The sequence below is a fragment of the Vibrio bathopelagicus genome (assembly GCF_014879975.1).
In the GTDB taxonomy this organism is placed as follows: Bacteria; Pseudomonadota; Gammaproteobacteria; order Enterobacterales; family Vibrionaceae; genus Vibrio; species Vibrio bathopelagicus.
Window position 1 is genome coordinate 1,614,801 of sequence record NZ_CP062500.1, and the last position, 57,671, is coordinate 1,672,471.

Annotated in this window: 33 protein-coding genes and 1 pseudogene (2 of these 34 cut by a window edge); 15 read left to right on the plus strand and 19 right to left on the minus strand. The window is 48.3% G+C overall.

Features of this window, described 5'->3' with window-relative positions; genetic code table 11:
* The 7 genes from tssC to IHV80_RS07160 form a co-directional block, all read right to left on the minus strand.
* Window positions 1-1,091, minus strand: the 5' portion of a protein-coding gene (gene tssC / locus IHV80_RS07130; protein ID WP_192890587.1) for a type VI secretion system contractile sheath large subunit. The gene continues 388 nt to the left of window position 1, outside the view; 1,091 of the gene's 1,479 nt are visible here — the first part of the coding sequence; the start codon lies at window positions 1,089-1,091; its stop codon lies beyond the left edge, outside the window.
* Window positions 1,091-1,594 (minus strand): type VI secretion system contractile sheath small subunit, encoded by a 504-nt coding sequence (tssB, locus tag IHV80_RS07135; protein ID WP_017110737.1) that lies wholly within the window; start codon window positions 1,592-1,594, stop codon window positions 1,091-1,093. Before tssB ends, tssC begins: the two co-directional genes overlap by 1 nt.
* Window positions 1,595-1,613: 19 nt before the next feature.
* The gene (locus tag IHV80_RS07140; RefSeq protein WP_192890588.1) at window positions 1,614-2,135 is read right to left on the minus strand and encodes an Hcp family type VI secretion system effector; all 522 of its coding nucleotides are present in this window, start codon (window positions 2,133-2,135) and stop codon (window positions 1,614-1,616) included.
* Window positions 2,136-2,167: 32 nt separating this feature from the next.
* A complete protein-coding gene (locus IHV80_RS07145) occupies window positions 2,168-3,628 on the minus strand; it encodes a type VI secretion system protein TssA (RefSeq protein WP_192890589.1) in 1,461 nt (486 codons plus the stop codon).
* Between the two features lie 219 nt (window positions 3,629-3,847).
* Window positions 3,848-4,147 carry a PAAR domain-containing protein gene (locus IHV80_RS07150; RefSeq protein WP_017110734.1) on the minus strand — a complete coding sequence of 100 codons (300 nt, stop codon included), beginning with the start codon at window positions 4,145-4,147 and terminating at the stop codon, window positions 3,848-3,850.
* Window positions 4,148-4,171: 24 nt separating this feature from the next.
* Window positions 4,172-4,732 (minus strand): DUF6931 family protein, encoded by a 561-nt coding sequence (locus IHV80_RS07155; RefSeq protein WP_192890590.1) that lies wholly within the window; start codon window positions 4,730-4,732, stop codon window positions 4,172-4,174.
* A gap of 86 nt (window positions 4,733-4,818) precedes the next feature.
* Window positions 4,819-6,801, minus strand: coding sequence for a type VI secretion system Vgr family protein (locus IHV80_RS07160; protein ID WP_192890591.1), 1,983 nt, complete (start codon window positions 6,799-6,801; stop codon window positions 4,819-4,821).
* A gap of 372 nt (window positions 6,802-7,173) precedes the next feature.
* On the opposite strand from IHV80_RS07160, the gene IHV80_RS07165 reads away from it, so the two are divergent.
* From IHV80_RS07165 to IHV80_RS07215, 11 genes are all read left to right on the plus strand, one after another.
* On the plus strand, window positions 7,174-10,347 hold the full coding sequence (locus IHV80_RS07165; RefSeq protein ID WP_192890592.1) for an HD domain-containing phosphohydrolase: 3,174 nt from the start codon (window positions 7,174-7,176) through the stop codon (window positions 10,345-10,347).
* A gap of 392 nt (window positions 10,348-10,739) precedes the next feature.
* Window positions 10,740-11,459 (plus strand): GntR family transcriptional regulator, encoded by a 720-nt coding sequence (locus tag IHV80_RS07170; RefSeq protein ID WP_192890728.1) that lies wholly within the window; start codon window positions 10,740-10,742, stop codon window positions 11,457-11,459.
* A 100-nt stretch (window positions 11,460-11,559) separates the two neighbouring features.
* The gene (prpB, locus tag IHV80_RS07175) at window positions 11,560-12,456 is read left to right on the plus strand and encodes a methylisocitrate lyase (RefSeq protein ID WP_192890593.1); all 897 of its coding nucleotides are present in this window, start codon (window positions 11,560-11,562) and stop codon (window positions 12,454-12,456) included.
* A gap of 145 nt (window positions 12,457-12,601) precedes the next feature.
* Window positions 12,602-13,816, plus strand: a complete 1,215-nt coding sequence (prpC, locus tag IHV80_RS07180) for a bifunctional 2-methylcitrate synthase/citrate synthase (protein WP_192890594.1) — start codon at window positions 12,602-12,604, stop codon at window positions 13,814-13,816.
* 101 nt (window positions 13,817-13,917) lie between these two features.
* Window positions 13,918-16,554: a Fe/S-dependent 2-methylisocitrate dehydratase AcnD gene (gene acnD / locus IHV80_RS07185; RefSeq protein WP_192890595.1), complete on the plus strand. Its 2,637-nt coding sequence runs from the start codon at window positions 13,918-13,920 to the stop codon at window positions 16,552-16,554.
* Between the two features lie 9 nt (window positions 16,555-16,563).
* The gene (gene prpF, locus IHV80_RS07190) at window positions 16,564-17,736 is read left to right on the plus strand and encodes a 2-methylaconitate cis-trans isomerase PrpF (RefSeq protein ID WP_192890596.1); all 1,173 of its coding nucleotides are present in this window, start codon (window positions 16,564-16,566) and stop codon (window positions 17,734-17,736) included.
* Between the two features lie 116 nt (window positions 17,737-17,852).
* Window positions 17,853-19,757 (plus strand): propionyl-CoA synthetase, encoded by a 1,905-nt coding sequence (locus tag IHV80_RS07195; RefSeq protein WP_192890597.1) that lies wholly within the window; start codon window positions 17,853-17,855, stop codon window positions 19,755-19,757.
* Window positions 19,758-19,917: 160 nt separating this feature from the next.
* Window positions 19,918-20,370, plus strand: a complete 453-nt coding sequence (locus IHV80_RS07200) for a hypothetical protein (RefSeq protein ID WP_192890598.1) — start codon at window positions 19,918-19,920, stop codon at window positions 20,368-20,370.
* A 241-nt stretch (window positions 20,371-20,611) separates the two neighbouring features.
* On the plus strand, window positions 20,612-21,013 hold the full coding sequence (locus tag IHV80_RS07205; RefSeq protein WP_192890599.1) for a glycine zipper domain-containing protein: 402 nt from the start codon (window positions 20,612-20,614) through the stop codon (window positions 21,011-21,013).
* 189 nt (window positions 21,014-21,202) lie between these two features.
* The gene (locus tag IHV80_RS07210; protein WP_192890600.1) at window positions 21,203-21,682 is read left to right on the plus strand and encodes a GNAT family N-acetyltransferase; all 480 of its coding nucleotides are present in this window, start codon (window positions 21,203-21,205) and stop codon (window positions 21,680-21,682) included.
* An 84-nt stretch (window positions 21,683-21,766) separates the two neighbouring features.
* Window positions 21,767-23,179, plus strand: a complete 1,413-nt coding sequence (locus IHV80_RS07215; protein ID WP_192890601.1) for a bifunctional NUDIX hydrolase/phosphatase PAP2 family protein — start codon at window positions 21,767-21,769, stop codon at window positions 23,177-23,179.
* 106 nt (window positions 23,180-23,285) lie between these two features.
* Here the strand turns inward: IHV80_RS07215 and IHV80_RS07220 are convergent, their stop codons facing one another.
* The gene (locus tag IHV80_RS07220) at window positions 23,286-24,095 is read right to left on the minus strand and encodes a Cof-type HAD-IIB family hydrolase (RefSeq protein ID WP_192890602.1); all 810 of its coding nucleotides are present in this window, start codon (window positions 24,093-24,095) and stop codon (window positions 23,286-23,288) included.
* 185 nt (window positions 24,096-24,280) lie between these two features.
* Here IHV80_RS07220 and queE point away from each other — a divergent pair.
* Together queE and queC are read left to right on the plus strand one after the other, a co-directional pair.
* A pseudogene (gene queE, locus IHV80_RS07225) lies at window positions 24,281-24,948 on the plus strand (7-carboxy-7-deazaguanine synthase QueE).
* Window positions 24,949-25,008: 60 nt separating this feature from the next.
* On the plus strand, window positions 25,009-25,704 hold the full coding sequence (queC, locus tag IHV80_RS07230; protein WP_192890603.1) for a 7-cyano-7-deazaguanine synthase QueC: 696 nt from the start codon (window positions 25,009-25,011) through the stop codon (window positions 25,702-25,704).
* On the opposite strand, the gene IHV80_RS07235 is transcribed toward queC, so the two are convergent.
* The 4 genes from IHV80_RS07235 to IHV80_RS07250 form a co-directional block, all read right to left on the minus strand.
* The gene (locus IHV80_RS07235) at window positions 25,664-27,697 is read right to left on the minus strand and encodes a diguanylate cyclase (protein ID WP_192890604.1); all 2,034 of its coding nucleotides are present in this window, start codon (window positions 27,695-27,697) and stop codon (window positions 25,664-25,666) included. The two genes, queC and IHV80_RS07235, sit on opposite strands and share 41 nt — an antisense overlap.
* Window positions 27,698-27,860: 163 nt before the next feature.
* On the minus strand, window positions 27,861-28,211 hold the full coding sequence (locus IHV80_RS07240; protein ID WP_010438559.1) for a DUF2750 domain-containing protein: 351 nt from the start codon (window positions 28,209-28,211) through the stop codon (window positions 27,861-27,863).
* Window positions 28,212-28,347: 136 nt separating this feature from the next.
* Window positions 28,348-28,965: an OmpA family protein gene (locus tag IHV80_RS07245; RefSeq protein WP_192890605.1), complete on the minus strand. Its 618-nt coding sequence runs from the start codon at window positions 28,963-28,965 to the stop codon at window positions 28,348-28,350.
* Complete coding sequence (locus IHV80_RS07250; protein ID WP_192890606.1) at window positions 28,965-30,272, minus strand: TolC family outer membrane protein; 1,308 nt, start codon at window positions 30,270-30,272, stop codon at window positions 28,965-28,967. Before IHV80_RS07250 ends, IHV80_RS07245 begins: the two co-directional genes overlap by 1 nt.
* A gap of 401 nt (window positions 30,273-30,673) precedes the next feature.
* Between IHV80_RS07250 and IHV80_RS07255 the strand changes: the two genes are divergently transcribed.
* Window positions 30,674-50,755: an Ig-like domain-containing protein gene (locus IHV80_RS07255; RefSeq protein ID WP_192890789.1), complete on the plus strand. Its 20,082-nt coding sequence runs from the start codon at window positions 30,674-30,676 to the stop codon at window positions 50,753-50,755.
* Between the two features lie 59 nt (window positions 50,756-50,814).
* On the opposite strand, the gene IHV80_RS07260 is transcribed toward IHV80_RS07255, so the two are convergent.
* Together IHV80_RS07260 and IHV80_RS07265 are read right to left on the minus strand one after the other, a co-directional pair.
* The gene (locus IHV80_RS07260) at window positions 50,815-52,008 is read right to left on the minus strand and encodes a class I SAM-dependent methyltransferase (RefSeq protein ID WP_192890607.1); all 1,194 of its coding nucleotides are present in this window, start codon (window positions 52,006-52,008) and stop codon (window positions 50,815-50,817) included.
* Window positions 52,009-52,132: 124 nt separating this feature from the next.
* Window positions 52,133-53,536: a methyl-accepting chemotaxis protein gene (locus IHV80_RS07265; RefSeq protein ID WP_192890608.1), complete on the minus strand. Its 1,404-nt coding sequence runs from the start codon at window positions 53,534-53,536 to the stop codon at window positions 52,133-52,135.
* Between the two features lie 88 nt (window positions 53,537-53,624).
* Between IHV80_RS07265 and yccX the strand changes: the two genes are divergently transcribed.
* Window positions 53,625-53,912, plus strand: coding sequence for an acylphosphatase (gene yccX, locus IHV80_RS07270; RefSeq protein ID WP_192890609.1), 288 nt, complete (start codon window positions 53,625-53,627; stop codon window positions 53,910-53,912).
* A 47-nt stretch (window positions 53,913-53,959) separates the two neighbouring features.
* On the opposite strand, the gene IHV80_RS07275 is transcribed toward yccX, so the two are convergent.
* The 5 genes from IHV80_RS07275 to IHV80_RS07295 all read right to left on the minus strand — a co-directional run.
* On the minus strand, window positions 53,960-54,289 hold the full coding sequence (locus IHV80_RS07275; RefSeq protein ID WP_004733621.1) for a TusE/DsrC/DsvC family sulfur relay protein: 330 nt from the start codon (window positions 54,287-54,289) through the stop codon (window positions 53,960-53,962).
* A gap of 155 nt (window positions 54,290-54,444) precedes the next feature.
* A complete protein-coding gene (locus IHV80_RS07280; RefSeq protein WP_017110713.1) occupies window positions 54,445-55,110 on the minus strand; it encodes a Bax inhibitor-1/YccA family protein in 666 nt (221 codons plus the stop codon).
* Between the two features lie 234 nt (window positions 55,111-55,344).
* Window positions 55,345-56,109, minus strand: a complete 765-nt coding sequence (locus IHV80_RS07285; RefSeq protein WP_009846639.1) for an amino acid ABC transporter ATP-binding protein — start codon at window positions 56,107-56,109, stop codon at window positions 55,345-55,347.
* Window positions 56,110-56,131: 22 nt separating this feature from the next.
* The gene (locus IHV80_RS07290) at window positions 56,132-57,229 is read right to left on the minus strand and encodes an amino acid ABC transporter permease (RefSeq protein ID WP_065104242.1); all 1,098 of its coding nucleotides are present in this window, start codon (window positions 57,227-57,229) and stop codon (window positions 56,132-56,134) included.
* 1 nt (window position 57,230) lies between these two features.
* On the minus strand, window positions 57,231-57,671 hold the 3' portion of the coding sequence (locus IHV80_RS07295; protein WP_102437562.1) for an amino acid ABC transporter permease. The gene runs 765 nt beyond the window's last position; only the last 441 of its 1,206 coding nucleotides appear in the window; its start codon lies off the right edge, out of view — the gene reads right to left on this strand; the stop codon is at window positions 57,231-57,233.

The window sequence follows — 57,671 nt, forward strand, 5'->3', positions numbered from 1 at the left end:
AATACTGCGTAGTTAGAGCTCTTGTAGTGAACCAAAGGAAGGAAACCAAGGTCAGAAAGCTCTTTCTCGCGCTCATCTGTTAGGTTAACTTCTGTTGGACACTGCTGAAGTAGATCGCCAGCTTCAGACTTGTAAGTTAGGTTCGGAAGGTTTTCGACCTTACCACCGTTATCAAGTCCGCGAATGGAAGTACACCAGCCAGAAGCGGTATAAGCTTGAGTCATTTTAAGACCCAAATCATACGCTGCATTTGACCAAACTAACTGATCATTGCTGGTTGGATTAGGGTTGCCATCCATATCAGTGCCAAGTTCTTCATAAGAGAACACATCCGTACTTAGACCTTTGTCACCATAAGGCAGACGGGCCAGAGTTCGAGGCAGTGTTAGCGTTACGTAACGTGCATCATCACTCTCACGGAATGAATTCCATGCTGCGTAAGCAGGAGAGTCGAAACCAGCGGCTACCGGCTTACCTTCAGAGAAAGTTTGGAAGTCGTTAAACTCGAACATCTCAGCATTTGCAGCAGCAATGAACGGTGCATGACACGCTGCAGCAACTTCACCCATGTAGCGAAGTAGGGCAACATCTTCATCTTTAGCGCTAAACTCGTAGTCGCCAATGAATGTACCGTAAGGTTCACCACCAGCAGTACCGAATTCGCCTTGGTAAACCGCATTGAATAGTGGGCTACGGTCAATCGCAGGTGCATCTTCGAATTGATCAAGCAGCTCTTCTTGAGTGTAATCGACCATTTTGATCTTAAGATCACGGCCAAGTTCGCTCTCTTTTACGAGTTTTTGTAGACCACGCCAAGAACCTTCAAGCTTTTGTAGGTCTTTCTGTTGCATGACTTCAGATAACTGTTGAGACAGTTTGTTGTCAATCTCAGAGATAGCGTTTTCAATGGTTTTTGTAACGTTCTTATCCCACGTCACCGTGCCCGAAAGTGCTTGCTCTGTCAGTACAGAAAACAGTTCTTTCGTTGTGTCAGCGGGTGTTTGAGTGGTTGCTTCAATCGCACGGTCTAGGAAGCTCAGTGAGCCTTCCGCCGCCTCCGGTTGCGCTTGATTCTCAGTTTCAGTACTCATTACTCAGCTCCTTCTTCTTTAATACCAAGCTCATCAGAAAGAGCATTAATCGTATCTGCACTTTGTAGAACTTCTTTAAGTAGCTTTTCTAGGTCGCGAGAACGATCGGCTTTAGAAAGCAGTACCTTCAGTTGATTACGGGTTTCGACTAGCTTCTTAAGCGGTTCAACCTGTTCGATAATCGCTTCAGGTTCGAAATCTTTCATCGAATTGAACTTAAGGCTCGCCGCGAATTGGCTGTCATCACCCGCAAGAACGTTATCGACTTTCAATGATAGCTCTGGGCCAACACGCTTCATTACAGTGTCGAAGTTGTCTTTATCAACGTTATAGAAGGTACGATCTTCTACTTCTTCTTTATCTTGCTTGTGGCCCGAGTAGTCACCAATAACCCCAACAACAAAAGGGAGCTCTTTGGTTTCTACAGCGCCATTAGTCTCAACGTCATAGGTAATACTTACGCGGTTCTTACTTACGCGTTTATGTTGGGAATTTAGTGCCACGGTAACTCTCCTTGTTTAATTACTTAGCAGTCGAAGTGACTTTAGCTGTAGTAGCATCGAAGCCAACCTCAGGGCCTTTCTCGATCTTACCGCCGTCTGCTTCAATGTAGTAAGCCTTAGAAATTTGGGTATAAGTTAGGCTGAAAGATTCGCTTGGAAGTGAACCATCGGTACCTGACATATTGTAGCTAGACATACGAGCCATTTTTAGCGTTAGAATCAGGTATGGATCAGCACCAGAACCTTCGCGGTTTGGTTTTGTCATCACGATTTCAACAGTGCGTCCTTCTGGACCCGGCGCATATAAGAATGTGGTTAGATGTGGTGTCGCACCATCACAACCACGCGTCATGTTGACTTCACCAAGAGCAACCATGCCTTGGTCCGCATTGTTTGCATTACCTACATCGATACCAACACCACGTACTGCACTCCAAGAAACGCTATCAAGTGCAAAGAATCCATCTTTACCCCCGATTTTTTCTACAGTTGCTGCACCTTTTGGTGTCGTACCCTCAATTCTCATAAAAATAGAAGCCATTACTTTCTCCTTGCTCAACGCATTAATGTGCTTTACCACTCAAAATCTTGCAGGCTGCTCGATGATGAGTTGGAAGTCGATTCAGATGTTTGGTTTGTATCTGTCGTGCTATTTGAACTATCAGGAACTGGCGATACGGCTGCTGGCTCTTCAATAGTCGAGGTCGCTACCGGAGTTCTCACCGGAGCGGAAGTTGTTACAGGAACCGACTTTCCCGACAAATCAAGTTTGTCTAGGTTGTCCATTCCGGTCATTTGATTGATCTGGGCGATGACACTTTCATTGCCAACCATTTCTTGGAGTAATTCAGGAAAGCTCATGTAACCCCAACGAATAGAACGCTCAAGTAAGAAAGCGATAGGGCTATGGGGCTCTGTTTCTTTAAAGTATTCCGCGATTTTTCTAATCTCTTGAAACGCATGGTCGCGATTCACAATGCCGTTGATGCTCGATACATTTTGTACGGTCATTTGAGTTTGAGCGGGTTGACCATGTTCTGTATGAACTGGACTGCCACTAGCAACACTCCCGTTGTCTTGATTCACGGGGTTAGCTTGCCCTGAATATTGGCTTGCTTCAGGTTCAGAATCTAAGTCGTTCGAAGTTAAGTTTCCTTGTTGGGATGCCAAGTGTATCGAATCGCTTTGCTGGGACGTCTTTGCACTGTTCTGTAGAACGTGGAAGTCATTATCCAAAGGCCAAGGCGCGAATTTTTCTCCAACAAGAAAATGTATCGCTTTAATCAGATCGCGTACGTTGGTCTTGATAAAGTTGAAACTGATAACGGTTGCGCCAACGGCTTGGCATTTTTCAGCTAGGTTTTTCTCAGCAACTTCCAATTCACTATAAATACTCGCTAATTGAAAGAGTGTCTCTGGAACGCTTTGATCAAATGAACCTAACGCTGTTTCTTTAAGTTCTGCAATGTTGCCTTTACGCTCAGCTGTGAGGTAATCACCGAATGTGACACCAGCGCAAAAATCGAGCATTTGAAAGGGGATGTACACAGAGCTTGAGTCGACAGACTCACCAACCAGTTGAAGTAGGGGTTTAGCTCGGAATTCAGTTATTTCCTTTGCTTTTCCCGCATCGTCAGAAGCTTTGAGTTTAGCTTCTGGCAGCATTGGATTAAGCGTATCCCAAAATTGGTCGATGAAAAGATTCAGAGCAGGGACAGCGTTAGCAAAGTTATGAAATGGTTGTGAAGTGAAAAGTTGGCTAGTGATGTACCAACCTAATATTTCGAGGTCTTTGGATTGGGAAGTCAGTGTTTCTTCTGAGACCCTTTTCAATTCAGCCCAATTTTCTGTATTGGCGTCAACAATGGCGGGATCAGACGATGCATCAGGCGTTTCAACCAACTGTCGAAATGAAGATTGAGCGCTATTGTAAACGTTTCTCAAGCTGCGATAGGCACTTCGATCTAACTTCAAATAAGAGCCTGAAGGCTCTTCATCCGAGATTGGAACAAGTAGGTTGGCGATTTCTGTCATATACATCCTGTAAAAATCTATTTGTTATCCCGCTCGTACAAAGTGTTAATTTTGATACATATTCCTTATGTTTCGTAAACACTTGTTAACATTTATTAATTCTAGAGCTTTTTCTTGAAAAGTCTCATGCAAAATAGATATTTACTTAAAACTTTGAACTTCATCTAAGAAAGTGGACCGATGTCACGATTTTTTGAAACCCTATGAAATGTAAGGTGTTTAACCGCCAATCATCACGGTTGGCATGCCAAGAACAATCGTACCACCGTGACTTGTTGTATCGCCCATACGCGCAGCGGGTTTACTCATTATGAGCACAGTGGCACTGCCTTTTATGATGCTATCTGGAGGTCCGACACAAACGCACATGTCCCCAAGCGTCGCGGCTGGCATATTACCAATGAGAACTGTTGGTACACCGGGTCCACTGATTGGCCCGCCTACATGGGGGATAGGTGGAACAGCGGGTGTCTGCATTGGGCAAACATGCATATCAGTTAATCGTGCGGCTAATGTCATCGTTCACTCCTGTCACCTGTAACTTTATGATTGGCTGCCTTTGGCAAGCTCGAGAGCAATACCAATGGATTTTTTATAGTACTCGTTAGTTTTATCCCAATTAGGCAAGGCCGCGGAATGGTTGATTGCGCCTGCGACTGCCTTAGAGTATAGGAACGGGTCGGGCAGAACGCTGGGTAAATCTGGTGCCACAATACTGCCAGCTCCATTCCAGAATACAGCTTGAGCCAACCATGATGGCCCACAATTCAATTTAAGCTTGTTGGAAAAGAGCTCGCTCTTTCGTCTCTGTTCTTCTGAAGGAGACTTTACCCAAGCCTTGGCTGTTGAAATACATTGCTTTTGCATTGTAGACCACACATCATTTCTTGCATCGAGTGTATGCGCACCCCACCAAATGGCTTCTCGAACAGGCAACCCGTGCGCAAGAAACTGAACCAAGTCGAAATAGAGTTCGTTTTCCAACAAAGCTTCAATGGAATCATTAATGTTGAGCTCTTCATCAATTAGTGCTTGTGCTTCGTCAGAGCTCGAGAACCGGTCGAGCAGTTGTCTGCCAGTCTGATATGGAATTTTCTTATACATGTTTTCGTTCTACCTGAATTTTGTCCGTGGTGACTGATGAACGTCCATCGCGATTGGATATTGATAGGTGACTTTCTTTGAACACATTAATTCACCTTAACAATTGCGCCTTTCAGCTCGCCCATTACGCCGCCATCGAAAGTGCCTTTCAAACCAGATTTGAATTCGGCACTTAATGAGCCTTCAGCTGACAGTGTCGTATCCGCTTTAATGGCGACACTGAGTCCTTTAATACTGTTGGAGCTTGTTGCTTCGAGAGCCGTTGTTACACCGGAGATCTTGTTGGCGGATGTTGCCTTGCTTGTTACATTCATCCCTTCAAGGTTGAGTGCGCTGCTTGCTTTAATATCAATGTTACTGGCTTCGATACTGATGGAAGATGAAGACATGGTGATCTTGCTCGATCCTACCGTCAGCTCTATCTTGTCATCGGCTTCTAGTGAGATTGATTTGCCTTTCTCACTTATCGCTTTGTCTGAACTAAGTGTGTAATTATCTTCTGTTGAGACGGTAACTTGCTTGGTTGTTTTCTGTAGCAGCTCACCTTTGATGGTCTCAGTCAGGTTGTTCTCGACTTCTTTGGTGAAGTCTTTGGTCGCGTGCATATACAAGAGCTCATTGTCTTTCTTATCATCGAAATAGAGTTCATTCGCCAATCCACTCAATTTAGTGCTAATGCCTGTTTTCGTCGAATTGGCTTCTTTATAAGGTGGCGGGTTTTTACTGTTATAAACGCTTCCTGTAATAATTGGTTGGTCTGGGTCGCCATCAATAAAGCTGACCAGTACCTCTTGTCCTACTCTCGGAATAAACTGAGCACCGTAGCCACTGCCTGCCATCATCTGAGCGACACGCACATAACAACTTGTTTTATCTCCAGAGGCTTCTGTATCCCAATGAAACTGAATACGAACCCGGCCTTGGTCATCTTGATTGATCTCACCCGCGCTGCTTCCTGCGACAATTGCGCTTTGTAGGCCGTGTATTCTGGCCTTATCTCGCGGCGTCGGGTAATTAGGAATTGAAGTATCAAGTAGGGTGAGGCGTGTCTCGCAATGGTTTTCAGTGCTGTATCGAATGTGGATTTCCGTGACCAGATAATCGCCGAGTTGAGACTTGTCTAAGTGGGATGATAGTGAGAACCATGTACCTAATTCAAACGAATCGTGTTGTGCTTCGGCTTCGACAGTTTGATAGTTTTGCTCTAGTTGCTCGATACGTCGTTTAACTAGGTTACTGGCGAGATCTTCCATTCCACCCGTGATGCCAAGTTGCGGGTAAAACTGTTTCGTTAACTTGGTGTTGTTAGCGATTGTATGGCTGGATTTCTTCTCTTTGCTGCTCACAAGTTTAGTCTGTGAGTAGTCATAACTGGTTAACTCGATGCTGGCACCATGAAACTGACCTTGTGGCATCCATTTATTGATCAGTGGATTACTACCTGAAGGAACTTCAATCATGTCGAGTTTGCTGGCATCAGACTTTTGAAAAGGGCTCTGCGCATCTTGAAGCATCATTAGATGGTCGGAATCGCTGTGTTGGAAAAAGTAGTGAACGCCTTCCTCTGCCAACAAGCGTGTTACAAAATCAAAGTCGCTTTCATCGTATTGAACACAATACTCCCGTTTCGATGAGGGCATCGTACCAGCCTTAAAGGAGCCACTGAAACCTGCTTGGGTTAACACGTCTGAAACGATGTCTTTGGTTGACTGGCTTTGATAAACACGGAAAGAGTGGGTGTGTTTCAATAACCAAAACCACGGCCGCAGGGTGACGCGGTAACTAGAGTATTGCAGATTACTGTCCATACCCAGTAGTTGAACTTGTGTAACAATGCCGTTGAATACCCGCGTCGCGGTCAAGTTATCGGTGTCATTAACAAAGCGGGTGATAGAGAGTTTTTGGCCCAGTTGGTCATCGATAACGAAGTTCTTTGAAATGATGGTTAGTTCGATTTTAAAAGGCTTCGATAAGTACTCAGAAATAGCAAAATCGCTGACTGCATGCTCGTTGCTTTTAGAATCTTTTGCCACAATCGTGCTGGCAGAAGGGGAGAAATTATCCGTCATAGGCTCGCCTGATAATGCTCGAAGATGTTCTGACATAAGGTTATGTCGATACTAACGAACTGACTTGATGTTAAAACTTTATATCTAAATTTATAGCATAAAGTAAATAATATAATAAGCATCATAACAAAGGCGTGAGGTGTTTCCATTTTATGAAAACAAATACCATTAATTTAATTATGGTAATTGGTTGCTGATTTATATTGTTAAATGTCATTTAAATACGAGGTTATTGCGACGCAGAAGGGGATATAGGGAGATCTTAAATTATATATAGAATAGCGTGTTGCTAGAGATAGTATGCCGTAGTAATAATATAAATATTGCTAGCATGTTACATTTCTGGGCTAGTGGTTATTCAAGGATAGAATAATGACGAACACAAAAATCTCGTTACGGTTTACCGTTGGAGGGATGTTTTTGCTTGCAACGGTGCTGACTGCGGTCGTTGCGGTTTCACTTCAATATTACTTCAGTAAAAAAATGGCGACGGAGCATACCTTGTCGAAGTTGACCATGGTATCTCAGGACTTAAGCGATTATATCGGTAACGTCGATTCAGATGCGATAAATACCGCTCGTTTACTCTCTTCAGTACATCGCTCTATTAGTCACCAAATCTCTCGAGAAGAGTCTCGTGGAATCCTCTCTGAAGCGATAAAAGACAATCCGCTGTTTTACAGTATCTATATAGGTTCTTCTAACGAGCGTTTCTTCCAAATCATCAATCTTGAGTCTTCACCTTTTGTTAGAGACAAAATTGGAGCTGATAGCTCAGATCGCTGGGTTGTTATTGAGATCAGTGACAGAGAAGCTGGCCGTATCCGCACGACCAAATACTATGACCTTGAGTTTAACCTCAGAGAGTCAAAGACAGAACCGAGCAATTACTTTCCGACGACAAGACCTTGGTACGTATCCGCGAATACAGAGACGGTCGAAAAAACGCAGCCTTACCTTTTCCAACATCTCCAAATCACAGGCCAAACTTATTCTCTAGCCTTTGAATCAAAAGCTGTTGGCGATACACAACATGTGATAGGCATAGATATCGTCTTGTCTTCTTTGGCAAGCAAGTTATCTGCGAGTGCATTGGATCTCGATGAAGACAGTCAGGTTGAATCTTTCTTATACTCCAAGTCAGGCAACATTATTGCGTCTAATCGTGATATTGAAACGACACAAGTACTTCCTCAAGCTAGTGAAATCAATTGGTCTTCTGATCAACAAGCCATCATAGAAAAAACACCTCCTTTGTTGTTCTCGAATCAAAAGGATTGGGGGCCGATGGATTTCTCTGTTTCTGGAGAACCACACGGTTACGCGATCGATCTCTTGAAAATGATCAGTGAGATGAGCGGGGTTAGATTTGAATTTGTGAATGGTTTTTCGTGGGCGGAGTTAACCGGCAAGTTTCAGGAAGGAAGCATTGATGGCCTGCATTCGATTCAGAACTACGCAAGCAATGGTGTGAAAGGTTTATACACTGACGCTATCTATGAACTACCTTTCTCTGTTGTAACTCGAGATGACGTCCAAACCCTATCAAATTACGCTGAACTTAAAGGTGAAAAAGTCGCGATTCTATCAGGGTGGTCGATTACACCTCAGTTGAGAACAGACTTCCCAAATATCGAGCTTGTTGAGTTTTCCGATATGGAATCGGCACTGGATGCTGTTGAGAATGGCGAATATTTTGCGGTACTAGACGCTAAGCCCGTGCTGTCGTTTTCATTGGATAAGTTTTTCCATGCAAACCTCAAAGTTAATGAAGCGCTCTCGGACTTGAAAGCTAGCTATCCAAATCAGTTCCACATTGTGCTGCAGAATAAACATCAACAGCTGTTACCGATCATCAACCAAGCCATAAATGCATTAACGGATGAACAGAAAGCCGCATTATCGCAAAAGTGGTATCAACATCCGGCCCTAAATACGGGCACAACCATTCCTTATACGGAGCTCTATGATAGAACTGCGACAGCGACCACCGAAGGTGAAATGGTTAAAATTGTTCTCAATGGTGAAGCTAAGCGTTTATATCTGAAAAAGATTGAGACGGGTGAGCAGTACTCTGAATATTTTGCAGTAGCGATACCAGAAGCGGAAATTTACAGTGCGGTGAACAAGCGAGTGGCAACCTCCATTGGCGTGACCGTGCTTCTTATGAGCCTAACCTTACCCGTTGCTTGGATCTTTGGTGCGCCTATTGTCCGGCCTATACGCCAATTAAAAGCCGAGACGAGTAAGATTAAGCTGCGTGATTATGACAGCGTGACTGTGCTTGATACTCGAATTAAGGAAATATGGGAGTTGTCAGTTGCAGTTAAAGAGATGTCAACAGAACTCAAACAACATGAGCAAACTCAAGAAGCGTTTGTTGAGTCGTTTATCAAACTCATCGCTCAAGCGATCGATGATAAGTCAGCTTATACGGCAGGGCATTGTAATCGTGTGCCAGAACTCGGCTTGATGTTGGCTGACGCGGCTGAGAAATCACAATCTGATCATTTCAAAGATTTTGAGTTTAAAAATGATGATGAGCGTCGTGAGTTTAGAATTGCGGCTTGGCTTCATGATTGTGGCAAAATCACGACACCTGAACACATCGTCGATAAAGGTACGAAGCTAGAAGCTAACTACAACCGAATTCACGAGGTGAGAACGCGATTTGAAGTACTTTGGCGTGATGCCGAGATTACGGCTTTGAGAAAACAACTTGAGGGTAAGTTACCAACGCAGAAGGTAACCGATGAGCTCGCAGCGACGAAGCAACAACTACAAGATGACTTTGCGTTTATCGCGACATCGAACGTCGGTGGTGAATTCATGAGTGATGATAAGGTCGCACGCATTCGCTCTATCGCTGAAACCACTTGGACGCGTAATTTCGACGATCAACTTGGCCTATCGCCAATTGAAGCGATGAATCGGGTATCGACTTCAAGCTTACCTGCAACTGAGCCGCTCTTGAGTGATAAGCCGGAGCATATCGTGAAAAGAGATAGGCCATTAGAATTTGACCCGAAACATCAAATCAAAATGGACGTTCCTGAGCATTTATACAATTTAGGTGAAGTCTATAACTTAAGTATTGCACGAGGCACATTGACCACTGAAGATAGGTTCAAGATAAATGAACACATGCTTGGCACCATCAAGATGCTGGAAAATCTGCCATTCCCGAAAGAGCTAAGCCGCGTGCCCCGTTATGCGTCGACTCACCATGAAACCCTTAAAGGTACAGGCTATCCAAGGAAGCTGACGGCTGAGGATCTTTCTATCCCAGAACGTATCCTGGTGATATCGGATATCTTTGAGGCGTTAACCGCTGCCGATCGACCTTACAAGAAAGCGAAGCCAATTAGTGTTGCTGTCGACATCATGCACAAAATGGCGTTGGACGAACATCTCGATATCGAACTGTTTAGATTGTTCTTAACTAGTGGTACGCATCTTCGTTATGCAGAAGAGTATCTCAAACCGGAACAGATTGATTTTGTTGATATCAATAAATACCTCGAAGTCACTCGTCAGATTGCTTGACCAAAGGTTGACTTGTTAGAACGAGTTCTATAAACGAAAGGCGCACCTGAGTGCGCCTTTTTTATATCTGTCTATCGTTGAGCTTGTGGATAGACATGGAGGAGCTGCGTTTGACAAGTTGAGCTGTTAGTTGTCGACACATTGTTTTCGACCAACTTTGAGGTAGGTAAGAGCTTGGTAAGCTCGTTCATGATTTAAGCTTATGAATAGCATGTGTTTATTGTCTTCTGTTGCTTCGTCTTACTACTTGTCTGCCGATTAATAAAAATACTACCTTAGTCTAAATTGTCGACAATCTACTTGATTGTCGACAATTTAATCGTGTATTTTATGTTCATGTTATGGAATTGTTGACAATTAAGACTCAACAATCAGAAGTGAGCAGCGTGAATATGAATACTGCGATAAAAGATCTCACCTTAAGTGCAAACACGAAAATACGTGTAAGCGATAAAGAAAATACCAAATCGGAAAGCCTGACTGAGTACCTCGTTGAGGCGATTGTTAACGGTGAACTACCACCGGGCAGTAAGATCTCGGAACCAGAGCTGGCGAAACGCTTCGAGGTAAGTCGAGGGCCATTACGTGAAGCGATAATGCGTGTAGAGGGACTTGGGTTGATTGAACGTATTCCTCACGTTGGAGCGCGAGTTATTACCTTTTCCGCAGACAAGCTGCTAGAGCTATATGCGGTGCGCGAGGCGTTAGAGGGAATGGCGGCACGCTTAGCGGCGAGACACATCACGCAAGAAGAGTTGATTGGGCTTGAAGGTTTACTGTCGACACATTCCCAACACATCGATGAAGTAGAGGGTTCTTCTTATTTTCATCAACATGGTGATTTCGATTTCCATTACCGAATTATCAAAGCAAGTCGCAATAGCAAGCTCATTTCATTGTTGTGTGATGAGCTTTACCACCTACTGCGCATGTATCGCTACCAATCGCCTAGAGCACAGTCTCGACCAAAAGAGGCGCTTGATGAACACAAATACATTCTAAAAGCGATTCGTAACCGTGATGAAGAGTTAGCGGAAATGCTAATGCGAAGACACATCTCGGGCAGTAGACTGCTTATAGAGCAACAAATTCAATCCAAAGACCTTGGTTAACAGGCGACTGATATTTGCCAGCGGATCTGCGTTGGCGAGAGCTAAACATCAGTAGTTATAAAGATTAGATAGAAATAAACAATTAACAGGGAGCGTCATTATGAAGTTATCAGCAGGAGCAAAGTTCCGACAAGCTGTGAAAGACAACGATCCATTGCAGATCGTCGGCACTGTGAATCCGTATTGCGCGATGATGGCAAAGAACTTGGGTCACCAGGCCATTTATTTGTCTGGTGGAGGCATCGCCAATGCGTCTTACGGCTTGCCTGACTTAGGTATCACCACATTGAACGATGTGTTGGTGGATGTTGAACGTATGACCAATGCGTGTGATTTGCCCTTGCTGGTGGATATCGATACGGGTTTCGGTGGCGCGTTCAATATCGCACGTACTATCCGCGCGATGGAAAAAGCAGGGGCAGCAGCAATCCATATGGAAGACCAAGTCGCTCAGAAACGCTGTGGTCATCGACCAAACAAAGCAATTGTTAGTCAGCAAGAGATGGTTGATAGAGTAAAAGCGGCAACAGATGCCAGAACCGACGAAAGCTTTGTGATTATGGCTCGTACGGATGCATTGGCGGTTGAAGGAATTGACAGTGCGATTGAACGAGCGATTGCGTGTGTTGAAGCGGGTGCGGACATGATTTTCCCTGAAGCGATGAATCAACTCGATCAGTACGTGAAGTTCTCGGCAGCGCTGAAATCAGCAACGGGTAAACATGTGCCTATTTTGGCTAACATCACCGAATTTGGTCAAACGCCGCTCTACAACTGTAACGAACTGGCGCAGTCGAGTGTCGATATGGTGCTTTATCCATTGAGTGCATTCCGTGCGATGAACAAAGCAGCAGAGAATGTGTACAAACACTTGCTGCTTGAAGGCAATCAAGAAGCACTGCTGGATTCCATGCAAACCCGTAAAGAGCTCTACGAGCATCTGAATTACCACGATTACGAGAACAAGCTTGATCAGCTGTTTTCGAGTGAAGAATAAATCCAACTTCAATTAATAAAAATCAACTTAATCCAATAACGTGAAATGTTAGTCGCCACATCCAGTTCCGATTTTAAAAAGCGTCGGACATATAAATAGTCAGCACCAAAGAGTGCAGGCGGCTAACAAAGAAAAGGAGTTCAACATGTCTGTATCTTTGAGTGATAAAGCAACTGTCGACAATGCGTCAACGGCGAACAATAACGTAGACAAGAATGAAAGCGCGAAACCAACCGGTACACCCGCGATTGGTGGTGCAGGGCTACGTGGCCAAAGTGCTGGAACGACCGCACTATGTACCGTGGGCCAGTCAGGAACGGGTTTAACTTATCGTGGCTACGATATTACCGACCTTGCCAATCACGCTCAGTTTGAAGAAGTGGCTCACCTGTTACTAAGAGGTCATTTACCCACTGAAAAAGAGCTCGATGACTACAAAGCCTTGTTAGTTGGCTTGCGTGGTTTACCTCAACCATTGAAAGCAGCTTTAGAACTGATCCCCGCAGATGCTCATCCTATGGATGTGATGAGAACGGGTTGTTCAATGTTAGGTAATTTAGAGCAAGAGTCAGACTTTTCTCAACAATTGCCTGCGACCGAACGTATGCTTGCGCTTTTCCCTGCCATTATTTGTTATTGGTACCGCTTTAGCCACGATGGTGTGCGAATTGATACTGAAGATCAAAGTGAAGAGTGTTTAGGCGGCTACTTCTTGAAGATGCTGACTGACAAGACGCCAAGTGAATTGCATAAGAAGGTGATGCACTGCTCGCTCACCCTTTACGCGGAACACGAGTTTAACGCTTCAACCTTTGCTGCTCGTGTTTGTGCCTCAACATTTTCGGATATTCATTCGTGTGTCACCGCAGCGATTGGTACGTTGAGAGGCCCTTTGCATGGCGGCGCCAATGAAGCGGCGATGGAAATGATCCAAGATTGGAAAACCGTTGATGAAGCAGAAGCAAACATCATGACGATGCTTGCTAATAAGGACAAAATCATGGGCTTCGGTCATGCCATTTATCGTGAGAGCGATCCACGAAATGCCTTAATTAAACGTTGGTCGAAAGAGCTTTCCCAAGAAGTTGGCGACGAACAGCTTTATGCTGTGTCTGAGCGCGTTGAAGCCGTTATGAAGCGAGAGAAAGGCCTGTTCTGTAATGCTGACTTCTTCCATGCATCTGCTTATCACTTCATGGATATCCCAACTAAACTGTTCACGCCAATTTTTGTGATGAGCCGCCTTACAGGTTGGACAGCGCACGTGTTCGAACAGAGAGAAAACAATCGCATCATTCGTCCGAGCGCAGACTACACGGGTCCAGAGCATCAAGACTGGCTGCCTATTCATCTACGTTAATCCTCTATATCGAACCGACTTATATCTCGAGGTGACCTTTGTCTTCACATGATAAGACCTCGAGAACCAATGAATAGAATTTAACAGATAATGGTGGATGTATGTCTGATGTGAAACTTGAACGGACCCAGAACCTTGAACGAAACCAGTACCGTAAGCCTTTACCCGGTACTCCTTTAGAGTATTTCGACGCTTGTGAAGCGATAGAAGCGATATCACCCGGCAGCTATAAAACTTTGCCTTATACGTCGCGAGTATTGGCGGAACAATTAGTAAGACGTTGTAATCCTGAAACCCTTGAAGACAGCTTAAAACAGATCATTGAGCGTAAGAGTGACTTAGATTTTCCTTGGTATCCTGCGCGTGTCGTGTGCCATGACATTCTAGGTCAAACCGCTTTGGTTGATTTAGCTGGCTTACGCGATGCGATTGCGGATCAAGGTGGCGACCCTGCCAAAGTAAACCCAGTGGTCGAAACTCAATTGATTGTTGATCACTCTTTAGCCGTTGAACATGCCGGGTTTGATAGCGAAGCATTTGATAAAAACCGCGCCATTGAAGAGCGTCGAAACGAAGACCGTTTTCACTTTATTGAATGGTGTAAAACCTCGTTTCAAAACGTAAGTGTGATTCCTGCAGGTAATGGAATTATGCACCAGATTAACTTAGAGAAAATGTCTCCGGTTATTCAATCCAAAGAAGGCATAGCGTTCCCTGATACCTGTGTCGGTACCGATAGCCATACGCCTCACGTTGATGCTTTGGGCGTAATCGCAATCGGAGTGGGTGGCTTGGAAGCCGAGACTGTGATGTTAGGTCGTCCTTCGATGATGCGATTGCCTGATATTGTCGGCGTTAAACTGACTGGTCAAAGACAAGAAGGGATAACGGCAACGGATATTGTCCTCGCGATTACTGAGTTTCTTCGCAATGAGAGAGTGGTCTCAAGCTATTTGGAATTCTTCGGTGAAGGGGCTCGTGCACTAACCATTGGTGACCGCGCAACAATATCGAACATGACACCAGAATATGGTGCGACTGCGGGTATGTTCTACATCGATGAGCAGACTATTCAATATCTCAAGCTGACAGGGCGAGAACCCGAACAGGTTGAGCTAGTTGAGCGTTACGCCAAACAAACCGGACTATGGGCTGACGATCTAGATTCTGCTCAATACGAACGTGTGCTTGAGTTTGATTTGTCTAAAGTTGAGCGCAACCTTGCGGGGCCTTCGAATCCTCATCGCCGTTTGCCAACCAGCGAACTTGCCAATCAAGGCATCAGTCAAGCATCCTGGAAAGAGCAACACGCTGAAAGATATTCCGACGACCAAATGCCAGATGGCGCCGTGATCATTGCGGCGATTACCTCTTGTACCAATACCAGTAACCCAAGAAACGTCGTCGCCGCTGCTTTGGTCGCTAAGAAAGCCAATCAGCTTGGATTAGTTCGCAAGCCGTGGGTTAAAACGTCATTCGCTCCAGGTTCAAAGGTGGCCAAGTTATATCTTGAATCTGCAGGTTTGCTGCCTGAACTTGAACAATTAGGCTTTGGTATCGTCGGCTATGCCTGCACTACCTGTAACGGAATGAGCGGTGCCTTAGACCCAGCTATTCAAAAAGAGATCATAGACCGCGACCTGTATTCAACCGCCGTATTATCTGGGAACCGAAATTTCGATGGTCGAATCCATCCTTATGCTAAACAAGCGTTTTTAGCTTCACCGCCATTGGTGGTTGCTTATGCTTTAGCTGGCACGATTCGATTTGATATCGAGAAAGACAGCCTAGGTACAGACAATAACGGCCAACCAATCTACCTAAGTGATTTGTGGCCAAGTGATGCAGAAATTGATGAGGTTGTCGGTGAGCATGTTAAGCCTCAGCAATTTCAACAAATCTACGTGAAAATGTTCCAGCCAGACGAGGAACAGGTGACTAGTGAGCCGCTTTATGATTGGCGACCTCAGAGCACTTATATACGCAGACCTCCATATTGGGAAGGGGCACTTGCTGGTGAGCGAAGCCTTTCTGGTATGAGACCTTTGGCGATCTTAAGTGACAATATCACCACGGATCATCTATCGCCTTCAAACGCGATTCTCGCTTCGAGTGCGGCAGGTGAGTATTTGGCGAAAATGGAAGTTCCAGAAGAGGACTTTAACTCTTATGCGACTCATCGAGGTGATCACTTAACCGCACAACGAGCGACATTCGCTAACCCGAAGCTGTTTAATGAAATGGTGAAAGATGCTGGAGAAGTCGTGCAAGGCTCATTAGCAAGGGTTGAGCCTGAAGGTCAAGTCACTCGTATGTGGGAAGCGATAGAAACCTACATGAATCGTAAACAACCTCTGATTGTCGTTGCTGGCGCAGACTACGGACAAGGCTCTTCACGCGATTGGGCGGCTAAAGGCGTGCGGTTAGCGGGTGTTGAAGTGATTGTTGCAGAAGGCTTTGAACGCATTCACAGAACCAACTTGGTCGGCATGGGTGTATTGCCTCTGCAATTCAAAGTGGGTACGGATCGAAATACTTTAGAGCTGGACGGCACCGAGCTTTACGACGTGTATGGTGATATTGAAGCAGGCTCTGATTTAGCTTTAGTGATCACTCGTAAAAACGGAGAAAAGCTGGATGTTCCCGTGGCCTGCCGACTAGACACCGCAGACGAAGTGAATGTGTACAGCGCTGGTGGCGTGTTGCAACGTTTCGCCAAAGACTTTCTCGCCCAGTAGGAGCTTGTGATGAACACTAAACAGATAAAAGTGCCTGCGACCTATATGCGGGGAGGAACGAGTAAAGGTGTCTTCTTTAGCTTGAATGATTTACCTGATTCAGCGCAAGTTGCTGGAGAGTCGAGAGATAAGTTGTTACTGAGAGTCATTGGCAGTCCAGATCCGTATGGTAAACAAACCGATGGAATGGGTGGCGCAACATCGAGTACCAGCAAAACCGTGATCGTGTCGAAGAGCAACAGAGTCGATCACGATGTTGATTACCTCTTTGGTCAAGTGGCAATAGACAAGCCGTTTGTCGATTGGAGTGGTAACTGCGGAAACCTATCTGCAGCGGTAGGTCCATTTGCTATTCATAGTGGCTTAGTCGATTCAAACCGTATTCCAAAAAACGGTGTGGTCGAGGTGCGAGTATGGCAAGTGAACATAGAGAAAACCATCATTGTTCATGTTCCTATCGTTAATGGTGAAGTCCAAGAGTTGGGTGATTTTGAACTCGATGGTGTCACTTTCCCAGCTGCTGAAATCCAAGTCGATTTTCTAGACCCAGCTGATGCGAGTGGCTCCATGTTCCCAACGGGGAATGTCGTAGATTTTTTAGATGTTCCTGAATTGGGGTGTATCAAAGCGACTTACATTAACGCTGGTATACCGACCATTTTTGTTGATGCGGAATCGGTGGGATATCAAGGTACTGAGCTTCAATTGGATATCAACAGTGATTCGAAAGCTTTGGCATTGTTTGAATCCATCCGAGCACATGGCGCAGTTGCAATGGGACTTATCGATTCCTTAGAACAAGCGGAATTACGTCAACACACACCGAAAGTCGCGTTTGTTGCTAAGCCTCAAGCGTATCAGGCTTCAAGTGGTAAATCGGTATCAGTTGACGATACCGATCTTCTGGTACGAGCTTTGTCTATGGGGCAATTACATCACGCTATGATGGGCACTGCTGCGGTCGCCATTGCTTCAGCGGCGAGTGTTCCGGGTACGTTAGTTAACTTAGCAGCCGGTGAGGGGCCCCGTGATGTTGTGACTTTTGGTCATCCATCAGGAACCTTGAAGGTGGGTGCTAAAGCTCTGCAGACGGAAAGCGGTTGGAAAATAGAAAGGGCGATAATGAGTCGTAGTGCCCGAGTGATCATGGAAGGTGCCATTCGTGTGCCTTTTCCTAAGTAAAGCGATTGTCGTGATCAGTTAAATGTTCCGAAAACAACGCTGAGAGAAGAGTGCACCCAAGTGAACGGCCAAAAGCTAGGCGCTTGGAAAAATGGATAAATCATGGAGGAGGCACTATGTCTGCTACGAATCGAATGACTAGAAAAACAGATTACATCACCGAGTATCAATGGGCGAGGGAAGACCCAAATTCGTTTTGGGAAACACAATCACAAGCGATAGATTGGTTTGAGTCACCAAAAACGATCTTACAAACTGACGACAACGGTATTGAGCGTTGGTTTCCTGATGGGGTGATGAACACCTGCTGGTTGGCGTTGGATTATCATTGTGAACATGGTCGTGGTGATAAGGTCGCGCTGATTTACGACTCACCCGTTACGGGTATTAAGTCGTCTTACACCTACAATGAGCTTCGTGAACAAGTGGCTAAGACCGCTGGTATGTTGGCAGGACAGGGCGTAACCAAAGGCGATCGTGTGGTTATCTACATGCCGATGATTCCTGAAGCGGCAATGGCAATGCTAGCCTGTGCAAGGTTGGGCGCAGTGCACTCTGTGGTGTTCGGTGGTTTTGCGCCCCACGAGCTTGCGGTTCGAATTGAAGATGCTGAGCCCAAGGTCTTGATTACCGCCTCATGTGGTATCGAAATCAACAAAGTTCTGCCGTATAAACCGATGGTTGACCGAGCCATTATGGATAGTCGTTGGAAGCCTGAAAAAGTCGTAGTGTTCCAAAGAGAGCAATGCCTTTCAGAATTAAACAACGAACGTGATTTGCATTGGCAACAAGTCGTTGCAGGCGCTGAGCCTCATGAGTGTGTCCCCGTTCTGGCGACAGACCCGTTATATATTTTGTATACCTCAGGCACGACAGGTAAACCCAAAGGTGTTGTACGTGATAATGGCGGACATGCTGTTGCGATGAAATACTCGATGAGCACTATCTACGATATGCCGCAAGACGGCGTGTTTTGGGCTGCTTCCGATGTCGGCTGGGTGGTTGGGCATTCCTATATTGTTTATGCGCCACTGATTCATGGCTGTACGACCATTTTGTTTGAAGGTAAGCCAGTACGAACGCCAGATCCGGGCGCGTTTTGGCGTGTGTGCGAAGAGTACAAAGTCGATGTGTTGTTTTCCGCGCCAACAGCATTTAGAGCAATCAAGAAAGAAGATCCTGAAGGCGAGTTGCTCACCAAGTATGACTTATCATCGCTCAAGTCGATTTTCATGGCGGGAGAGCGCTTAGACCCGCCAACATTGGATTGGGTCGAGTCTTATACCAATAAACCGGTTATCGACCATTGGTGGCAGACGGAGACGGGTTGGGCTATCTCTGCAAATCCTACAGGGCTTGAGTCTTTGCCAGTAAAGGCGGGCTCTTCAACGAAACCTGTACCGGGTTATCAAGTGGAGATCCTCAATGAGTTGGGTGAAATAGCACAAACGAATCAACAAGGTTTTGTGGCACTCAAACGACCATTACCGCCTGGTTGTTTACCTACGGTATGGCGTAATCATGATCGGTTTGAATCCGGCTATTTGAGTCAGTTTCCAGGCTATTATGTTTCTGGTGACGGTGGCTATCTCGATGAAGACGGTTATCTATTTATCATGGGTCGTATTGATGATGTGATTAACGTCGCAGGACATAGATTGTCTACTGGTGAAATGGAAGAGATCGTTGGTGGTCACCCAGCAATTGCTGAATGTGCCGTTGTTGGTATTCACGACGACTTGAAGGGGCAGCTCCCACTAGGCTTAGTCGTGCTAAAAGATGGCGTGAAAGTCGATGGCACTGAGCTGCAAGCTGAGCTAGTGGGTAAGGTTCGAAATGAGATTGGTGCGGTTGCATGTTTTAAGCAAGCCTTGGTGGTCGAGAGGTTGCCTAAGACGCGCTCGGGCAAGATCTTACGTAGAACCATCCGACAGATAGCCGAAGGCGAGCAATATGTGGTGCCTTCAACGATTGATGATCCAACAAGCCTAACGGAAATTGCAGAAAAGCTTGGTAAGTAAGACTAAGTTAGGTTTTAGCTTGGTGGTTTAGATTAAGATTGGTCTGGATTATTGAAGCATAACTCAGTGTGATGCTTTACCTAAACTCGGCTTTATTCATCTCGCAATTCAGCGCATTTACTATGACCTCATTATGAATCCCACATATTGAGGTCTTTTTATGCGAGCTTACTTTTTGTTGAGTGCTTTACTGATAAGTGGTGCTGCTAGTGCCAGTATTTCAAAGGATGAAGCGAGTCGGGCATTGCTAGAACCTTTGAGCCATCCCAAGATATTTAAATGTGTCTCCAAGACAGGTGTCGATTTGTACCAAGCCGTGTTTGATATTGGTGTCGGGTATGGTGCTGATCCAATTAACTCCAAGATGATCGTCAATTCAAGAAAAGGCCGCTACGAGTATCAAATTTTAGGCGCGGTGAAGTCACAAAGAGCGGGCGAAATCGTGGTGCTGACTCGCCACCAAGGAGACGGTGTTCAAGTTGCCGCTATGATTGATGAGGGAAATGGTAAGGTACTGGGTATAGGAGATAAAAATCATTATCGGGATTGTGGTGTAAGGCCACCCGTTAGCACAGCCGATATGCAGAACTTTTGGTCCAAGGCTAAAAGCTAAAGCTGAACTAGAAAAGCTATAGAGAGAAGAGTTATGGATGCGACCTTATTGGTCGTTTTTTTCGCTATTTAATTTTTGATGATCAGAGTTCAATCAAGGGTGTGTGTCACCCTCTAGTTATGTGTTGGTTAAATAATACATAGCTGAATGTTATGTATCTTCTAAACTTGGTTTTATTTATCTCGTTATCGGTTCTATTTAAGATGGCTTCATTCCAAACGAAGAACTAAGCGAGACTCCTATGACATTCACTAAACCTTTTCTTTTAGCGACACTGATTGTGACTCTTTCTGGCTGTGCATCTCCTGCAACAGACAACGAAAATGAAAACGCAGCGCGTAATCGTGGTGCGATTGGTGGTGCCTTATTAGGAGCAACAGCAGGCGCGTTAACTGGAGACGCAAGCTTAGCCGTTAAGGGCGCAGCGTTAGGCGGTGTGACTGGGGGTGTTGCGGGTTCTATGAAAGACACGGATGACGCGCGAAATGCTCAGCGAACTCAAGTGACGGCAGATGGTTTAGCCCAAGATAATCGTACTGACGCTGAAAAGCGCGTTGCAGAAGTGGAAGCGGAAATTAAGCTTATTGAACTGGAACAACAGCTTGCTGAACTCAATGAAGCGAAAGAAGACAACGGCGCATAAGGCGAGAGCTTCGATACACGTTTCATCAATTCAATCTAAATCAAAACAAATGGTCACTTTATGTGGCCATTTTTGCATCTAAAACCCTCAGTTCAAACAACGAATTAATTCAATAACTTGTATAGATACTCACTGCAAGTAAACTAGACTCAGTTTAATTATCAATTGGGTTTGAGAAACGTACTTGTCATGAATGTCATCTTAAGGGCTGCAAAGCACACCGATCTAGAGCAACTGAATGAGTTGATGTTTGATCTTCACCACCATCATCATATGGCGTGTCCTGAACATTTTAAAACGGCGGAAGAGATAGAGCAGGAAAAGAGTATTGCACGATACTTAGATGATCCTGAGTGCTTGGTGTATGTGGCATTAAAAGGTGAGCTGATTGTTGGCTTCATCTCGGGGCATTTTTGTGAGCTTATTTCTACCGTGAGTAAACCGGTTCAGATGGGCAGTGTCGATGAGCTTTTTGTGTTGCCGGAATACCGAAAAGCGGATGTGGCTCAAATGTTGTTTAATCGCGTTGAATCTACTTTTGAAGATTATGGTGTCACCCAGGTTTTTGTGGAGGTTTGGGACTTTAATTCACCTGCCAAGGACTTCTATCAAAAAATGGGGTTCACACCTCACATTCAATGGATGAGAAAGGCTTTGAACAAAACATAGACAGCGATTTTGTGTGGGTTTGATTACACTAAGCAAGATGTATTAGCTGTCTTCTTTTTCTTCTCTTATTTTTAGGTAAATTCGTTGGTTATTCGATATTTATTAGTTTTTATTCTGTCTCTTTTGAGTGCTACTTCCGCTTGGGCTAACAACACCTTGCCTGATCATATCGCGGGCGCTTTGTGTGTAGTACGTGCTGATAACCAAATCGTGTTGGTTGATGAATTGATCACCGGTCATTTATCTCTGCCGGGTGGAACAGTGGTCTCTGGTGAACCGCCAGCGGTTGCAGCGCAACGTGAAACTTGGGAAGAGGCGGGTTTGTCCGTTACGGTCGGTGATGTGTTGGGTTATACCGACAGTGCCGTTGTGTATGATTGTATTTCTGATTCTGAAGTGATCAGCTACCAAGCTCGAAATGAGTTAGGTGGCTTTGAGCTACCAATTTGGTTCGCTCCTCATTATGGGGTGGAAGTGAGCAGAGCGATGCTATTGCCGCCAACTGAATTGGAAGCAAACCAATATCGCTATCCTGAACAATGGCCTGAGATTAACGAATTTTTTCTATCCGCGACAAATCAACCGGTGACTTACGTGACTGAGCTGGTGGGCGCAGCTCCTAAAGTTCATCAAGTTGAATTGAACTGGATTGTTTCACTTCAAAACACGTTTGATAATCTGCCGAATGTTTTTGCTAATACGGTACTTTTGACAGACTTATTCGCGAAGCCGTGGATCTTTATCGTGGTTTTGCCGTTAGTCGCTTGGTATTTTGGCCGTAATTTCGCGTTGAAATTTGGTTTCACGCTGATATCAGTGACTCTCCTTACTTTAATTGCTCACCAAGGCTTTGGTTTTCCACGCCCACATGCCTACCTTCCAACACTGAAATTGGTGATGAGCAGTGGGTATAGTTTTCCTAGCCTGTTAGCGGCCTTATGGGTCAGCTTAACCTTGTTAGTGCTTTGGAAGTTAAAGCGTTTGTTTGATCAGAAATCGCTCGCGATGGTGGTCGTTGGTCTGCTTTGGATCATGCTGTTTAAGTCATACTCTGGTAGTGCATTCTTTAGTGATGTACTGATGGGCGGCCTTATGGGCGCATTAGCGGCGTGGCATATCGTGAGATTAGACGCGAAACCTGATGTTGATATTAGTGTATTGCTAAGCTCTAAAGCTGTTTGGTGGGGCTTATGCTTGATATCGGTTGTGTTGACGGTTATCTGGCCATTACCGACATTCACTTTTTGGTTGGCAATTTTGATGACGATTGCATGTTTAGTGACGTTGACGGACTCAAAACCTTTGGTGGGTCAGTTTTCGTTTAAGATCGTGGTTGGGGTTATTGTTATGTTACTTACCGGCAATTTGTTGATCAGTTGGGCTGGGAACTTTGTCTCATTTAGTGGTATCGCTTCATTTATTGTAGAGACCTTACGTTTTCCAATCTTGATTTTGTTCGGTGTCGTGGCATTTCGTCTGCCTTGGGCTAGACAATAATAAGTGGAACGACTCATGTAAAAAAGAAGGCTGTGCAATGCACAGCCTTCTTTATATCAATGTACTTTAGGGTGAGACAGATAAAGTAGAGGGCTCTATCTAGTGCTTATGAGTTGAAGATAAACTTTTCAATCGCGACAGCTACACCGTGCTCGTCGTTGCTCGCCGTAATGTAATCAGCGAGCTTCTTGGTTTCTTCCATTGCGTTTTCCATAGCAATACCCATGCCCGCGTATTCAAGCATATGGTGATCGTTTTCAGCATCGCCCATACAGATCACTTCTTCCGCAGCAATCCCCAAATGTTTAGCAATAGCCTCAATACCCACACCCTTGTTTGAATTTGGGTTTAAGAACTCTAAGAAGAAAGGTGCACTTTGCACAATGGTAAATTGAGTCTTAAGCTCTTGTGGCAACTTGCTGATGATTTCGGTGAGCTTGCTTGGCTCAGCAACAATCATAGTTTTGATGATTTCGTGGTCGTCTTCTAGTTGAGAAAAGTCGAACTCGGTAATATCTAAGCCGTTAATACGCGCTTCAATAGCGGTGTATTCATTGTTTTCAGGAGTGATTAAGCCATGAATCTTGCTGAATGCATGAACATAACCACCAAGTTGTTCAGCGAGTGCTGCGATCTCTTTCGCTGCTTTACCATTGCTGATTTCACTATGAATCAGTTCTTTTGTAGAGATATTTTGAACCATAGAGCCGTTGTAGAAGAGCACAAAGTCATCTTCGCCGTTGATTGAAAGCTCGTCTAACTTACTTTGCATACCTTCTAAAGGGCGACCAGAAGCCAGAACCACTTTCACACCTGCAGCCCGTGCTTTAGCAATCGCGTCTTTATTCTCTTGAGAAATCACTTTGTCACTGTTGAGCAGAGTGCCATCCATATCAAGAGCAATCAGTTTGTACATGTTGTTCCTTACTAAAAAATTAAAAGCTAACGAAATCTAATGGGCGAAAGGATAAGGGAACTTGAAAGTTCAGGCTAGGGCTTTGATCAACTCATTTATCAGTACTCATTTGTTTGACCAAAAGGAGCAAGTGCTTTAAGGTCTGCGGTTGATTAATTTCATCAAATGATTGAGCTGAGGGTAAGTTGTACAAGATTAATGAAATGTTTGAAACCATCCAAGGTGAGGGCGTGTTTACGGGCGTTCCTGCTGTGTTTGTTCGTCTACAAATTTGCCCAGTAGGCTGTTCTTGGTGTGACACCAAACAGACGTGGGAAGCATTACCTGAAGATGAAACTAGCCTTGGCGATATCATGGTTAAGACAGAGGATTCACCGACTTGGTCTTCAATTGATGCTCAAGGCATCGTGAATGAATACATCAAGCAAGGTTACACGGCTAAGCACATTGTGATTACCGGTGGTGAGCCGTGCATTTATGATCTTGTCCTCTTACTGAAGCATTTGAGCAACACGGTTGTCGCTGCCAGATTGAGACCAGCGGAACATCAGAAGTCAAAGCAACAATTGACACTTGGGTTACAGTGTCACCAAAGGTGGCGATGAAAGCCAAGTTGGATATCCTTGATAGCGCACTCGTTCGTGCGAATGAAATCAAACACCCTGTTGGTACTGGTAAAGATATCGAGCAACTAGATGCTCTTATTGCTAGAGCCGATGTTCCTGAAAATACAGTCATTGCACTTCAGCCTATCAGCCAAAAAGAACGTGCAACGCAACTGTGTATTGATACTTGTATCGAACGTAATTGGCGTTTGTCTATTCAAACTCACAAATATTTGAGCATCGCATAGGTTGCATTTATTTACTGGCCTAGATAAGTCGCTAGTCGAAGATTTAAGTAAGGATTTAAGATGAAAAAAGCAGTCGTAGTATTCAGTGGCGGTCAAGACTCAACAACGTGTCTTGTTCAAGCATTAAAAGAGTACGATGAAGTTCATGCGATCACGTTTGATTATGGTCAGCGCCACAAATTAGAGATTGAAGTGGCTGAATCATTGTCGAAAGAGCTTGGTGTGAAAGCGCATAAAGTGATGGATGTGACGCTGTTAAACGAGCTAGCGATCAGCTCTCTAACTCGTGATGATATCCCTGTATCACACGAGCTACAAGAGAACGGATTGCCGAACTCGTTTGTTCCTGGTCGTAATATTCTTTTCTTAACTTTGGCAGGTATTTACGCGTACCAAATCGGTGCTGAAACTGTGATTACTGGTGTGTGTGAAACAGACTTCTCTGGCTACCCTGATTGTCGCAATGATTTTGTAAAAGCGATGAATTCTGCGCTTGTACAGGGCATGGACAAGAAGCTTGATATTAAAACACCACTGATGTGGCTGAACAAAGCTGAAACATGGGCGATGGCCGACCAATATTCAGCACTTGAGCTTGTTCGCAATAAAACACTGACTTGCTACAACGGCATCATCGGCGACGGTTGTGGTGATTGTCCTGCATGTGAACTAAGAAAAGTTGGCCTTAACGATTACATAGGTGATCGCGAAGGCATTATGGCTGAGTTGGTTCGCAAACAGGCCGAGAATAAATAACATCAGGTAAGTCGATTGGGTCGTTATAAGCATCGATGATGCAGTTTCGGCCATTACTTTTCGCTTGATAAAGTGCTTGGTCAAGAACCGAATACAAGTCATCAAAGTCACTTAATGCGTCTGAGGTTGCTAGATAAGCAAAACTCGCGGTTACATTGAGTGGCTTTTTGCTTTCTGATAAGAAGACAGTGCTTGATATCGCGTAGTGCAACTCTTCAACACGCTCTCGTACTTCAGAAGGTTTAGTGTCGGTCAGCATGATAAGAAACTCTTCACCGCCTAAGCGGCCAAACAATTCATCAGTCATCAAGTGCTTTCTTATTTGTTGACTAATATGGACGAGTGCTCGATCACCAGTAGGGTGGCCATGTTCGTCATTTATCCTCTTGAACTTATCTAGGTCTAGCAAAACCAGAACGTGTTGCTTATCCGCGCCTTTACAGCGTTTCACTCGTTTGATTCTTCGTATTATTTCGGTGCGGCCGTACGCTTTTGTCATTGCGTCAATTGCTGCTTTTGCGCGAATAGCTTTATTAGTGAATACCATAAAACTTGCCCCACATAACAATAGAATAACAATGATGTTGTAGACCCACTTTTGATGCTCAATTTTTTCGATATGAAGTTGGTCGAGTTTTGCTTGATGTACTAGAAAAGAGTTTTCTAGCTCTTGCTCGTATTTGGCATGGGTGAGATCTAGCGCTTCAAATGCAAGCCGGTTATCGATATCTCGTGCTTCCATTTGTATGGTCGAGTATCGTTGGTAGAAATAGAAAGCCTGCTGGTAATCATTGAGTACTTGATGAATTTCTGAAAGCTGAAGAAGCGCTTGAGCAATGTACTTATGTCTTGTGACTTGCTCGGCTAACTCTAAAGCTTGCTGTGCATAATTCAGCGCTTCCTTCGTTAGTTTTCTTTCTTCGAACATGTCGCTGATTGCTAAGTACGCGTTTATGCGAATAACATCGTTGTTTAGCTCGCTGGAGTCGGACAGAGACTCGACTAAATAGTCTCTCGCCAAATCATAGTCGTTGGTTTGTGTGTAGGCTTTGCCTAAACCAAGGTTTGTCAGAGCGATGCCGTAGTTATGGGATGAGGTACTCAACAGTACTTTGGATTTCTTAAAGTGGGTAATCGCTAGGTCGCTTTGACCTTGACTAAGATACAAATCAGCCAAGCTATGATGTACTTGAGCTTTCATCAAATCTGAAGCGTCGGCTCTGAGTTCGAGCGCTTCTTTTAGATACTGCGCTGATTTATCGTATTGCTTTAGCTCTTTGAGCAAATTACCTACATCGTTATAGATTCCCGAAATATCATGTCCTTGTGGGAACACGTTGATCAGTGCGAGATAAGTACTTAACGCTGCTTGATAGTCGCTACGAAAATGGTGATTGTTGGCGATGACTCGATAAGTTCCAAATTTAGGTAATACTGGATCTGCGATGTCGCGTAGGTCGGATTGAAGCGCAGAGCAGTAATAATTCGCTTGATGGTATTTTGCTTGCTCGTTCAGAGAACGACATAACTGGTACTTTAGTAATGCTTTTCCGGTCAAGTCGCTACGTGATTGCATTTTCGCTAAAAGTGTCAGAAAGCCTTGTTGTGCTTCCTCATATTGGCCTTTGCCGTCTTTCATCAATGCAGAAATAAACGTTGTTTCTATCACTTGGTAGTCGCTGTCGTTTGAAGCGACTCCGTAAAATGGCTGATCGCGGTGGCTCATGTATTGATACAGAAGAGACGCTAGGTAAAGCTTATCCCCATATGCTGTTGAGCTCGTATAACGTGTTTGCAGCATGTTTAATGCGCGCTCAGGGGAGTGATTTAAAGTGGAGAGATAAAGTGCATTCCAATTAGCATTTGGCGTGGTGTTTGCCTCTTGATTAGAGGAACTGATTGGTGAATCGTGGTGACGATCCGGCGTTGATACTTCGCTATAGGAATAAAAGCTAGTGAAAAGCAGAAAGGTAATTAAAACAGAGTGAATCACAAGAAAGTATCAATCAGATAAAGAACGATATTCTATTATTAGTTTGATGTTGCTTCAATTTTTGGATGAGGTTAGTGGGAGGTTGTGCGAGGGAGGTCTCTAATTTATTGAGAGTTATCAGAGGTATATCGGCCGTACGCTTTCGCACGACCGATATTGGAAATTAGATGTATAATTTCGCTAGGTCAGAAGGCTCAAGTTCTTTGCCTTCTAATGTTGCATTCCAGTTAGTACCAACAAGAACGCCGTCTTCAGCAAGAGTCAGTAACCAATCTTCTACAAAGATATCTAGTGGAATTTCTAATACTTCAAAGTCAGCCCACTCTTCAACGTTGTGAGTCTGAGCATCTTCTTTTGAAGACCAAAAAGGCATCACTTCGCTGCTTTCGAATTCACTTGAGTCACATGCTAGCCAACCTTCTTCATTGCGAAGGCCCCATACCAGTTTAGTTTCTTGTGTTTCAGAAACGAAAAGTTCTAGATTTGCTTGAGTATCAGCTGTTAGTTTGCTCATGGATTAATTCTCTATGTTGATAACGAGGCAAGATTAACATTATAGACGGCTTAGGTACATGCTATTCAAGGAATTATCACCATACTGAAACGTTAGCTTAAGATAGCGATTCAGTATGGTGAAAGTAGTTTTGAAGCTACTTTTTGATTTTGGTGAAGATGTGCCACTCTTCTTTTATGTTGCCTTTAAATCCAACAACAGAAGCGACAACTTTTCGGTGAAGTGCGTGATTGATTTGGGTGTCATCACTGCTGAAGTCTGAATCACCGTGACCGACGATATTGACTCTAGACGGTTGAATACCATTGCTGATCAGAGCCCGTTTTACATGAGCAGCGCGCTCTTTTGACAGCTTCAAATTGTGTGCTGCATTGCCCACTTTACTAGCATAACCTTGTAATTCGATACTCGTGCTTTCATAACGCTTCAAAAATGCTGCCATCTGGCGTATTTGCCCAAGAAAGACCGGGTTAATTTCAGTAGAGTTATTGGCGAAGAGTATGTGAAGCTCTTTTTGCTCGGTGGATTCAAAATATGAACCACAACCGTCGTTATCTATTTCAGCGCCAATTTGTGTATCGGCACATAAATCACGAGCATTGATTACGCCATCATTATCATCATCTTGTAGATCGTAGATTTGAGTGACAGGCGGAAGAGCGTGATATTCAAATTCGTCCTCGTTGTTTTCAGCTATAGCGTTGGTAGATACAGCCATGAAGCAAAGCGATAATACTGTGTTGGTAAGCTTCATTAATATTCCACCTTTTCATTCCATTTTTCTGGGGTTTCAACTCGTAAACCGATGAGTAGGTTACCAGTTGCGTTCATTACGCGATATTTTGCGTATTGCTCGTCATACTTAGCATCCAAATAGCCTTTACGAGCTTCAAACAACTCGTTCTCAGTGTTAAGCAAGTCGAGAAGGGTACGTTTACCGATGCGATATTGTTTCTCGTACGAGATAACCGTATCTGATGCCGAATCTACGTGATCTGACAGGAACTCTTTTTGCTGCACAGTTAAATCAAGTGCGCTCCACGAAAGGCGTAAGCTCTCTTCTACATTACGATAAGTGCTCTCGCGAAGATCCTTGGCTTTATTCAATTGGTAGGCTGCACTTTCTGCTCGGTCTTGATCTGAGCCTCCGTTATAGAGGTTATACCTCAAGCGAACCATGGCAGAGAACTCGTCACTGCTACCCGGTGTGCCTCCGGCATCATCACGCCAGGTTTGAGCCGCTTCAAAAGAGACGGTCGGGTAGTTGGTGCTTTTCGATTGTTTGTACTGAAATTTCGCTGAATCCACATCCGCTTGCGCGATCTTAATCACTGGATGTTGATTAAACGCTTTCGCTAATGCGCCATCGACGGTGTAAGGAATTGCGCCAGCATCTGCACGAGGGAAGGTTAATCCTAGCGGAGATTGGCCTACAAGCCTTTTAAATTGAGTGTGGGTATCAAAAAGGTTATTTTGCGCAGCAAGTAAGTTCCCGTGAGCCTTCGCAATACGAGCCTCTACTTGTGACATATCTGCCGTTGAACCAATACCAGACTCAACACGCTTACGAATGTCACTATAAATCTCTTTGTGTGTCGCTAGGTTGTTTTCTGACAGTGACAGCACTTCATAGGCTTTTACTGCATCGAGGTAAACCTTAGTGACTTCTAATGCGATGTCTTGCGCGTTCGATAGCAGTTGATAGCGTACAGATTCTGCATCAGCCGCGGTACGATCGATATCATTTGACGTATTCGCGCCATCCCATATTAGTTGGGTCAACGTAATCGTCGCTTCTTTTCGTGTCAGATCTGTCGTGTTCTGGTTGGTTGCAAGGTCGGTATGTTCGTACCCGATCCCTCCATCTAAGTCTATACTTGGACGATAAGCTCCGCCTGAGGCATCGTTAAGGTAACGCTTACTTACGTATTCATTATACGCACTTTTGATTTCAGGGTTACTTTCTAAAGTAAACGCAACGGCTTGCTCTAAGGTTTGAGCTTTAGTCGGCAAACTCAATACGATAGCTAACCCTAATGTAGTCGTTTGAATCCAATTCAATTTGCATCTCCCCAAAATAGGCCGACATCTAACTCTGCAGTTTGAAAGCTTACATACAAAATTTAGATGAACCGCCAAAAAAATCACGATCGCTAAATTAGCAGTCGTCAATAGTTGTAAAATTGTTAACCGATCGCCGTGCGTTTTATGATGTTTTTAAGCACTTAAATCTTACGTTAATATTCGAATTATCTTGCGCTAACACAATAACTTATATTGATTGATAGAGCACCTAAATTGTCACTTCATGTGATCATTGTCATAGCTATGCATCTGATGTTGTTAAATAGTAGATTCATAACTATGAATTATATGACTTTAGGTGTTATATTTTAACTAATATTATAAATATAATGTCACTATTTTGACGTTACTGACAAAAAATGGTTTTAGGGGTTTATATGGACATGACAACTTTGAATTTGGGCGGTGCCTTAGCACTGGGCCAGCGCATTGTTATCTCGGTAGATGGTACGATTAAAGTCTTAGAAGAAGGCGAGCCACTACAGATTGGGGATGTCGTTCTTGAATCCCAAAATGAACCTAATGCCCCTCAGGTGTCTGCTAAGCGATTTTCACCGGATGATGGTGGTGAAGTGGAACTCGACCAAGATATTGCGGATATTTTTGCCGCATTAGAAGAGGGTCAAGATCCAACAGAATTAGGTGAAGAGTTCGCTACCGCTGCTGGCCAGAATGGCTCAAGCTTAGGAACTAGCGGAACTATCGAGCGAGATGGTGAAGAAACGATTCCTAATACAGAGTTTGTTACTACGGGATTTGAATCGCTTGGCCTATCTCGCACTCAGAGCCTGAGCTTACTTGACGCTTATCGTTCACTCATTGAACCTGCCGTAGCTCAACCAAACACTAACCCACTGTTTGTTGATTCAAATAGTGACGCTATTGGTGACACAATATCTTTTATAACAGATGAAGATACGCCAGTAAGTGGAACCTTGTCGGCTTCAGACGAAGATGGCGATTCTCTGTCTTTCGTTAAAGCTACAGATCCTTCGAACGGCACAGTCGTTGTCGATGAAAGCGGCAACTGGACTTATACACCCAATGAAAACTACAACGGCAATGACAGCTTTACGGTAGAAGTCTCTGACGGCCAAGGCGGCACAGATACAATAACCGTTAATATCGGTGTTACTCCAATTAATGATCTACCTGTCGGTGAAGATGTTTCTGTTACTACAGATGAAGATACCCCAGTCAGCGGTTCCCTCAATGCAACAGACACAGATAATGATCAGTTAACGTTCAGTAAAGGTACAGAACCATCTAATGGTTCTGTAGTCGTCGATGAAAATGGTAACTGGACATATACGCCAAACGAAAACTACAACGGCAGCGATAGCTTTACAGTTGTTGTTGATGATGGCCAAGGTGGTACAGATACGATCACGGTTGATGTAGGTGTTACACCAGTAAATGATCAATCTTCATTTGATGCGCAGACGGTGACGTACGCGGAAAACCAAGTGGCGGGCGCGGTGGTTGGCACCTTGTCAGGCAGCGATCTGGATGGCGTGACCAAATACGAGTTCAAACACAGTGACGGCACATTAAGTATCACCAGTGAAGACGGCTTCTACAGTGTGGATGAGGCCGGTAATATCAGCATCACGGCAGCGGGCGTGGCGGCGGAGGTGAACGACTTCGAGCAAGGCACGAACAGTGGCGATTACCAAATAGTATTAATAGATAACCTACGTAATGTGTCGGAAGCGACAGTGACGCTGAACGAAACGAACGTGAATGACAGCGCGACCGAGTTCACTGAAGAGAGTGATACGTTCGAGTATGCGGAAGGCACGGCAGCGGGCGAGACGCTGGGCACGGTCACGGCGACCGACGCGGATGGCTCAAACATCAGTTACAGCATCGCGGCGGACGACAACGTGTACGCGGCGGATGATGCTGCGAAAGCGAACCCGTTCTACACGGTGGATGCGAACGGTAATGTGAGTCTGACGGCCGCAGGCGCGGCAGCGTTCACCAACGACTACGAGTTAGATAGCAACAGCCACCAAATCACCGTGACGGCGACGGGCACGGACGGTTCGGGTGCTGACACGGTTGATACGATCGTGGTGACGCTGAACGAAACGAACGTGAATGACAGCGCGACCGAGTTCACTGAAGAGAGTGATACGTTCGAGTATGCGGAAGGCACGGCAGCGGGCGAGACGCTGGGCACGGTCACGGCGACCGACGCGGATGGCTCAAACATCAGTTACAGCATCGCGGCGGACGACAACGTGTACGCGGCGGATGATGCTGCGAAAGCGAACCCGTTCTACACGGTGGATGCGAACGGTAATGTGAGTCTGACGGCCGCAGGCGCGGCAGCGTTCACCAACGACTACGAGTTAGATAGCAACAGCCACCAAATCACCGTGACGGCGACGGGCACGGACGGTTCGGGTGCTGACACGGTTGATACGATCGTGGTGACGCTGAACGAAACGAACGTGAATGACAGCGCGACCGAGTTCACTGAAGAGAGTGATACGTTCGAGTATGCGGAAGGCACGGCAGCGGGCGAGACGCTGGGCACGGTCACGGCGACCGACGCGGATGGCTCAAACATCAGTTACAGCATCGCGGCGGACGACAACGTGTACGCGGCGGATGATGCTGCGAAAGCGAACCCGTTCTACACGGTGGATGCGAACGGTAATGTGAGTCTGACGGCCGCAGGCGCGGCAGCGTTCACCAACGACTACGAGTTAGATAGCAACAGCCACCAAATCACCGTGACGGCGACGGGCACGGACGGTTCGGGTGCTGACACGGTTGATACGATCGTGGTGACGCTGAACGAAACGAACGTGAATGACAGCGCGACCGAGTTCACTGAAGAGAGTGATACGTTCGAGTATGCGGAAGGCACGGCAGCGGGCGAGACGCTGGGCACGGTCACGGCGACCGACGCGGATGGCTCAAACATCAGTTACAGCATCGCGGCGGACGACAACGTGTACGCGGCGGATGATGCTGCGAAAGCGAACCCGTTCTACACGGTGGATGCGAACGGTAATGTGAGTCTGACGGCCGCAGGCGCGGCAGCGTTCACCAACGACTACGAGTTAGATAGCAACAGCCACCAAATCACCGTGACGGCGACGGGCACGGACGGTTCGGGTGCTGACACGGTTGATACGATCGTGGTGACGCTGAACGAAACGAACGTGAATGACAGCGCGACCGAGTTCACTGAAGAGAGTGATACGTTCGAGTATGCGGAAGGCACGGCAGCGGGCGAGACGCTGGGCACGGTCACGGCGACCGACGCGGATGGCTCAAACATCAGTTACAGCATCGCGGCGGACGACAACGTGTACGCGGCGGATGATGCTGCGAAAGCGAACCCGTTCTACACGGTGGATGCGAACGGTAATGTGAGTCTGACGGCCGCAGGCGCGGCAGCGTTCACCAACGACTACGAGTTAGATAGCAACAGCCACCAAATCACCGTGACGGCGACGGGCACGGACGGTTCGGGTGCTGACACGGTTGATACGATCGTGGTGACGCTGAACGAAACGAACGTGAATGACAGCGCGACCGAGTTCACTGAAGAGAGTGATACGTTCGAGTATGCGGAAGGCACGGCAGCGGGCGAGACGCTGGGCACGGTCACGGCGACCGACGCGGATGGCTCAAACATCAGTTACAGCATCGCGGCGGACGACAACGTGTACGCGGCGGATGATGCTGCGAAAGCGAACCCGTTCTACACGGTGGATGCGAACGGTAATGTGAGTCTGACGGCCGCAGGCGCGGCAGCGTTCACCAACGACTACGAGTTAGATAGCAACAGCCACCAAATCACCGTGACGGCGACGGGCACGGACGGTTCGGGTGCTGACACGGTTGATACGATCGTGGTGACGCTGAACGAAACGAACGTGAATGACAGCGCGACCGAGTTCACTGAAGAGAGTGATACGTTCGAGTATGCGGAAGGCACGGCAGCGGGCGAGACGCTGGGCACGGTCACGGCGACCGACGCGGATGGCTCAAACATCAGTTACAGCATCGCGGCGGACGACAACGTGTACGCGGCGGATGATGCTGCGAAAGCGAACCCGTTCTACACGGTGGATGCGAACGGTAATGTGAGTCTGACGGCCGCAGGCGCGGCAGCGTTCACCAACGACTACGAGTTAGATAGCAACAGCCACCAAATCACCGTGACGGCGACGGGCACGGACGGTTCGGGTGCTGACACGGTTGATACGATCGTGGTGACGCTGAACGAAACGAACGTGAATGACAGCGCGACCGAGTTCACTGAAGAGAGTGATACGTTCGAGTATGCGGAAGGCACGGCAGCGGGCGAGACGCTGGGCACGGTCACGGCGACCGACGCGGATGGCTCAAACATCAGTTACAGCATCGCGGCGGACGACAACGTGTACGCGGCGGATGATGCTGCGAAAGCGAACCCGTTCTACACGGTGGATGCGAACGGTAATGTGAGTCTGACGGCCGCAGGCGCGGCAGCGTTCACCAACGACTACGAGTTAGATAGCAACAGCCACCAAATCACCGTGACGGCGACGGGCACGGACGGTTCGGGTGCTGACACGGTTGATACGATCGTGGTGACGCTGAACGAAACGAACGTGAATGACAGCGCGACCGAGTTCACTGAAGAGAGTGATACGTTCGAGTATGCGGAAGGCACGGCAGCGGGCGAGACGCTGGGCACGGTCACGGCGACCGACGCGGATGGCTCAAACATCAGTTACAGCATCGCGGCGGACGACAACGTGTACGCGGCGGATGATGCTGCGAAAGCGAACCCGTTCTACACGGTGGATGCGAACGGTAATGTGAGTCTGACGGCCGCAGGCGCGGCAGCGTTCACCAACGACTACGAGTTAGATAGCAACAGCCACCAAATCACCGTGACGGCGACGGGCACGGACGGTTCGGGTGCTGACACGGTTGATACGATCGTGGTGACGCTGAACGAAACGAACGTGAATGACAGCGCGACCGAGTTCACTGAAGAGAGTGATACGTTCGAGTATGCGGAAGGCACGGCAGCGGGCGAGACGCTGGGCACGGTCACGGCGACCGACGCGGATGGCTCAAACATCAGTTACAGCATCGCGGCGGACGACAACGTGTACGCGGCGGATGATGCTGCGAAAGCGAACCCGTTCTACACGGTGGATGCGAACGGTAATGTGAGTCTGACGGCCGCAGGCGCGGCAGCGTTCACCAACGACTACGAGTTAGATAGCAACAGCCACCAAATCACCGTGACGGCGACGGGCACGGACGGTTCGGGTGCTGACACGGTTGATACGATCGTGGTGACGCTGAACGAAACGAACGTGAATGACAGCGCGACCGAGTTCACTGAAGAGAGTGATACGTTCGAGTATGCGGAAGGCACGGCAGCGGGCGAGACGCTGGGCACGGTCACGGCGACCGACGCGGATGGCTCAAACATCAGTTACAGCATCGCGGCGGACGACAACGTGTACGCGGCGGATGATGCTGCGAAAGCGAACCCGTTCTACACGGTGGATGCGAACGGTAATGTGAGTCTGACGGCCGCAGGCGCGGCAGCGTTCACCAACGACTACGAGTTAGATAGCAACAGCCACCAAATCACCGTGACGGCGACGGGCACGGACGGTTCGGGTGCTGACACGGTTGATACGATCGTGGTGACGCTGAACGAAACGAACGTGAATGACAGCGCGACCGAGTTCACTGAAGAGAGTGATACGTTCGAGTATGCGGAAGGCACGGCAGCGGGCGAGACGCTGGGCACGGTCACGGCGACCGACGCGGATGGCTCAAACATCAGTTACAGCATCGCGGCGGACGACAACGTGTACGCGGCGGATGATGCTGCGAAAGCGAACCCGTTCTACACGGTGGATGCGAACGGTAATGTGAGTCTGACGGCCGCAGGCGCGGCAGCGTTCACCAACGACTACGAGTTAGATAGCAACAGCCACCAAATCACCGTGACGGCGACGGGCACGGACGGTTCGGGTGCTGACACGGTTGATACGATCGTGGTGACGCTGAACGAAACGAACGTGAATGACAGCGCGACCGAGTTCACTGAAGAGAGTGATACGTTCGAGTATGCGGAAGGCACGGCAGCGGGCGAGACGCTGGGCACGGTCACGGCGACCGACGCGGATGGCTCAAACATCAGTTACAGCATCGCGGCGGACGACAACGTGTACGCGGCGGATGATGCTGCGAAAGCGAACCCGTTCTACACGGTGGATGCGAACGGTAATGTGAGTCTGACGGCCGCAGGCGCGGCAGCGTTCACCAACGACTACGAGTTAGATAGCAACAGCCACCAAATCACCGTGACGGCGACGGGCACGGACGGTTCGGGTGCTGACACGGTTGATACGATCGTGGTGACGCTGAACGAAACGAACGTGAATGACAGCGCGACCGAGTTCACTGAAGAGAGTGATACGTTCGAGTATGCGGAAGGCACGGCAGCGGGCGAGACGCTGGGCACGGTCACGGCGACCGACGCGGATGGCTCAAACATCAGTTACAGCATCGCGGCGGACGACAACGTGTACGCGGCGGATGATGCTGCGAAAGCGAACCCGTTCTACACGGTGGATGCGAACGGTAATGTGAGTCTGACGGCCGCAGGCGCGGCAGCGTTCACCAACGACTACGAGTTAGATAGCAACAGCCACCAAATCACCGTGACGGCGACGGGCACGGACGGTTCGGGTGCTGACACGGTTGATACGATCGTGGTGACGCTGAACGAAACGAACGTGAATGACAGCGCGACCGAGTTCACTGAAGAGAGTGATACGTTCGAGTATGCGGAAGGCACGGCAGCGGGCGAGACGCTGGGCACGGTCACGGCGACCGACGCGGATGGCTCAAACATCAGTTACAGCATCGCGGCGGACGACAACGTGTACGCGGCGGATGATGCTGCGAAAGCGAACCCGTTCTACACGGTGGATGCGAACGGTAATGTGAGTCTGACGGCCGCAGGCGCGGCAGCGTTCACCAACGACTACGAGTTAGATAGCAACAGCCACCAAATCACCGTGACGGCGACGGGCACGGACGGTTCGGGTGCTGACACGGTTGATACGATCGTGGTGACGCTGAACGAAACGAACGTGAATGACAGCGCGACCGAGTTCACTGAAGAGAGTGATACGTTCGAGTATGCGGAAGGCACGGCAGCGGGCGAGACGCTGGGCACGGTCACGGCGACCGACGCGGATGGCTCAAACATCAGTTACAGCATCGCGGCGGACGACAACGTGTACGCGGCGGATGATGCTGCGAAAGCGAACCCGTTCTACACGGTGGATGCGAACGGTAATGTGAGTCTGACGGCCGCAGGCGCGGCAGCGTTCACCAACGACTACGAGTTAGATAGCAACAGCCACCAAATCACCGTGACGGCGACGGGCACGGACGGTTCGGGTGCTGACACGGTTGATACGATCGTGGTGACGCTGAACGAAACGAACGTGAATGACAGCGCGACCGAGTTCACTGAAGAGAGTGATACGTTCGAGTATGCGGAAGGCACGGCAGCGGGCGAGACGCTGGGCACGGTCACGGCGACCGACGCGGATGGCTCAAACATCAGTTACAGCATCGCGGCGGACGACAACGTGTACGCGGCGGATGATGCTGCGAAAGCGAACCCGTTCTACACGGTGGATGCGAACGGTAATGTGAGTCTGACGGCCGCAGGCGCGGCAGCGTTCACCAACGACTACGAGTTAGATAGCAACAGCCACCAAATCACCGTGACGGCGACGGGCACGGACGGTTCGGGTGCTGACACGGTTGATACGATCGTGGTGACGCTGAACGAAACGAACGTGAATGACAGCGCGACCGAGTTCACTGAAGAGAGTGATACGTTCGAGTATGCGGAAGGCACGGCAGCGGGCGAGACGCTGGGCACGGTCACGGCGACCGACGCGGATGGCTCAAACATCAGTTACAGCATCGCGGCGGACGACAACGTGTACGCGGCGGATGATGCTGCGAAAGCGAACCCGTTCTACACGGTGGATGCGAACGGTAATGTGAGTCTGACGGCCGCAGGCGCGGCAGCGTTCACCAACGACTACGAGTTAGATAGCAACAGCCACCAAATCACCGTGACGGCGACGGGCACGGACGGTTCGGGTGCTGACACGGTTGATACGATCGTGGTGACGCTGAACGAAACGAACGTGAATGACAGCGCGACCGAGTTCACTGAAGAGAGTGATACGTTCGAGTATGCGGAAGGCACGGCAGCGGGCGAGACGCTGGGCACGGTCACGGCGACCGACGCGGATGGCTCAAACATCAGTTACAGCATCGCGGCGGACGACAACGTGTACGCGGCGGATGATGCTGCGAAAGCGAACCCGTTCTACACGGTGGATGCGAACGGTAATGTGAGTCTGACGGCCGCAGGCGCGGCAGCGTTCACCAACGACTACGAGTTAGATAGCAACAGCCACCAAATCACCGTGACGGCGACGGGCACGGACGGTTCGGGTGCTGACACGGTTGATACGATCGTGGTGACGCTGAACGAAACGAACGTGAATGACAGCGCGACCGAGTTCACTGAAGAGAGTGATACGTTCGAGTATGCGGAAGGCACGGCAGCGGGCGAGACGCTGGGCACGGTCACGGCGACCGACGCGGATGGCTCAAACATCAGTTACAGCATCGCGGCGGACGACAACGTGTACGCGGCGGATGATGCTGCGAAAGCGAACCCGTTCTACACGGTGGATGCGAACGGTAATGTGAGTCTGACGGCCGCAGGCGCGGCAGCGTTCACCAACGACTACGAGTTAGATAGCAACAGCCACCAAATCACCGTGACGGCGACGGGCACGGACGGTTCGGGTGCTGACACGGTTGATACGATCGTGGTGACGCTGAACGAAACGAACGTGAATGACAGCGCGACCGAGTTCACTGAAGAGAGTGATACGTTCGAGTATGCGGAAGGCACGGCAGCGGGCGAGACGCTGGGCACGGTCACGGCGACCGACGCGGATGGCTCAAACATCAGTTACAGCATCGCGGCGGACGACAACGTGTACGCGGCGGATGATGCTGCGAAAGCGAACCCGTTCTACACGGTGGATGCGAACGGTAATGTGAGTCTGACGGCCGCAGGCGCGGCAGCGTTCACCAACGACTACGAGTTAGATAGCAACAGCCACCAAATCACCGTGACGGCGACGGGCACGGACGGTTCGGGTGCTGACACGGTTGATACGATCGTGGTGACGCTGAACGAAACGAACGTGAATGACAGCGCGACCGAGTTCACTGAAGAGAGTGATACGTTCGAGTATGCGGAAGGCACGGCAGCGGGCGAGACGCTGGGCACGGTCACGGCGACCGACGCGGATGGCTCAAACATCAGTTACAGCATCGCGGCGGACGACAACGTGTACGCGGCGGATGATGCTGCGAAAGCGAACCCGTTCTACACGGTGGATGCGAACGGTAATGTGAGTCTGACGGCCGCAGGCGCGGCAGCGTTCACCAACGACTACGAGTTAGATAGCAACAGCCACCAAATCACCGTGACGGCGACGGGCACGGACGGTTCGGGTGCTGACACGGTTGATACGATCGTGGTGACGCTGAACGAAACGAACGTGAATGACAGCGCGACCGAGTTCACTGAAGAGAGTGATACGTTCGAGTATGCGGAAGGCACGGCAGCGGGCGAGACGCTGGGCACGGTCACGGCGACCGACGCGGATGGCTCAAACATCAGTTACAGCATCGCGGCGGACGACAACGTGTACGCGGCGGATGATGCTGCGAAAGCGAACCCGTTCTACACGGTGGATGCGAACGGTAATGTGAGTCTGACGGCCGCAGGCGCGGCAGCGTTCACCAACGACTACGAGTTAGATAGCAACAGCCACCAAATCACCGTGACGGCGACGGGCACGGACGGTTCGGGTGCTGACACGGTTGATACGATCGTGGTGACGCTGAACGAAACGAACGTGAATGACAGCGCGACCGAGTTCACTGAAGAGAGTGATACGTTCGAGTATGCGGAAGGCACGGCAGCGGGCGAGACGCTGGGCACGGTCACGGCGACCGACGCGGATGGCTCAAACATCAGTTACAGCATCGCGGCGGACGACAACGTGTACGCGGCGGATGATGCTGCGAAAGCGAACCCGTTCTACACGGTGGATGCGAACGGTAATGTGAGTCTGACGGCCGCAGGCGCGGCAGCGTTCACCAACGACTACGAGTTAGATAGCAACAGCCACCAAATCACCGTGACGGCGACGGGCACGGACGGTTCGGGTGCTGACACGGTTGATACGATCGTGGTGACGCTGAACGAAACGAACGTGAATGACAGCGCGACCGAGTTCACTGAAGAGAGTGATACGTTCGAGTATGCGGAAGGCACGGCAGCGGGCGAGACGCTGGGCACGGTCACGGCGACCGACGCGGATGGCTCAAACATCAGTTACAGCATCGCGGCGGACGACAACGTGTACGCGGCGGATGATGCTGCGAAAGCGAACCCGTTCTACACGGTGGATGCGAACGGTAATGTGAGTCTGACGGCCGCAGGCGCGGCAGCGTTCACCAACGACTACGAGTTAGATAGCAACAGCCACCAAATCACCGTGACGGCGACGGGCACGGACGGTTCGGGTGCTGACACGGTTGATACGATCGTGGTGACGCTGAACGAAACGAACGTGAATGACAGCGCGACCGAGTTCACTGAAGAGAGTGATACGTTCGAGTATGCGGAAGGCACGGCAGCGGGCGAGACGCTGGGCACGGTCACGGCGACCGACGCGGATGGCTCAAACATCAGTTACAGCATCGCGGCGGACGACAACGTGTACGCGGCGGATGATGCTGCGAAAGCGAACCCGTTCTACACGGTGGATGCGAACGGTAATGTGAGTCTGACGGCCGCAGGCGCGGCAGCGTTCACCAACGACTACGAGTTAGATAGCAACAGCCACCAAATCACCGTGACGGCGACGGGCACGGACGGTTCGGGTGCTGACACGGTTGATACGATCGTGGTGACGCTGAACGAAACGAACGTGAATGACAGCGCGACCGAGTTCACTGAAGAGAGTGATACGTTCGAGTATGCGGAAGGCACGGCAGCGGGCGAGACGCTGGGCACGGTCACGGCGACCGACGCGGATGGCTCAAACATCAGTTACAGCATCGCGGCGGACGACAACGTGTACGCGGCGGATGATGCTGCGAAAGCGAACCCGTTCTACACGGTGGATGCGAACGGTAATGTGAGTCTGACGGCCGCAGGCGCGGCAGCGTTCACCAACGACTACGAGTTAGATAGCAACAGCCACCAAATCACCGTGACGGCGACGGGCACGGACGGTTCGGGTGCTGACACGGTTGATACGATCGTGGTGACGCTGAACGAAACGAACGTGAATGACAGCGCGACCGAGTTCACTGAAGAGAGTGATACGTTCGAGTATGCGGAAGGCACGGCAGCGGGCGAGACGCTGGGCACGGTCACGGCGACCGACGCGGATGGCTCAAACATCAGTTACAGCATCGCGGCGGACGACAACGTGTACGCGGCGGATGATGCTGCGAAAGCGAACCCGTTCTACACGGTGGATGCGAACGGTAATGTGAGTCTGACGGCCGCAGGCGCGGCAGCGTTCACCAACGACTACGAGTTAGATAGCAACAGCCACCAAATCACCGTGACGGCGACGGGCACGGACGGTTCGGGTGCTGACACGGTTGATACGATCGTGGTGACGCTGAACGAAACGAACGTGAATGACAGCGCGACCGAGTTCACTGAAGAGAGTGATACGTTCGAGTATGCGGAAGGCACGGCAGCGGGCGAGACGCTGGGCACGGTCACGGCGACCGACGCGGATGGCTCAAACATCAGTTACAGCATCGCGGCGGACGACAACGTGTACGCGGCGGATGATGCTGCGAAAGCGAACCCGTTCTACACGGTGGATGCGAACGGTAATGTGAGTCTGACGGCCGCAGGCGCGGCAGCGTTCACCAACGACTACGAGTTAGATAGCAACAGCCACCAAATCACCGTGACGGCGACGGGCACGGACGGTTCGGGTGCTGACACGGTTGATACGATCGTGGTGACGCTGAACGAAACGAACGTGAATGACAGCGCGACCGAGTTCACTGAAGAGAGTGATACGTTCGAGTATGCGGAAGGCACGGCAGCGGGCGAGACGCTGGGCACGGTCACGGCGACCGACGCGGATGGCTCAAACATCAGTTACAGCATCGCGGCGGACGACAACGTGTACGCGGCGGATGATGCTGCGAAAGCGAACCCGTTCTACACGGTGGATGCGAACGGTAATGTGAGTCTGACGGCCGCAGGCGCGGCAGCGTTCACCAACGACTACGAGTTAGATAGCAACAGCCACCAAATCACCGTGACGGCGACGGGCACGGACGGTTCGGGTGCTGACACGGTTGATACGATCGTGGTGACGCTGAACGAAACGAACGTGAATGACAGCGCGACCGAGTTCACTGAAGAGAGTGATACGTTCGAGTATGCGGAAGGCACGGCAGCGGGCGAGACGCTGGGCACGGTCACGGCGACCGACGCGGATGGCTCAAACATCAGTTACAGCATCGCGGCGGACGACAACGTGTACGCGGCGGATGATGCTGCGAAAGCGAACCCGTTCTACACGGTGGATGCGAACGGTAATGTGAGTCTGACGGCCGCAGGCGCGGCAGCGTTCACCAACGACTACGAGTTAGATAGCAACAGCCACCAAATCACCGTGACGGCGACGGGCACGGACGGTTCGGGTGCTGACACGGTTGATACGATCGTGGTGACGCTGAACGAAACGAACGTGAATGACAGCGCGACCGAGTTCACTGAAGAGAGTGATACGTTCGAGTATGCGGAAGGCACGGCAGCGGGCGAGACGCTGGGCACGGTCACGGCGACCGACGCGGATGGCTCAAACATCAGTTACAGCATCGCGGCGGACGACAACGTGTACGCGGCGGATGATGCTGCGAAAGCGAACCCGTTCTACACGGTGGATGCGAACGGTAATGTGAGTCTGACGGCCGCAGGCGCGGCAGCGTTCACCAACGACTACGAGTTAGATAGCAACAGCCACCAAATCACCGTGACGGCGACGGGCACGGACGGTTCGGGTGCTGACACGGTTGATACGATCGTGGTGACGCTGAACGAAACGAACGTGAATGACAGCGCGACCGAGTTCACTGAAGAGAGTGATACGTTCGAGTATGCGGAAGGCACGGCAGCGGGCGAGACGCTGGGCACGGTCACGGCGACCGACGCGGATGGCTCAAACATCAGTTACAGCATCGCGGCGGACGACAACGTGTACGCGGCGGATGATGCTGCGAAAGCGAACCCGTTCTACACGGTGGATGCGAACGGTAATGTGAGTCTGACGGCCGCAGGCGCGGCAGCGTTCACCAACGACTACGAGTTAGATAGCAACAGCCACCAAATCACCGTGACGGCGACGGGCACGGACGGTTCGGGTGCTGACACGGTTGATACGATCGTGGTGACGCTGAACGAAACGAACGTGAATGACAGCGCGACCGAGTTCACTGAAGAGAGTGATACGTTCGAGTATGCGGAAGGCACGGCAGCGGGCGAGACGCTGGGCACGGTCACGGCGACCGACGCGGATGGCTCAAACATCAGTTACAGCATCGCGGCGGACGACAACGTGTACGCGGCGGATGATGCTGCGAAAGCGAACCCGTTCTACACGGTGGATGCGAACGGTAATGTGAGTCTGACGGCCGCAGGCGCGGCAGCGTTCACCAACGACTACGAGTTAGATAGCAACAGCCACCAAATCACCGTGACGGCGACGGGCACGGACGGTTCGGGTGCTGACACGGTTGATACGATCGTGGTGACGCTGAACGAAACGAACGTGAATGACAGCGCGACCGAGTTCACTGAAGAGAGTGATACGTTCGAGTATGCGGAAGGCACGGCAGCGGGCGAGACGCTGGGCACGGTCACGGCGACCGACGCGGATGGCTCAAACATCAGTTACAGCATCGCGGCGGACGACAACGTGTACGCGGCGGATGATGCTGCGAAAGCGAACCCGTTCTACACGGTGGATGCGAACGGTAATGTGAGTCTGACGGCCGCAGGCGCGGCAGCGTTCACCAACGACTACGAGTTAGATAGCAACAGCCACCAAATCACCGTGACGGCGACGGGCACGGACGGTTCGGGTGCTGACACGGTTGATACGATCGTGGTGACGCTGAACGAAACGAACGTGAATGACAGCGCGACCGAGTTCACTGAAGAGAGTGATACGTTCGAGTATGCGGAAGGCACGGCAGCGGGCGAGACGCTGGGCACGGTCACGGCGACCGACGCGGATGGCTCAAACATCAGTTACAGCATCGCGGCGGACGACAACGTGTACGCGGCGGATGATGCTGCGAAAGCGAACCCGTTCTACACGGTGGATGCGAACGGTAATGTGAGTCTGACGGCCGCAGGCGCGGCAGCGTTCACCAACGACTACGAGTTAGATAGCAACAGCCACCAAATCACCGTGACGGCGACGGGCACGGACGGTTCGGGTGCTGACACGGTTGATACGATCGTGGTGACGCTGAACGAAACGAACGTGAATGACAGCGCGACCGAGTTCACTGAAGAGAGTGATACGTTCGAGTATGCGGAAGGCACGGCAGCGGGCGAGACGCTGGGCACGGTCACGGCGACCGACGCGGATGGCTCAAACATCAGTTACAGCATCGCGGCGGACGACAACGTGTACGCGGCGGATGATGCTGCGAAAGCGAACCCGTTCTACACGGTGGATGCGAACGGTAATGTGAGTCTGACGGCCGCAGGCGCGGCAGCGTTCACCAACGACTACGAGTTAGATAGCAACAGCCACCAAATCACCGTGACGGCGACGGGCACGGACGGTTCGGGTGCTGACACGGTTGATACGATCGTGGTGACGCTGAACGAAACGAACGTGAATGACAGCGCGACCGAGTTCACTGAAGAGAGTGATACGTTCGAGTATGCGGAAGGCACGGCAGCGGGCGAGACGCTGGGCACGGTCACGGCGACCGACGCGGATGGCTCAAACATCAGTTACAGCATCGCGGCGGACGACAACGTGTACGCGGCGGATGATGCTGCGAAAGCGAACCCGTTCTACACGGTGGATGCGAACGGTAATGTGAGTCTGACGGCCGCAGGCGCGGCAGCGTTCACCAACGACTACGAGTTAGATAGCAACAGCCACCAAATCACCGTGACGGCGACGGGCACGGACGGTTCGGGTGCTGACACGGTTGATACGATCGTGGTGACGCTGAACGAAACGAACGTGAATGACAGCGCGACCGAGTTCACTGAAGAGAGTGATACGTTCGAGTATGCGGAAGGCACGGCAGCGGGCGAGACGCTGGGCACGGTCACGGCGACCGACGCGGATGGCTCAAACATCAGTTACAGCATCGCGGCGGACGACAACGTGTACGCGGCGGATGATGCTGCGAAAGCGAACCCGTTCTACACGGTGGATGCGAACGGTAATGTGAGTCTGACGGCCGCAGGCGCGGCAGCGTTCACCAACGACTACGAGTTAGATAGCAACAGCCACCAAATCACCGTGACGGCGACGGGCACGGACGGTTCGGGTGCTGACACGGTTGATACGATCGTGGTGACGCTGAACGAAACGAACGTGAATGACAGCGCGACCGAGTTCACTGAAGAGAGTGATACGTTCGAGTATGCGGAAGGCACGGCAGCGGGCGAGACGCTGGGCACGGTCACGGCGACCGACGCGGATGGCTCAAACATCAGTTACAGCATCGCGGCGGACGACAACGTGTACGCGGCGGATGATGCTGCGAAAGCGAACCCGTTCTACACGGTGGATGCGAACGGTAATGTGAGTCTGACGGCCGCAGGCGCGGCAGCGTTCACCAACGACTACGAGTTAGATAGCAACAGCCACCAAATCACCGTGACGGCGACGGGCACGGACGGTTCGGGTGCTGACACGGTTGATACGATCGTGGTGACGCTGAACGAAACGAACGTGAATGACAGCGCGACCGAGTTCACTGAAGAGAGTGATACGTTCGAGTATGCGGAAGGCACGGCAGCGGGCGAGACGCTGGGCACGGTCACGGCGACCGACGCGGATGGCTCAAACATCAGTTACAGCATCGCGGCGGACGACAACGTGTACGCGGCGGATGATGCTGCGAAAGCGAACCCGTTCTACACGGTGGATGCGAACGGTAATGTGAGTCTGACGGCCGCAGGCGCGGCAGCGTTCACCAACGACTACGAGTTAGATAGCAACAGCCACCAAATCACCGTGACGGCGACGGGCACGGACGGTTCGGGTGCTGACACGGTTGATACGATCGTGGTGACGCTGAACGAAACGAACGTGAATGACAGCGCGACCGAGTTCACTGAAGAGAGTGATACGTTCGAGTATGCGGAAGGCACGGCAGCGGGCGAGACGCTGGGCACGGTCACGGCGACCGACGCGGATGGCTCAAACATCAGTTACAGCATCGCGGCGGACGACAACGTGTACGCGGCGGATGATGCTGCGAAAGCGAACCCGTTCTACACGGTGGATGCGAACGGTAATGTGAGTCTGACGGCCGCAGGCGCGGCAGCGTTCACCAACGACTACGAGTTAGATAGCAACAGCCACCAAATCACCGTGACGGCGACGGGCACGGACGGTTCGGGTGCTGACACGGTTGATACGATCGTGGTGACGCTGAACGAAACGAACGTGAATGAAGCCCCGGAAGCCGAAGACTTCACCGAAATAACGGAAAACAGCGTAACTACCGTAGACTTTGCTCCTCACACGAGTGATGAAGAAGATGATGCAGCTGGTATTGAGACTTCCGTTATTGTCGAAAGTGATCCTATATGGGGTACTTTGTATGAGGTCGCGGATGATGGGACCAAAACTGAGGTTGTTATAGGCCAAGAGTATGGTGATGCTGATAACTTTGAGTATGTTGTCGATTCTAATGTCGCGGAACAACTTAGCTTTAGCGCAGCTGATCTTGCATCGTCAATAGACACATCAACCGGCAGTACGTCAATCAGTTATTTTAATGACATGATCACCATTTCTGCAGGTACTTATACTGGCAACAGTCCAGTTGGTTCTGATGTAGTGGCTAACCCTGGCGTTTACCTTAATTATGATGGTGCGGGCTCTGAAGACGGTTTTGGTGTTTCGACGAGTAAATCGGGAAGCAGTGAATTAGATGTAACCTCAAAAGAATTTATCTCTGTCGACTTTGCGAATAGTGGCGCAGAAATACTATCGGCGGATTTGAGTTTTGGTAGTGCCTACGGGAACTACAATGCCAATAGCAGTGCCGATGGTGAGATTAATGTTGTTGCACTCGATGCATTAGGTAACGTAGTTGGAACATTCAATTTCAATACCGAAAACGGCTCAAATTCTGGAGATGAATATACGCTTTCAATAGACAGTGACGGGCATGCTGTAGTGAACGTTTCCATCCCTGATGGCAATGGCGGATTTATTCCCTTTACTGAGCTTAGGGTATTTATGACTCAAGACGGTTCTGCAAACCCAAATCGGAATTCGAACCTTACATTCCAAGGTGTAGACGTCGTTGATGCTAAAGTAACAGAAACGATTGATTACAAAGTAGAAGACTCTACTGATTTAGAAAGTGATCCTGCACAAGTAACTATTGTCACTGATTCAATCGTAACCCCATCACCTGTAGTGACGGATATTTCTAGAGATTTTTCCGAAGATACAGGAACGGCGCAAACAGTTACTGGGAATATAGATGTTCTGTATGCCGACGCCATTATTTTGCAAACACCTTCAGAAAATTATACTTCGGGTGGGCAAGACATAACTTGGTCCTCTTCGAATGGAGGCCAAACATTAATTGGTAGCGCTAATGGTTCCGCGATCATAACTGCAGTCATCGACGATGCTGGTAATTATTCCGTGATTTTTGATGGTCCAATTGATCACTTAGATGGAAATACGACTTTAGATGAAATGACCGTTGATATTGGGGTCGTAGCGACTAATGACGTAGGTACTGAAACTGGCTCAATCTCACTTGTCATTGATGACGATGTTCCATTGGCTCAGGCTATAATCAACGATCTTCAGCCATCTGCAAAAGCAGGTGCTAACGTTCAACTTATCCTAGATGTATCAGGCTCTATGGCTTGGGATTCAGTTACGGGTCAAAGCACTATTACGAACGAGTCTAGATTGTCGATTATGCAAGACGCAGCTAAACAGTTGTTAGCTGAGTATCAAAGCTTAGGTATTACACAAGTCCAAATCGTTACCTTCTCAAGTAGTTCAGATGCTCAGAACGGAGCAAGTGGCAGTAGCTGGATGTCTGTTTCTGAGGCCATTGACGTTATCGATAATTTGGCTGCAGGCGGGGGCACTTATTACGACACTGCACTAGATGCTGCGATGGATCATTGGGACGACTCGGGCAAGGTCGATGGTAATCCTTCTAATATCACGTATTTCTTGTCGGATGGCTCTCCGAATTCAGGGGGAACTTTGAGTGCTTCAGAGAAAACTGAGTGGGAAGATTTTGTTGATGCTAAGGATATCACTGCGCTTGCTTACGGTATGGGGGAGGCGGTTCCAATCTCTTACCTAGAAGATATTGCTTATAACGGGGCCACGGACAGTGAAATTGGTGCGGTAGTTGTTCCTGATATTACTCAGTTACCTCCTGTTATTCTTCAGTCGGTTATCGACCCTATTTCCGGTGAGGTTGTGAACGATGGAAGTAACGGATCTATCGGTGGGTTTGGTGCTGATGGTGGATACGTATCTGAAGTGAACTACGGTGGAGTATCAGTTTCCTATGATGGTAGTACGGTCTCTGTATCAGGCATCGAATCAGGAGTTAGCACAGCAATTGATGGCAGTGAGATATCTATCTTTATCGATAATAGTCATACTTTAGTATTGAATATGGCTTCGGGATCTTATCAGTTCTTTGCTGCCGTTGTTGAGAGTGACATTTCTTTAGGCTTTAACTATGAACTGTCAGATTGGGATCACGATACCAGTGGCAGCACCTTAACTTTCAATATTAGTGCACCAATTCTTGACGCGAATAATGATTCTGTAACGACAGAAGAGTTTATTCCAATCTTGGTTGATGTTCTCGCCAACGACTATAATCCGCATGCGCTTACGTCAGAGCTAACTTTGTCAGATGTTAGTTTAGTGAATCCTTCTCAAGGAACGGTGTCCATTGTTGATGGTAAGGTATTATTTATCCCTGACGCTTCCCTTAACAATGGTGATGTAGTTCAAGTGAGTTATACCGCGGTTGATGTCAATGGGAATAGTGATACTGCAATAGTAGAAATCACAATTGCAGACAATTCTGGTAACGTTATTTCAGTAGAGGGTGATAACAACGATGCTGTCTATATGTCTGGAGTTACTCCCTCTATATCGGTTCAATCTGGATCAACCGTTACCGTGAATGGTATGTCTTATGGGTTTGGAGTATGGACATTCCCAGCGGCTGCTATGTTAGCTGATGCTATTGTAACGTATGGCGGGAATGATCACGTTGAAGCAGGGGTTGGTAACGACGTGATTTGGTTGGGTGATAGTGGAAGCAATGATACTTTTGTTCAGAGTACTGCAACTGCGTTTGTTGAAGGTAGTATCGGTTATGTTTATCAAGGAGCATCAGAAGATGGTGATTTGAAATCACCTTACTCGGCACCAAACTGGGCTGATGTAGCTCAAGGCGCTAGTGGGGATGATTTCATATTTGGTGAGTCAGGAATTGACCTGATTTCAGGTGGTTCTGGTAATGACTACTTGGATGGTGGATCTGACAATGACTATATCCGAGCTGGTAGTGGCAATGATATTGTTATTGGTGGGTCAGGAGACGACCATCTAAGAGGAGAGGTTGGTGATGATATCCTGATTGGCGGTCTTGGTAACGATATTCTTACGGGTGATGAAGGCGATGACCTGTTCCAATGGGTTGACCAGCCTTTCCAAGGTGATGTTGATACTATTACTGATTTTGCTTTAGGTGAAGACCACCTAGATATTTCACAATTACTGCCTACTGAGAATACAATGTCAGATCTACTTGAGCATATCACTATTGAGAAAGTCGATAATGGTGGCGGAGATAAAGATTTGGTCATAACAATTTCTGAAGGTGCGAGTAATAGCGGCCAGACACAAACTATCGTGCTTGATAACACCGGCAATCAGTTTGATTCGGTGAATGCTCAAGGTGATGGAAGCGTAATAAGCAGTGACTTAAGCAACTTAGTTAATCAGTTGTTCGTCAACCTACCAGACCAATAACAAAAAAGGGCCGAAAGGCCCTTTTTTAATACGTCTAATTAGCTATAAAAGTCTATAAGCTAAAGCACCTTACAAGCAAAACCTTTCAGGTAGAAACCTTCTGGGTAAGCGGTATCGATCAAGTGATCGGCAGCTTGCTCGAAGCGTTCAACAAATTTTACTGTTCTGCCTGCATCTAGAGCGGCGTCAGCGATGATTTTTTGGAATAAGTCAGCACCCATCAAACCTGAGCAAGAGTAGGTGAGTAGTGTTCCACCTGGCTTAAGGATTTGCATCGCTAGCATGTTAACGTCTTTATAGCCGTTCGCACCTGATGTTAGGTTGTTCTTGCTTGAAACAAACTTTGGTGGATCCATGATCACAACATCAAACTTAGTGCCTTGATCTCGGTATTCACGAAGTAGTTTGAATACGTCTGCATTTAGGAATACAGCACGCTTTTTCGAGATGTCGAACTCATTCAGTTCAGCGTTGAACTTAGCTGTATCAAGTGCCAGCTGAGATACATCTGCGTTGATTACACGTTTAGCATCACCTTTAAGGGCATACAGACCAAAACCGCCAGTGTATGAGAAACAGTTAAGAACATCTTTGCCTTTAACATACTTCATTGATTCTTTACGGCTATCACGTTGATCCATGTAGAAGCCTGTTTTATGGCCTTCCATGATGTTCACGCTGATCTTCACACCGTTTTCTTCAATGATCACTGACTTAGGTGGTTCTTCCCCATGCAGTACACCGACAGTTTGCTCTAAGCCTTCTTTTTTACGAACTGCTACGTCAGAGCGTTCGTAAATATTGCAATTAGGGAAGCACTCAACTAGGGCTTCAACAATAATGCTCTTGTTGAACTCAGCGCCAGCACTTAGAAGTTGGCAAACTAAGAAGTCTTGGTACTTGTCGATAGTAATACCCGGCAGGCCGTCAGATTCTGCAGCCGTTAAGCGGTATCCGGTCAAACCATCGCGTTCGATAATATCTTCACGTAATGATTGTGCGTCTTTAAATCTTTTGATGAAAAACGCTTTATTGATTTCTTCTTTTTCAAATGTCCAAACACGAGCTCGAATTTGAGAAGCAGGAGAGTAAGCTGCTTTTGCAAGCCACTGACCATTTTGAGCATATACATCTACAGTTTCACCTTGTTGTGGCTCGCCTTCAACTTTATCGATGCCGCGTGAAAATACCCATGGGTGTTTACGGCGTAACGATTTGTCTCGGGCTTTGGCTAGATGAATAGAAGGAGTCATGATTTACTCTGTTGGTTGAAATTTGAAGGAGACGTATTGTCGGGGAAGTGAAATCGAAAAGCAAATAAGAAAGGGCTGCAGAAGCAGCCCAAGTATCGATATTTTAATGTTCAGATCTTAATGCTTAAGCTTTCAGGCCTGTTAGTAAGCCTTCCATGGTGTCGCTCTGCTTGCGCAGCTGATCGACATTGGAATTACTCTTATTTATCATTTCACAAATACTGTCTGATTGATGACGAATTTCTGCAACGCTCTGTGCAATATTATCAGCAACCACACCTTGCTCTTCAGAGGCGGTCGCGATTTGGGTACTGCTGTCAGATATGGATTGATTCTTCTCTGCTAACGAACCGATCTCAACGTTCACTTCCGACATCAACGTTTGACCTTCATTCGCGTTGTTAACAGTCACTTCCATCAGTTTGGTAAGCGATTGGCTGTTACGTTGTAATGATTCAATCATGCTTTGAATTTCAACAGTAGCTTGTTGCGTGCGTCCCGCAAGAGCGCGTACCTCATCAGCAACAACAGCAAAACCACGACCTTGTTCACCAGCTCGAGCAGCTTCGATAGCTGCGTTGAGTGCTAATAGGTTGGTCTGCTCTGAAATACCATTAATGGTCGCCACCACTTCATCGATTTGTGCAGCGTTGGCATCAAGCTCTTCCACCGCTTGTGAAGCTGATTGGATCTCTTGAGATAAGTTAGAGATAGACTCTAGAGTATTAGAAACCTTCAATTGTCCGCTTTGCGCTACACCACGAGCGTCCATTGTTTGAGAGCTAGACTCATGAGCAAGCGTTGCGACTTCACGGATCGTCGCTGCCATTTGTTCCGTTGCACTTGCCAAGCTATTCAGGTGTTCTTGTTGATTACCTGAGATGTCTGAGCTTTGTTGTGTCGATTGATTTAAGTCAGAACTGATTTGCTGCATGAGTGCGACAGACTCTTGAATCGATAACACCATGTTTTGTTCACGTTCTGCTACTTTATCAATAGTAATTGCGATTTCACTGAATTCATCACGAACGAGGAAATAGTTCATACGACATGTGAGATCACCATTCGCTAACGTGCTTAATGCTTTGTTCATAGAGAACATAGCACCGCCAATGAACGTCATGATGTAATAAACGCCCAGCGCGATCAGAGATAGAGTAACGGCAATGATTGAAACTTGAGTCGCTGAGAGCGCTGACCAAAGGTTTTGATCGTGGTTGGCGATTAAGCTGAATGCACCGTTCATGACCGAAACTGAGCCAACACCATAACCTAAGGAGATAGTGTCTGAATTACTAACAAGTTGAGCGACTTGATCCTTAGTGAGTTGGCCTGCTTCGATAAGCCCTTTCATCAAGAGCATTTCTTCTTGATAAAGGTGAGCCAGTAAAGAGTCCGCAGCACTATCTAAAACAAGCGTTAAAATAACCAGGGCGAGAAGAGGTAATAAGAAGAGTAGATAGAACTTTTCTTGGATTTTTAGGTGAATGAGATATTTGTCAATCCAACGAAATGGGATTTCTTTCATAATCGTTATACTCGAAGTAATGCCACCGCCAAACGGTGAATGAATAGAGTCTCAACTATATCATTCATATAATTTATGAGGCAACGTTATGAAAAATTCACAATGTATATTTGTCGTATCAGGCCGAGTTCAATGTGTTGGATTTCGTTATCACACAAGCAGGCAAGCACAAGCCTTGTTGATTTCGGGCTATGCAAAAAATTTAAACGATGGTCGTGTTGAAGTATTAGCGGTTGGGGATTTGGAGCAGATAGAGAAGTTATATGCTTGGTTACAATTAGGGCCGTCTAGTGCCACAGTAGACCAGGTTGTTAAGCATCGAATTAGTGAGGCGGATAAGCGGACTATTTCTGTTGGAGAGTTTAAAATACTGTAGCGCTATTGCTACAGTATTTACAGGTAGCTCTTGTTAGTGGAGATAGTTTATAAACATTTCGCTGGCTTAGGTAAACCCGCTAACTTTGTTGCTTGTTTAGCTGGGCCTTTCTTGAATAATTTAAACAGGTATTTACTGTTACCTTTTTCAGGGCCGTGGGCTTTTTCCATTGCTTTAACGAGCATGCGAACGGCTGGAGAGGTCTTGAATTCTTCGTAAAAGCTTCTTACAAAATGTACGACTTCTAAGTGTGCATCAGTCAGTTCAATCGCTTCGTCTTGAGCCAGAATTTCAATCATACCTTCTTCCCATTGTGTGTAGTCCAATAGGTAGCCTTGAGCGTCGGTTTCAATTTGTTTGCCGTTGTATTCAAACATGTTTAGTCCAGAATCAGTTTAACTCAGTAAATAGGGTACATGACCACGTTTACCTTTCTCAAGAAATATTGTCGTTATCTCTAGGAATATTGCTTCTATAGATACAAAAAAGCCCAAGAGATAGGCTCTTGGGCTCAATTTTTAACGAACTATGATTAGTCGTTGCTGTTCATAATGCCTAAGATACTTAGTAGGCTGATGAAGATGTTGTAGATCGAAACATACAAGCTAATAGTTGCTGAGATGTAGTTCGTTTCACCGCCACGGATGATGCTTTGCGTTGTTAGCAAGATAACACCAGTCGAGAACAGGATAAACATACCGCTCATTGCCAATGATAGTAGAGGCATCTGTAGGAAGATGTTTGCAACCATACCGACTAGCAGCACAACGAAACCAGCCATTAACATACCGTTAAGGAATGAAAGGTCGCGTTTAGTTGTTAGTGCGTAAGCTGATGCTGCCATAAATGCAAGTGCAGTGCCGCCAAGTGCAGTTAGGATGACATCACCCATGCCTGCGCCAACGTACATGTTTAAGATTGGACCAATCGTGTAGCCTAGGAAACCTGTAAATAGGAACGTAAATACAAGACCCATGCCGTTGTCACGGTTCTTTTCTGTTAGGAATAGTAGGCCGTAAAAACCAACCAGCATGATAATAAGACCAGGACGAGGAAGGTTCATCGCCATAGATACGCCTGCTACAACAGCAGACCAAAGTAGTGTCATAGACAGTAGTGCGTATGTGTTACGCAACACTTTATTGGTTTGCAGAGCATTCTCTTGAGTTGCTGTGCGTGAAAACATAGGGCTGTTCATAATCTTCCTCGTAAGGTGACTTCAATAGTTATTAGTACATTTATGGGGCCGAAAGTTCGAAAAATCAAGTCTTTCATTCCATCTGTATACTTAAAATAATAATCAAAATAGTCGTTTAAGTGTTTCTCAAGATGTAACAAATTGTTGCTATTGTTTCACGGTTACAATTTTAAGAAGCTTTAATAACGAAGAGGCGACCGAAGCCGCCCCTGTCTATATCAGTATAGTATCACATTAATGGTGCAAGATTTGACTCAAGAAGTTCTGAGTTCGATCCGATTGTGGGTTCTCGAAGAAATCGACGGGGTTGTTTTCTTCGATAATCTCACCTGCATCCATAAAGATAACGCGGTCGGCAACTTCTTTAGCAAAGCCCATCTCGTGCGTTACACACAACATCGTCATACCTTCTTCTGCTAGTTCGACCATTACATCGAGCACCTCACGTACCATCTCAGGGTCGAGTGCTGATGTAGGCTCATCAAACAGCATGACTTGAGGGTTCATACATAAAGAACGAGCAATAGCCACACGTTGCTGTTGCCCACCAGACAGTTGGCCTGGGAATTTATCCGCTTGCTCTGGTATTTTTACACGCTCGAGGAATTTCATTGCGATGGCTTCGGCTTCTTCTTTTGGCATCTTCTTTACCCAGATTGGTGCTAGGGTGCAGTTTTCCAATACCGTTAGGTGGGGGAACAAGTTGAAGTGCTGGAAACACATACCGACATCGCGGCGAACGGCTTCAATGTTTTTCAGGTCTTCCGTTAGCTCATTACCAGATACAAAGATATGGCCTTTTTGGTGCTCTTCTAGGCGGTTGATACAACGAATCATCGTTGATTTTCCTGAACCTGAAGGGCCACAAATAACGATCTTCTCACCTTTTTTTACTTCCAGGTTGATGTTTTTAAGAACGTGGAACTCACCGTACCACTTGTTCATGTCTTTTAACTCGATCATAAGACCTTGAGAGTTGTTTTCTGTTTGCTGCGTCATAATACGTCCTTGATCTTGTTAATTATCGTTTGTGACCGGTGTGAAGTTTGTTTTCTAGCCAAATCGAGTATCTCGACATGCCAAAACAAAACACCCAGAACACTAACGCGACAAATACATAACTTTCTGTGGAGAAACCAAGCCATTCAGGGTCGGTATTCGCGGCTTGGCCAATCCCTAGTACATCAAACATACCGATAATCAAAACAAGACTGGTATCTTTGAACAAACCAATAAAGGTGTTCACAATTGAAGGGATTGTGATTTTTAGAGCTTGAGGAAGAATGATAAGCCCCGTCTTTTTCCAATAGCTTAACCCTAGGGCGTCAGCCGCTTCGTATTGACCTTTTGGTATTGCTTGTAAACCACCACGGATTACTTCTGCCATGTAAGCTGCACTGAATAGTACAACCCCAACAAGCGCTCTGATCAGCTTATCGGTTTCTGTCCCTTCTGATAGAAAGAGGGGAAGCATTACCGAGGCCATGAAAAGAACCGTAATCAACGGTACACCACGCCAAATTTCGATGTAAACGGTACACATACTGCGGATGATTGGCATCTCTGAACGTCGACCCAGTGCGAGTGCGACACCAATAGGCAGTGATACCACAATACCCACAAGTGCGATGATCAGTGTAACTAGCAATCCTCCCCATTTATGTGTATCGACGACTTCAAGTCCGAAGATACCGCCGTAAAGAAGGCCAGCGATCAAGAAAGGGTAGATGTTTACAAAAAATAACCAAATCCAAGTACGCTTTGGTGTTCTTTCGTATGCCAGTAAAGCAACGAATATCGCTAGCGTGATATAGAATAATCGTGGGCGCCACAGTTCAGCTTCAGGGTAGAAGCCATACATGAATTGATCCCAACGCACGCTAATAAACACCCAACAAGCACCATCACTTGTACAAGCATCTCGTGTTGTTCCTATCCAATCAGCATTAATGAATGCCCAATCTGCTATTGCCCACAATAAAGTGAAAGCGAAATAAGCAAGCACCACAGTGACGACACTGTTAACTGGTCCATTAAATAGATTTTTTCGTAACCAACCGACAGGCCCAACGGTATTCGCTGGAGGCGGAAGATCAGGTTGAAATTGATGTGTACTCATCTTATCTCTCCACCAACGCTACTTTGCGGTTGTATATGTTCATTAGAGCGGATGTTAATAGGCTTAGAGTCAGGTAAACGCCCATTGTCATCGCGATTACTTCGATAGCTTGTCCAGTTTGGTTCAATGTTGTTCCTGCAAATACAGAGACAAGATCGGGATAACCAATGGCCATCGCAAGTGATGAGTTTTTGGTCAGGTTTAGATACTGACTCGTTAATGGTGGGATAATAATTCTTAATGCTTGTGGAATAATCACGAGCTTAAGTGTTCTTGCTCTTGGGATACCCAGAGACATCGCAGCCTCGGTTTGTCCATGGTTTACAGCATTAATACCTGAACGCACAATCTCAGCGATGAATGCAGCTGTGTAGATACTTAAAGCAAGCATCAATGCGGCAAGTTCAGGAATGATGCTAATACCACCTTTGAAGTTAAACCC

Coding starts and splice junctions, on each gene's coding strand:
- IHV80_RS07140 (WP_192890588.1), bottom strand. CDS start 2,135: ATGGCTTCTATTTTTATGAGAATTGAGGGTACGACACCAAAAGGTGCA.
- IHV80_RS07145 (WP_192890589.1), bottom strand. CDS start 3,628: ATGACAGAAATCGCCAACCTACTTGTTCCAATCTCGGATGAAGAGCCT.
- IHV80_RS07150 (WP_017110734.1), bottom strand. CDS start 4,147: ATGACATTAGCCGCACGATTAACTGATATGCATGTTTGCCCAATGCAG.
- IHV80_RS07155 (WP_192890590.1), bottom strand. CDS start 4,732: ATGTATAAGAAAATTCCATATCAGACTGGCAGACAACTGCTCGACCGG.
- IHV80_RS07160 (WP_192890591.1), bottom strand. CDS start 6,801: ATGACGGATAATTTCTCCCCTTCTGCCAGCACGATTGTGGCAAAAGAT.
- IHV80_RS07165 (WP_192890592.1), top strand. CDS start 7,174: ATGACGAACACAAAAATCTCGTTACGGTTTACCGTTGGAGGGATGTTT.
- IHV80_RS07170 (WP_192890728.1), top strand. CDS start 10,740: ATGAATACTGCGATAAAAGATCTCACCTTAAGTGCAAACACGAAAATA.
- prpB (WP_192890593.1), top strand. CDS start 11,560: ATGAAGTTATCAGCAGGAGCAAAGTTCCGACAAGCTGTGAAAGACAAC.
- prpC (WP_192890594.1), top strand. CDS start 12,602: ATGTCTGTATCTTTGAGTGATAAAGCAACTGTCGACAATGCGTCAACG.
- acnD (WP_192890595.1), top strand. CDS start 13,918: ATGTCTGATGTGAAACTTGAACGGACCCAGAACCTTGAACGAAACCAG.
- prpF (WP_192890596.1), top strand. CDS start 16,564: ATGAACACTAAACAGATAAAAGTGCCTGCGACCTATATGCGGGGAGGA.
- IHV80_RS07195 (WP_192890597.1), top strand. CDS start 17,853: ATGTCTGCTACGAATCGAATGACTAGAAAAACAGATTACATCACCGAG.
- IHV80_RS07200 (WP_192890598.1), top strand. CDS start 19,918: ATGCGAGCTTACTTTTTGTTGAGTGCTTTACTGATAAGTGGTGCTGCT.
- IHV80_RS07205 (WP_192890599.1), top strand. CDS start 20,612: ATGACATTCACTAAACCTTTTCTTTTAGCGACACTGATTGTGACTCTT.
- IHV80_RS07210 (WP_192890600.1), top strand. CDS start 21,203: ATGAATGTCATCTTAAGGGCTGCAAAGCACACCGATCTAGAGCAACTG.
- IHV80_RS07220 (WP_192890602.1), bottom strand. CDS start 24,095: ATGTACAAACTGATTGCTCTTGATATGGATGGCACTCTGCTCAACAGT.
- queC (WP_192890603.1), top strand. CDS start 25,009: ATGAAAAAAGCAGTCGTAGTATTCAGTGGCGGTCAAGACTCAACAACG.
- IHV80_RS07240 (WP_010438559.1), bottom strand. CDS start 28,211: ATGAGCAAACTAACAGCTGATACTCAAGCAAATCTAGAACTTTTCGTT.
- IHV80_RS07245 (WP_192890605.1), bottom strand. CDS start 28,965: ATGAAGCTTACCAACACAGTATTATCGCTTTGCTTCATGGCTGTATCT.
- IHV80_RS07255 (WP_192890789.1), top strand. CDS start 30,674: ATGGACATGACAACTTTGAATTTGGGCGGTGCCTTAGCACTGGGCCAG.
- IHV80_RS07260 (WP_192890607.1), bottom strand. CDS start 52,008: ATGACTCCTTCTATTCATCTAGCCAAAGCCCGAGACAAATCGTTACGC.
- IHV80_RS07265 (WP_192890608.1), bottom strand. CDS start 53,536: ATGAAAGAAATCCCATTTCGTTGGATTGACAAATATCTCATTCACCTA.
- yccX (WP_192890609.1), top strand. CDS start 53,625: ATGAAAAATTCACAATGTATATTTGTCGTATCAGGCCGAGTTCAATGT.
- IHV80_RS07275 (WP_004733621.1), bottom strand. CDS start 54,289: ATGTTTGAATACAACGGCAAACAAATTGAAACCGACGCTCAAGGCTAC.
- IHV80_RS07280 (WP_017110713.1), bottom strand. CDS start 55,110: ATGAACAGCCCTATGTTTTCACGCACAGCAACTCAAGAGAATGCTCTG.
- IHV80_RS07285 (WP_009846639.1), bottom strand. CDS start 56,109: ATGACGCAGCAAACAGAAAACAACTCTCAAGGTCTTATGATCGAGTTA.
- IHV80_RS07290 (WP_065104242.1), bottom strand. CDS start 57,229: ATGAGTACACATCAATTTCAACCTGATCTTCCGCCTCCAGCGAATACC.